This is a genomic window from Streptomyces xanthophaeus (assembly GCF_000725805.1).
GTDB lineage: Bacteria > Actinomycetota > Actinomycetes > Streptomycetales > Streptomycetaceae > Streptomyces > Streptomyces xanthophaeus.
The window spans coordinates 18,736-74,076 of sequence record NZ_KL647136.1; the positions used below are offsets into that span (position 1 = coordinate 18,736).

Annotated in this window: 56 protein-coding genes, 1 tRNA gene and 2 pseudogenes (1 of these 59 only partly in view); 34 read left to right on the plus strand and 25 right to left on the minus strand. The window is 70.8% G+C overall.

The features are described 5' to 3' along the window. Positions 1–232, plus strand: a pseudogene (locus IO30_RS44160) (aggregation-promoting factor C-terminal-like domain-containing protein); the annotation flags it as partial. A gap of 174 nt (positions 233–406) precedes the next feature. Here IO30_RS44160 and IO30_RS0137130 read toward each other — a convergent pair. Then, the gene (locus IO30_RS0137130) at positions 407–1,576 is read right to left on the minus strand and encodes a steroid 3-ketoacyl-CoA thiolase (protein ID WP_031150645.1); all 1,170 of its coding nucleotides are present in this window, start codon (positions 1,574–1,576) and stop codon (positions 407–409) included. A gap of 243 nt (positions 1,577–1,819) precedes the next feature. On the opposite strand from IO30_RS0137130, the gene IO30_RS0137135 reads away from it, so the two are divergent. Together IO30_RS0137135 and IO30_RS0137140 are read left to right on the plus strand one after the other, a co-directional pair. Further along, positions 1,820–3,064 carry a cytochrome P450 gene (locus tag IO30_RS0137135; protein ID WP_031150647.1) on the plus strand — a complete coding sequence of 415 codons (1,245 nt, stop codon included), beginning with the start codon at positions 1,820–1,822 and terminating at the stop codon, positions 3,062–3,064. Positions 3,065–3,303: 239 nt separating this feature from the next. Continuing rightward, positions 3,304–4,677, plus strand: coding sequence for an FAD-binding oxidoreductase (locus IO30_RS0137140; RefSeq protein WP_031150649.1), 1,374 nt, complete (start codon positions 3,304–3,306; stop codon positions 4,675–4,677). Here the strand turns inward: IO30_RS0137140 and IO30_RS0137145 are convergent. Further along, entirely contained in the window at positions 4,674–6,731 is a 2,058-nt protein-coding gene (locus tag IO30_RS0137145) for a bifunctional glycosyltransferase 87/phosphatase PAP2 family protein (protein ID WP_031150651.1), read from the minus strand. The genes IO30_RS0137140 and IO30_RS0137145 overlap by 4 nt on opposite strands. A gap of 120 nt (positions 6,732–6,851) precedes the next feature. Between IO30_RS0137145 and IO30_RS0137150 the strand changes: the two genes are divergently transcribed. After that, complete coding sequence (locus tag IO30_RS0137150; protein WP_031150653.1) at positions 6,852–7,184, plus strand: antibiotic biosynthesis monooxygenase family protein; 333 nt, start codon at positions 6,852–6,854, stop codon at positions 7,182–7,184. 71 nt (positions 7,185–7,255) lie between these two features. On the opposite strand, the gene IO30_RS0137155 is transcribed toward IO30_RS0137150, so the two are convergent. After that, positions 7,256–7,651, minus strand: coding sequence for a nuclear transport factor 2 family protein (locus IO30_RS0137155; RefSeq protein ID WP_031150655.1), 396 nt, complete (start codon positions 7,649–7,651; stop codon positions 7,256–7,258). A gap of 104 nt (positions 7,652–7,755) precedes the next feature. Here IO30_RS0137155 and IO30_RS0137160 point away from each other — a divergent pair, with 104 nt between their 5' ends. Together IO30_RS0137160 and IO30_RS0137165 are read left to right on the plus strand one after the other, a co-directional pair. Then, the gene (locus IO30_RS0137160) at positions 7,756–8,496 is read left to right on the plus strand and encodes a DUF6193 family natural product biosynthesis protein (RefSeq protein WP_031150657.1); all 741 of its coding nucleotides are present in this window, start codon (positions 7,756–7,758) and stop codon (positions 8,494–8,496) included. A gap of 81 nt (positions 8,497–8,577) precedes the next feature. Next, positions 8,578–9,099 (plus strand): GNAT family N-acetyltransferase, encoded by a 522-nt coding sequence (locus IO30_RS0137165; RefSeq protein WP_051859411.1) that lies wholly within the window; start codon positions 8,578–8,580, stop codon positions 9,097–9,099. Positions 9,100–9,117: 18 nt separating this feature from the next. Here IO30_RS0137165 and IO30_RS0137170 read toward each other — a convergent pair whose 3' ends face one another. Both IO30_RS0137170 and IO30_RS45780 read right to left on the minus strand, forming a co-directional pair. Next, positions 9,118–11,190: an MDR family MFS transporter gene (locus IO30_RS0137170; protein ID WP_031150662.1), complete on the minus strand. Its 2,073-nt coding sequence runs from the start codon at positions 11,188–11,190 to the stop codon at positions 9,118–9,120. A gap of 370 nt (positions 11,191–11,560) precedes the next feature. After that, positions 11,561–12,187 (minus strand): hypothetical protein, encoded by a 627-nt coding sequence (locus IO30_RS45780; RefSeq protein WP_051902822.1) that lies wholly within the window; start codon positions 12,185–12,187, stop codon positions 11,561–11,563. A gap of 10 nt (positions 12,188–12,197) precedes the next feature. Here IO30_RS45780 and IO30_RS45785 point away from each other — a divergent pair, with 10 nt between their 5' ends. Continuing rightward, positions 12,198–12,368, plus strand: a complete 171-nt coding sequence (locus IO30_RS45785) for a peptidoglycan-binding domain-containing protein (protein ID WP_157853453.1) — start codon at positions 12,198–12,200, stop codon at positions 12,366–12,368. A 135-nt stretch (positions 12,369–12,503) separates the two neighbouring features. After that, complete coding sequence (locus IO30_RS0137180; RefSeq protein ID WP_031150665.1) at positions 12,504–13,187, plus strand: HAD-IA family hydrolase; 684 nt, start codon at positions 12,504–12,506, stop codon at positions 13,185–13,187. A 93-nt stretch (positions 13,188–13,280) separates the two neighbouring features. Here the strand turns inward: IO30_RS0137180 and IO30_RS0137185 are convergent, their stop codons facing one another. Beyond that, a complete protein-coding gene (locus IO30_RS0137185; RefSeq protein ID WP_031150666.1) occupies positions 13,281–13,862 on the minus strand; it encodes a TMEM165/GDT1 family protein in 582 nt (193 codons plus the stop codon). 531 nt (positions 13,863–14,393) lie between these two features. Here IO30_RS0137185 and IO30_RS0137190 point away from each other — a divergent pair. The 4 genes from IO30_RS0137190 (at position 14,394) to IO30_RS45065 (ending at position 18,679) form a co-directional block, all read left to right on the plus strand. Beyond that, positions 14,394–15,038: an HNH endonuclease family protein gene (locus tag IO30_RS0137190; protein ID WP_107066967.1), complete on the plus strand. Its 645-nt coding sequence runs from the start codon at positions 14,394–14,396 to the stop codon at positions 15,036–15,038. Between the two features lie 81 nt (positions 15,039–15,119). Continuing rightward, positions 15,120–16,775, plus strand: a complete 1,656-nt coding sequence (locus IO30_RS0137195) for an alkaline phosphatase D family protein (protein ID WP_031150670.1) — start codon at positions 15,120–15,122, stop codon at positions 16,773–16,775. 177 nt (positions 16,776–16,952) lie between these two features. After that, positions 16,953–17,588: a DedA family protein gene (locus IO30_RS0137200; protein WP_078904092.1), complete on the plus strand. Its 636-nt coding sequence runs from the start codon at positions 16,953–16,955 to the stop codon at positions 17,586–17,588. 542 nt (positions 17,589–18,130) lie between these two features. Beyond that, complete coding sequence (locus tag IO30_RS45065; RefSeq protein ID WP_237403463.1) at positions 18,131–18,679, plus strand: hypothetical protein; 549 nt, start codon at positions 18,131–18,133, stop codon at positions 18,677–18,679. A gap of 13 nt (positions 18,680–18,692) precedes the next feature. Here IO30_RS45065 and IO30_RS0137210 read toward each other — a convergent pair whose 3' ends face one another. Further along, a complete protein-coding gene (locus IO30_RS0137210) occupies positions 18,693–18,917 on the minus strand; it encodes a DUF2277 domain-containing protein (protein WP_031150677.1) in 225 nt (74 codons plus the stop codon). A gap of 100 nt (positions 18,918–19,017) precedes the next feature. On the opposite strand from IO30_RS0137210, the gene IO30_RS48240 reads away from it, so the two are divergent. Beyond that, on the plus strand, positions 19,018–19,092 hold the full coding sequence (locus IO30_RS48240; RefSeq protein ID WP_100661309.1) for a 50S ribosomal protein bL37: 75 nt from the start codon (positions 19,018–19,020) through the stop codon (positions 19,090–19,092). A gap of 67 nt (positions 19,093–19,159) precedes the next feature. On the opposite strand, the gene IO30_RS0137215 is transcribed toward IO30_RS48240, so the two are convergent. The 4 genes from IO30_RS0137215 to IO30_RS0137230 form a co-directional block, all read right to left on the minus strand. Continuing rightward, the gene (locus IO30_RS0137215; protein WP_157853454.1) at positions 19,160–19,576 is read right to left on the minus strand and encodes a hypothetical protein; all 417 of its coding nucleotides are present in this window, start codon (positions 19,574–19,576) and stop codon (positions 19,160–19,162) included. A gap of 481 nt (positions 19,577–20,057) precedes the next feature. After that, a complete protein-coding gene (locus IO30_RS45790) occupies positions 20,058–21,311 on the minus strand; it encodes a hypothetical protein (RefSeq protein WP_157853455.1) in 1,254 nt (417 codons plus the stop codon). A gap of 332 nt (positions 21,312–21,643) precedes the next feature. Next, entirely contained in the window at positions 21,644–22,303 is a 660-nt protein-coding gene (locus IO30_RS0137225) for a YdcF family protein (RefSeq protein ID WP_031150683.1), read from the minus strand. Positions 22,304–22,305: 2 nt separating this feature from the next. After that, on the minus strand, positions 22,306–23,091 hold the full coding sequence (locus IO30_RS0137230; RefSeq protein ID WP_031150685.1) for a GntR family transcriptional regulator: 786 nt from the start codon (positions 23,089–23,091) through the stop codon (positions 22,306–22,308). A gap of 494 nt (positions 23,092–23,585) precedes the next feature. On the opposite strand from IO30_RS0137230, the gene IO30_RS0137235 reads away from it, so the two are divergent. The 9 genes from IO30_RS0137235 to IO30_RS0137270 all read left to right on the plus strand — a co-directional run bounded on the left by IO30_RS0137235 (position 23,586) and on the right by IO30_RS0137270 (position 29,276). Continuing rightward, positions 23,586–23,840 carry a DUF6284 family protein gene (locus IO30_RS0137235; protein WP_031150687.1) on the plus strand — a complete coding sequence of 85 codons (255 nt, stop codon included), beginning with the start codon at positions 23,586–23,588 and terminating at the stop codon, positions 23,838–23,840. 59 nt (positions 23,841–23,899) lie between these two features. Further along, a complete protein-coding gene (locus IO30_RS41460) occupies positions 23,900–24,904 on the plus strand; it encodes a hypothetical protein (RefSeq protein WP_237403525.1) in 1,005 nt (334 codons plus the stop codon). Next, positions 24,901–25,242 carry an RRQRL motif-containing zinc-binding protein gene (locus IO30_RS0137245; protein ID WP_031150691.1) on the plus strand — a complete coding sequence of 114 codons (342 nt, stop codon included), beginning with the start codon at positions 24,901–24,903 and terminating at the stop codon, positions 25,240–25,242. Before IO30_RS41460 ends, IO30_RS0137245 begins: the two co-directional genes overlap by 4 nt. 29 nt (positions 25,243–25,271) lie before the next feature. After that, a complete protein-coding gene (locus tag IO30_RS45795; RefSeq protein WP_157853456.1) occupies positions 25,272–25,421 on the plus strand; it encodes a hypothetical protein in 150 nt (49 codons plus the stop codon). Between the two features lie 51 nt (positions 25,422–25,472). Next, positions 25,473–25,781 (plus strand): hypothetical protein, encoded by a 309-nt coding sequence (locus tag IO30_RS42485; RefSeq protein ID WP_157853457.1) that lies wholly within the window; start codon positions 25,473–25,475, stop codon positions 25,779–25,781. Further along, positions 25,781–26,362 carry a plasmid transfer protein TraA gene (traA, locus tag IO30_RS47450; RefSeq protein ID WP_237403461.1) on the plus strand — a complete coding sequence of 194 codons (582 nt, stop codon included), beginning with the start codon at positions 25,781–25,783 and terminating at the stop codon, positions 26,360–26,362. The genes IO30_RS42485 and traA overlap by 1 nt, the downstream gene beginning before the upstream one ends. 14 nt (positions 26,363–26,376) lie before the next feature. Beyond that, positions 26,377–28,425, plus strand: a complete 2,049-nt coding sequence (traB, locus tag IO30_RS0137260; RefSeq protein ID WP_031150695.1) for a plasmid transfer protein TraB — start codon at positions 26,377–26,379, stop codon at positions 28,423–28,425. A 179-nt stretch (positions 28,426–28,604) separates the two neighbouring features. Beyond that, the gene (locus tag IO30_RS0137265) at positions 28,605–29,078 is read left to right on the plus strand and encodes a hypothetical protein (RefSeq protein ID WP_051902825.1); all 474 of its coding nucleotides are present in this window, start codon (positions 28,605–28,607) and stop codon (positions 29,076–29,078) included. Positions 29,079–29,090: 12 nt separating this feature from the next. Next, positions 29,091–29,276, plus strand: coding sequence for a hypothetical protein (locus IO30_RS0137270; protein ID WP_031150699.1), 186 nt, complete (start codon positions 29,091–29,093; stop codon positions 29,274–29,276). Between the two features lie 15 nt (positions 29,277–29,291). Here IO30_RS0137270 and IO30_RS0137275 read toward each other — a convergent pair whose 3' ends face one another. Beyond that, positions 29,292–30,290: an SRA domain-containing endonuclease gene (locus tag IO30_RS0137275; RefSeq protein WP_051902837.1), complete on the minus strand. Its 999-nt coding sequence runs from the start codon at positions 30,288–30,290 to the stop codon at positions 29,292–29,294. A gap of 133 nt (positions 30,291–30,423) precedes the next feature. Here IO30_RS0137275 and IO30_RS0137280 point away from each other — a divergent pair, with 133 nt between their 5' ends. The 5 genes and pseudogenes from IO30_RS0137280 (at position 30,424) to IO30_RS0137295 (ending at position 34,474) form a co-directional block, all read left to right on the plus strand. Continuing rightward, positions 30,424–31,362 (plus strand): bifunctional DNA primase/polymerase, encoded by a 939-nt coding sequence (locus tag IO30_RS0137280; RefSeq protein ID WP_051902826.1) that lies wholly within the window; start codon positions 30,424–30,426, stop codon positions 31,360–31,362. A gap of 173 nt (positions 31,363–31,535) precedes the next feature. Continuing rightward, positions 31,536–31,718, plus strand: coding sequence for a hypothetical protein (locus tag IO30_RS46545; protein WP_031150705.1), 183 nt, complete (start codon positions 31,536–31,538; stop codon positions 31,716–31,718). Beyond that, positions 31,718–32,970 (plus strand): annotated as a pseudogene (locus tag IO30_RS41475) (DUF3631 domain-containing protein). Before IO30_RS46545 ends, IO30_RS41475 begins: the two are co-directional and overlap by 1 nt. 164 nt (positions 32,971–33,134) lie before the next feature. Next, positions 33,135–33,332 carry a helix-turn-helix domain-containing protein gene (locus IO30_RS44175; protein ID WP_078904929.1) on the plus strand — a complete coding sequence of 66 codons (198 nt, stop codon included), beginning with the start codon at positions 33,135–33,137 and terminating at the stop codon, positions 33,330–33,332. Continuing rightward, positions 33,332–34,474, plus strand: a complete 1,143-nt coding sequence (locus IO30_RS0137295) for a site-specific integrase (protein WP_078904930.1) — start codon at positions 33,332–33,334, stop codon at positions 34,472–34,474. Before IO30_RS44175 ends, IO30_RS0137295 begins: the two co-directional genes overlap by 1 nt. A gap of 63 nt (positions 34,475–34,537) precedes the next feature. On the opposite strand, the gene IO30_RS0137300 is transcribed toward IO30_RS0137295, so the two are convergent. Beyond that, positions 34,538–34,612, minus strand: a tRNA-Val gene (locus IO30_RS0137300). A 55-nt stretch (positions 34,613–34,667) separates the two neighbouring features. Between IO30_RS0137300 and IO30_RS0137305 the strand changes: the two genes are divergently transcribed. The 3 genes from IO30_RS0137305 to IO30_RS0137315 all read left to right on the plus strand — a co-directional run bounded on the left by IO30_RS0137305 (position 34,668) and on the right by IO30_RS0137315 (position 37,486). Further along, the gene (locus IO30_RS0137305; protein ID WP_031150709.1) at positions 34,668–35,966 is read left to right on the plus strand and encodes a coiled-coil domain-containing protein; all 1,299 of its coding nucleotides are present in this window, start codon (positions 34,668–34,670) and stop codon (positions 35,964–35,966) included. Between the two features lie 670 nt (positions 35,967–36,636). Beyond that, positions 36,637–37,212 carry a DUF4383 domain-containing protein gene (locus IO30_RS41480; protein WP_051859423.1) on the plus strand — a complete coding sequence of 192 codons (576 nt, stop codon included), beginning with the start codon at positions 36,637–36,639 and terminating at the stop codon, positions 37,210–37,212. Between the two features lie 55 nt (positions 37,213–37,267). Then, positions 37,268–37,486, plus strand: a complete 219-nt coding sequence (locus tag IO30_RS0137315) for an FmdB family zinc ribbon protein (RefSeq protein ID WP_031150713.1) — start codon at positions 37,268–37,270, stop codon at positions 37,484–37,486. A 35-nt stretch (positions 37,487–37,521) separates the two neighbouring features. Here IO30_RS0137315 and IO30_RS0137320 read toward each other — a convergent pair whose 3' ends face one another. The 4 genes from IO30_RS0137320 to IO30_RS0137335 are packed head-to-tail and all read right to left on the minus strand — an operon-like array spanning position 37,522 to position 42,728. Next, the gene (locus tag IO30_RS0137320; RefSeq protein WP_031150715.1) at positions 37,522–38,181 is read right to left on the minus strand and encodes an O-methyltransferase; all 660 of its coding nucleotides are present in this window, start codon (positions 38,179–38,181) and stop codon (positions 37,522–37,524) included. Next, positions 38,178–39,008, minus strand: a complete 831-nt coding sequence (locus tag IO30_RS0137325; RefSeq protein WP_031150716.1) for an HAD family hydrolase — start codon at positions 39,006–39,008, stop codon at positions 38,178–38,180. The genes IO30_RS0137320 and IO30_RS0137325 overlap by 4 nt, the downstream gene beginning before the upstream one ends. Continuing rightward, on the minus strand, positions 39,005–41,515 hold the full coding sequence (locus tag IO30_RS0137330) for a phosphoribosyltransferase (protein ID WP_031150718.1): 2,511 nt from the start codon (positions 41,513–41,515) through the stop codon (positions 39,005–39,007). The genes IO30_RS0137325 and IO30_RS0137330 overlap by 4 nt, the downstream gene beginning before the upstream one ends. 46 nt (positions 41,516–41,561) lie before the next feature. Continuing rightward, positions 41,562–42,728 carry an HpcH/HpaI aldolase/citrate lyase family protein gene (locus IO30_RS0137335; protein WP_031150720.1) on the minus strand — a complete coding sequence of 389 codons (1,167 nt, stop codon included), beginning with the start codon at positions 42,726–42,728 and terminating at the stop codon, positions 41,562–41,564. Between the two features lie 194 nt (positions 42,729–42,922). On the opposite strand from IO30_RS0137335, the gene IO30_RS0137340 reads away from it, so the two are divergent. Beyond that, positions 42,923–43,720 carry a TerD family protein gene (locus tag IO30_RS0137340; RefSeq protein ID WP_031150722.1) on the plus strand — a complete coding sequence of 266 codons (798 nt, stop codon included), beginning with the start codon at positions 42,923–42,925 and terminating at the stop codon, positions 43,718–43,720. Positions 43,721–43,800: 80 nt separating this feature from the next. Here IO30_RS0137340 and IO30_RS0137345 read toward each other — a convergent pair whose 3' ends face one another. From IO30_RS0137345 to IO30_RS0137370, 6 genes are all read right to left on the minus strand, one after another. Continuing rightward, positions 43,801–44,544, minus strand: a complete 744-nt coding sequence (locus IO30_RS0137345; protein ID WP_031150724.1) for a TerD family protein — start codon at positions 44,542–44,544, stop codon at positions 43,801–43,803. A gap of 104 nt (positions 44,545–44,648) precedes the next feature. Continuing rightward, positions 44,649–45,764, minus strand: coding sequence for a DUF475 domain-containing protein (locus IO30_RS0137350; protein WP_031150726.1), 1,116 nt, complete (start codon positions 45,762–45,764; stop codon positions 44,649–44,651). Positions 45,765–45,789: 25 nt separating this feature from the next. After that, entirely contained in the window at positions 45,790–46,365 is a 576-nt protein-coding gene (locus tag IO30_RS0137355; protein ID WP_031150728.1) for a TerD family protein, read from the minus strand. A gap of 160 nt (positions 46,366–46,525) precedes the next feature. Then, positions 46,526–47,101 (minus strand): TerD family protein, encoded by a 576-nt coding sequence (locus IO30_RS0137360; RefSeq protein ID WP_031150730.1) that lies wholly within the window; start codon positions 47,099–47,101, stop codon positions 46,526–46,528. Between the two features lie 129 nt (positions 47,102–47,230). Beyond that, positions 47,231–47,689 carry a peroxiredoxin gene (locus tag IO30_RS0137365; RefSeq protein WP_031150733.1) on the minus strand — a complete coding sequence of 153 codons (459 nt, stop codon included), beginning with the start codon at positions 47,687–47,689 and terminating at the stop codon, positions 47,231–47,233. 145 nt (positions 47,690–47,834) lie between these two features. Next, complete coding sequence (locus IO30_RS0137370) at positions 47,835–48,263, minus strand: DUF3052 domain-containing protein (protein ID WP_031150734.1); 429 nt, start codon at positions 48,261–48,263, stop codon at positions 47,835–47,837. Positions 48,264–48,718: 455 nt separating this feature from the next. Between IO30_RS0137370 and aceE the strand changes: the two genes are divergently transcribed. Both aceE and IO30_RS0137380 read left to right on the plus strand, forming a co-directional pair. Further along, positions 48,719–51,451, plus strand: coding sequence for a pyruvate dehydrogenase (acetyl-transferring), homodimeric type (aceE, locus tag IO30_RS0137375; protein WP_031150736.1), 2,733 nt, complete (start codon positions 48,719–48,721; stop codon positions 51,449–51,451). Between the two features lie 91 nt (positions 51,452–51,542). Continuing rightward, positions 51,543–52,331 carry a potassium channel family protein gene (locus IO30_RS0137380; protein ID WP_031150737.1) on the plus strand — a complete coding sequence of 263 codons (789 nt, stop codon included), beginning with the start codon at positions 51,543–51,545 and terminating at the stop codon, positions 52,329–52,331. Here IO30_RS0137380 and IO30_RS0137385 read toward each other — a convergent pair. Together IO30_RS0137385 and IO30_RS0137390 are read right to left on the minus strand one after the other, a co-directional pair. Further along, the gene (locus tag IO30_RS0137385; RefSeq protein ID WP_051902828.1) at positions 52,312–52,755 is read right to left on the minus strand and encodes a peptidase inhibitor family I36 protein; all 444 of its coding nucleotides are present in this window, start codon (positions 52,753–52,755) and stop codon (positions 52,312–52,314) included. The genes IO30_RS0137380 and IO30_RS0137385 overlap by 20 nt on opposite strands. A gap of 219 nt (positions 52,756–52,974) precedes the next feature. Beyond that, complete coding sequence (locus IO30_RS0137390) at positions 52,975–54,582, minus strand: MFS transporter (protein WP_031150741.1); 1,608 nt, start codon at positions 54,580–54,582, stop codon at positions 52,975–52,977. A gap of 129 nt (positions 54,583–54,711) precedes the next feature. Between IO30_RS0137390 and IO30_RS0137395 the strand changes: the two genes are divergently transcribed. Then, positions 54,712–55,341, plus strand: partial view of a TetR/AcrR family transcriptional regulator gene (locus IO30_RS0137395; protein WP_031150743.1) — the 5' portion only. Its footprint extends 54 nt past the window's final position; 630 of the gene's 684 nt are visible here — the first part of the coding sequence; its start codon is at positions 54,712–54,714; the stop codon falls past the right edge of the window.

A 55,341-nucleotide genomic window follows, 5' to 3' on the forward strand; every position in this document is an offset into this window, starting at 1 on the left:
GGCGCAGTTCGCGGCGTTCAACAACATCGTTTCCCGTGAGAGCGGCTGGAACCACACCGCCACGAACTCCTCCTCGGGCGCGTACGGCCTGGTCCAGGCGCTGCCGGCCTCGAAGATGGCTTCGGCGGGCTCGGACTGGAAGACCAACCCGGCCACCCAGATCAAGTGGGGCCTGGACTACATGAACTCCCGCTACGGCAGCCCCGTCGGCGCCTGGGACTTCTGGCAGTCCGGCTCGGTATCCCGTGGCAGCAGACGCCGCACCAGCACCACCCGTCACTGCGCCCGCGCCAGCGGTAGAAGCAGTACGCATGCGAAGGCCCCGGTGGCCGGCCTCCCCAGGTCCGGCCCCCGGGGCCTTCGGCTTCCCATCCCACTGGGTTCGGTGTGCGCCGCCCCTACGGGGTCACAGGCGCTGGATGATCGTCCCGGTCGCCAGTGCGCCACCCGCGCACATGGTGATCAGGGCGAACTCCTTGTCGCGGCGTTCCAGCTCGTGCAGCGCGGTGGTGATCAGCCGGGCGCCGGTGGCGCCGACGGGGTGACCCAGCGCGATGCCGCCGCCGTTCACGTTGACCTTCTCCAGGTCCTGGTCGAAGACCTGGGCCCAGCTGAGGACCACGGAGGCGAAGGCCTCGTTGATCTCCACGAGGTCGATGTCCTTCAGCGACATCCCGGCCTTGCCGAGCACGGCCCGCGTCGCGTCGATCGGCCCGTCCAGGTGGTAGTGGGGGTCGGCGCCGACCAGGGTCTGGGCGACGATCCGGGCGCGCGGCCTGAGCTTGAGGGCCCGCGCCATCTTGCGCGAGGCCCACATCACGGCGGCGGCCCCGTCGGATATCTGCGAGGAGTTCCCGGCGGTGTGCACGGCCGTCGGCATGACCGGCTTGAGCCGGGCCAGCGCCTCCATGGAGGTGTCGCGCAGCCCCTCGTCCCGGTCGACCAGGCGCCACATCCCCTGCCCCGCGGCCTGCTCCTCCTCGGTGGTGGGGACCTGCACGGCGAAGGTCTCCCGCTTGAACCGCTCCTCGGCCCAGGCGGCCGCGGCCCTCTCCTGGGAGAGCAGGCCGAGCCGGTCCACGTCCTCGCGGGACAGGCCGCGGTGGCGGGCGATCCGCTCGGCGGCCTCGAACTGGTTCGGGAGGTCGACGTTCCACTCGTCCGGGAACGGCTTGCCCGGGCCGTGCTTGGACCCGGAGCCCAGCGGCACGCGGCTCATGGCCTCGACGCCGCATGCGATGCCGATGTCCATGACGCCGCCGGAGATCATGTTGGCGACCATGTGGTTGGCCTGCTGGGAGCTGCCGCACTGACAGTCCACGGTCGTGGCGGCCGTCTCGTACGGGAGCCCCATGGCGAGCCAGGCGTTGCGGGCGGGGTTCATCGACTGCTCGCCGGCGTGGGTGACGGTGCCGCCGACGATCTGCTCGACGCAGTCGGGCTGGATTCCGGTCCGGGCGAGCAGTTCGCGGTAGGTCTCGCCGAGCAGGTAAGCGGGATGGAGGTTGGCGAGCGCGCCCCCGCGCTTGCCGATGGGGGTGCGTACGGCTTCGACGATGACGGGTTCCGCGGCCATGAGCTCGTCCTCTCCTGCACAGCGCCAGCGCGGCGGGCCGTCCCGGCGCCCCGCCCTGAACTAGTACGCGTTCTAGTTCTCCCCGCAGTCTTATGACCCGGAGCCCCGTCACGCAAGGGTCTTGCACGCGGCCTGCACGGATTCCACACGCAACAGTTGGTGCGCCGACCCTTGTCACTTCTAGAACTCGTTACTACCTTCAAGCCAACTTCTGATGGTCCGTCAGACTTTGGAGTTGCCCCGATGCCCTGTCCCGCGCTGCCCGACGGCTTCGACGCCACCGACCCCGACCTGCTCCAAAGCCGCGTCCCGCTCCCGGAGTTCGCTCAGCTGCGGCAGACGGCACCGGTGTGGTGGTGCCCGCAGCGGCGGGGCATCACCGGCTTCGACGACGAGGGCTACTGGGTCGTGACCCGGCACGCGGACGTCAAATACGTCTCCACGCACCCGGAACTGTTCTCCTCCACCACCAACACCGCGATCATCCGCTTCAACGAGCACATCCAGCGCGAACAGATAGATGCCCAGCGTCTGATCATGCTGAACATGGATCCGCCGGAGCACACCCGCGTCCGCCAGATCGTGCAGCGCGGCTTCACCCCACGGGCCATCCGCGGGCTGGAACAGGCCCTGCGGGACCGCGCCCTGAAGATCGTCGAGGAGGCCGTGGCGGCCTCGGCCGACGGCAGCTTCGACTTCGTCACCCAGGTGGCCTGCGAACTCCCGCTCCAGGCCATCGCCGAGCTGATCGGCGTACCGCAGGAGGACCGGTCGCGGATCTTCGACTGGTCGAACAAGATGATCGCCTACGACGACCCGGAGTACGCGATCACCGAGGAGGTCGGCGCCGAGGCGGCGATGGAGCTCATCGGCTACGCCATGAACCTGTCCGCCGAGCGCAAGGAGTGCCCGGCCAAGGACATCGTGACGCAGCTGGTGGCGGCCGAGGGCGAGGGGAACCTCGGCTCCGACGAGTTCGGCATGTTCGTCCTGCTGCTGGCCGTCGCGGGCAACGAGACGACGCGCAACGCGATCAGCCACGGCATGCACGCCTTCCTCACCCACCCCGAGCAGTGGGAGCTCTACAAGGCGACCCGGCCGGCCACGGCCGCGGAGGAGATCGTGCGCTGGGCCACCCCGGTGGTGTCCTTCCAGCGGACCGCCACCCAGGACACCGAGCTGGGCGGGCAGAAGATCAAGGCGGGCGACCGGGTGGGGATGTTCTACTCCTCCGCCAACCACGACCCCGAGGTCTTCCGCGACCCCGAGGTCTTCGACATCACCCGCGACCCGAACCCGCACCTGGGCTTCGGCGGCGGCGGTCCGCACTTCTGCCTCGGCAAATCCCTGGCGATCATGGAGATCGACCTGATCTTCAACGCGCTGGCCGACGCCCTGCCCGACCTGCGCCTGACCGGCGAGGACCCGCGGCGGCTGCGCGCGGCCTGGCTCAACGGGATCAAGGAACTGCGGGTCAGTCACGCCTGACCCGTGACCCAGGACGGCAGGGGCCCCTCTCCCACGCCCCGGCCCCTGCCGTCCACCGGCCCGCCCGCGCCCGTTCGAGTGGCGGCCCCGCCGGAACGGGGTGATCCTGACTGACAGCGACGATCCAGCCGAAGGGGCGCCGGGGCAGTGCTTGCCCCGGCGCCCCTTCGGCCCGTACGGGGGCTCGTAGCGGATCCGGCCGCCCTGCGCGGTGTACGGCCCGGTGTCAGACTGGACCCATGGCCACGGCAACGCTCAGCCCGTCCTTCCGGGGGCGGCTCGTGCGGCCCGGGGACCCCGAGTACGACGCGGACCGGCGGGTCTGGAACGGATCCGTAGACCGTTCCCCCGCCCTCATCGCGCACTGCGCGGGCGTCGCGGACGTCATCGACGCCGTGCGCTTCGCCGCCGCTTCCGGGCTCCCCCTCGCGGTCCGCTCCGGCGGGCACAGCTTCCCCGGCCAGTCGGTGTGCGACGACGGCACCGTCATCGACCTCTCCCTCATGCGGGGCATCCGGGTGGACCCGGACGCCCGGACCGTCCGGGTCCAGGCCGGGGTGCTGCTCGGCGAACTGGACCGCGAGACGCAGGCGTTCGGGCTGGCCGTCCCCTCCGGGATCGTCACGCACACCGGCGTCGCCGGGCTGACCCTGGGCGGCGGGATCGGCTGGCTGATGCGCAAGTACGGGCTCACCGTCGACCAGCTGCTCTCGGTGGACCTGGTCACCGCCGACGGGAGCTGGGTCAAGGCGAGCGAGGACGAGAACGCGGACCTCTTCTGGGGCGTGCGCGGCGGCGGCGGGAACTTCGGCATCGTCACCGAGTTCGAGTTCCGGCTCCAACCGCTCGGCCCGGTGGTGCTGGCCGGCCCGGTCATCTGGCCGATGGCCGAATCGGCGCGGCTGCTGCGCTTCTACCGCGAATGGATCACCGCCGTACCGGACGAGCTGACCACGGCCGTCGTCCACCGCAAGGCTCCGCAGGCCGCGTACCTGCCGCCCGAACTGCACGGGAAACCCGTGGTGATGGTGATCTGCTGCTACGCCGGACCGGTGGAGGAGGGGCAGGAGGTGCTGCGCCCGCTGCGGGAGTCCGGGCCCGCGCCGCTGGTGGACCTGTGCGCGCCCAAGCCGTTCACCGAGCACCAGGCGATGTTCGACCCGTCGTTCCCCCACGGCCGCTGGTACTACTTCAAGTCCTGCGACGTGGACCGGCTCACCGACGAGGTCATCGACCGCACCGCCGAGCACGCGGCGCGGATCGTCTCGCCGCTCACCGCCTTCCCGATCTTCCAGCTCGGCGGGGCGATCGCACGGGTCGCGGAGGACGCGACGGCCTTCGGCGGCCGCAACGCGGGCCACACCTTCAACATCAACGCGACCACCGAGGGCCCCGAGGGATTCGAGGCGGAACGCACCTGGGCGCGGGGCCTGTGGTCGGCGCTGGCCCCCCACCACACGGGCGTGTACACGAACTTCCTGATGGAGGAGGGCCAGGACCGCGTCCGGCAGGCGTACGGGGAGCACAAGTACCGGCGGCTGCAGGAGCTGAAGCGGCGCTACGACCCCGGCAACCTCTTCCGCCTCAACCAGAACGTCCCGCCCGCCGGCTAACGGCTCCGCGCCGGGGACCTCACCCCGCGCTCACGGTCCCGGTCCTCTTCCTGCTCCTGTCCCTTCCCGCCGTCCGTGCGCTGCGCGGGCAGGTCGACCTGCAGCCGCCTCGGCCCCGACAGGACGTGCACGAGGCCGAAGCCGGCCGTCACGACGGCCGCCCCGCCGACCGCGTCCAGGACCCAGTGGTTGGCGGTGGCGACGATCGCGCAGACCGTGATCAGCGGGTGCAGGGCCCCGAGGAGCTTCTGCCAGCCCTTCGGTGCGAGCACGACGATCACGATGCCGCACCACAGCGACCAGCCGAAGTGCAGCGAGGGCATCGCCGCGTACTGGTTGGAGATCGCGGTCATGGCCCCGTACGAGGGGTTCGCCAGGTCCTGCGGCCCGTGGACGGTGTCGACGAAGCCGAGGGCGGGCATCAGGCGGGGCGGTGCGAGCGGGTAGAGCCAGAAGCCGGCCAGGGCGAGGACCGTGGCCAGGCCGAGCGAGGCGCGGGCCCAGCGGTAGTCACCGGGGCGGCGCCAGTACAGGACGGCGAGGATCGTCAGCGGGACCACGAAGTGGAAGGAGGTGTAGTAGAAGTTGAAGAAGGCTTCCAGCCAGGGCCTGTTCACCACGGCGTGGTTCACGGCGTGCTCGATGTCGATGCCCAGCGCGCGCTCGATGCCGTGGATCTGGGCGGCGTTGTCCTCCGCGAGGCTGCGGCTGGTGGGCGCGGCGGCCCGGATGTGCGAGTAGAGCGAGTACCCGACCCGTATCAGCAGCAGTTCCAGCAGCAGGTTGGGGCGCGAGAGCACGCGCCGCCAGAACGGCATCAGCGGCACCCGCGCCCAACGGGACCCGGCCGGGCGCCCGTAGGCGGTGGGCACGGGCTCGCGCCAGTACGGCGACGAGCGCGGCAGGAACGGCACGGCGCAGGCCGCCGCCAGCGCGGCGAGCAGCAGCACGTTGTCGCGCACGGGTGCCAGCGCCGCCAGGTTCGGGAACAGCACCGCGCTCGGCAGGGTCATGGCCAGCACGACGGCCACCGGCCAGACGGACCGGTCGGCGGCCCGCTTGCCGACCTTGCCCGCGACGGCGAGCAGCACCCACAGCAGCTGGTGGCGCCAGCCCGCCGGGGAGACGGCGACGGCCACGCAGCCGGTCACGGCGACGGCGAGCAGCAGCTGCCCGTCGCGGGCGTAGCGGGTGGCGCGGCGCAGGCCGGTCCAGGTGATCGCGGCCGCGAGGGCGGCGTAGAGCAGTGTCTCGGCGGGTCCGCTCAGGCCGAGGCGCAGCAGCGCTCCGTGCACGGACTGGTTGGCGAGGCCGTCGGGCGCGCCGCCGAGGCCCGCTCCGGCGAGGTGGTCGACCCAGTACGTCCAGGAGTCGCGCGGCATGGCCGCCCAGGACAGTGCGGTGACCCCGGCGAAGGACGCGGCGGCGGACGCGGCGGCCGGCCGGCGGCCCGAGCGCCACAGCAGCGGGGCGAAGAGCAGCAGGGCGGGCTGGAGGGCTGCGGCGAGGCCGACGAGGACGCCCGCGGGCCGGTCGCCGGGCACCCGGAAGACGGCCAGGAGCACCATCAGCACCGGCAGCACGGCGGTCTGTCCCGGTGAGGCGGCCTCGCGGACGGGCAGCGAGACCATCATGAGGGCGACCAGGACGGGCGCCGCCAACAGCGCGGTGCGCCGTGGCACGGGGTCGGGCAGGGCCCGTGCGGCGACGAGCCCGATGGCGGCGACGAACAGCAGGGTCGCGCAGGTCCAGGCGACCTCCAGCGAGGGGGCCGCGAAGCCGGTGAGCGGCTTGAGGACCAGCCCTGCGAAGGGGGTACCGGTGAACTGGCCGGCGTCGTACAGCGAGCCCGGCAGGCTGCCGGGGAGGTGGAAGCCGCTGAGCCACTCCGCGGGCGGCACGCGCAGCACTGCGGCGGCCTGCCGGACCGCGAGGGCTCCGGCCAGGGCCCACAGCAGCAGGCGTACTGCTCCGAGTCTGCCGCTGTCGCCCACGCCTACGCCTATGACTCCGGCATGTCCCTTCGCACTCCTGTGCTCCGCCGCGTTAGCCACGCCTCGCAGGCCTCCCGCCGTGTCGACCGCAACCCTGACTTCGCCTGGCTGCCGCGTTTGATGCACCGCTTCATTACCTGGGACGACGATATCCCCCATGGGATACCTAGGATGGCTTCCATGAGCATCGTGAAGATCAACGCGCTGACCGTCCCCGCTGAGCAGCGCGAAGTGCTGGAGCAGCGCTTCGCCTCCAGGGCGGGGGCCGTGGAGGGTTCGGACGGTTTCGAGTGGTTCGAGCTGCTGCGTCCCGTGGAGGGCACCGACCAGTACCTGGTGTACACGCGCTGGCGTTCCGAGGAGGACTTCCAGGCGTGGATGGAGGGGCCGATGAAGGCTGCCCACCAGGGCGGCGGCGGGGCGGGTGGCGGCGAGCGCCCGAAGCCGGCCGCCTCGGGTTCCTCGGTGTGGTCCTTCGAGGTCGTGCAGCAGGCGGCGCCGAAGCAGGCCTGACCTGCGGATGAGCAACAGGGGCCCGGGGCTATGCCCCGGGCCCCTGTTTTGCGGTTCAGCGGTTCAGCGGTTCAGCTCCAGAAGGCGTCGGCCTCCTCGATGTCCTCGGTGCACTCGTCGATGTCGGTGATCTTGTGCCCGATGATCGTGAAGAAGAGGCCGCCGCGGATCTCGATGCCCCGGTCCCCCCGGTCGGCCCGGGTGGTGTGGAAGGTCATCACGTGGCCGCGGCCGTCGGCGAGGACGGTGTGCAGGTCGACCTGGAAGGTGCCCCGGGTCTCCTCCCCGAGCCTGCGGTAGAGGTCTAGGACGGCCTCGCGCCCCTTGTGGTGCCCGGAGAGCGGGCTGCTACCGGGCACGTGGTGGATGACGTCGGCCGTCATCAGCGTGCTCAGCGTCTCCATGTCGCCCTTGCCGAAGGCCTCGTAGCCGCGGCGGATCAGGGCACAGTCCGGATGCTCCGACATGACGGTTCACACTCTCGACGTGGGCGGATTGTCCTTTTTCCCATCATCAGCCCGTCCCTGCGGATATTCCACGCCGACGGTCGGCTCGGGCACAATCGGGAGCCGTGCACACTCCTCCCGATCCCGCGGCCCTGTACCCCGACGTCGCGGCCCGCGGCAGCCTCGCCGCGGCCCTGCGGGCCGAGGCGGGGAGCCGCCTGGACGCCGTCCCCGTCACGTCACCGGACTCCGCTCCGTTGCTCTACGCGACCGCCGCAGGGGCGCCGCCGCACCGCGAGCCGCTGCGGATCAGCGCCTCGTCGCGGCAACGGCAGTGGTCGATCCGCGGTACGGAGCCGCACCAGGGCCTGGCCCTCGTCGACGGCGGGACGGACGACCTGGCCGAGGTCGCCCGGGCCGTGCGGGCGTGGTGCGACGGGACGGCCCTGGAGGACATCCGCCGGGCGGCGCCCTTCGTGCACCTGACCGGCCGGTTCGAGGTGCCCGACAACGATCCCGCGCTCCTGACGGAATCGGAGTGGCAGGGCCTGCGGCGGCAGGCCGCCGAGCTGGAGTACGCCTGGCAGGAGACGCACCAGAACCTGATCGAGGCAGCGCACGCCGAACCGGCGCTCCGCGCCCTCTACCCGTTCACGAGCCACTGGGCCCTGCGCTTCTCGACGACCCCCCGCCCGGCCCTCACCGTCGTCGGACCCTGCCTGGGCGCGAACAGCGACGGCACGTACGGGGTGGGCACGGGCATCATCAGCGACGACCTCGGCCGATTCACCACGGCACGGGAAGCCGTGGCAACAGCAGTACGCCACCTACCCCCCGACCTCGGCCCCACCACGCTCGGCCGCTAGGGACTGCTCGCGAAAAACCGGCCGCGAGCGCCCGCGCCGCCGCCGTAGGCTCGCCAGCCTACGGATCGGAGTCACCACGTCATGGACAGCACAGTGATCAGCCCAGCAGCCCCGGCCGCGACGTCGTCGTGGGTCGTGGCCGCGGAGTTCTTCGGCACCGCGGACGCCACCGCCCTGCGCCGCGCCTACTACGCCGAGGTCGCCGGCCGGTTCTGGGACCGGACCGTCACCGAGGCCGAGATCGACCAGGGCCTCCTCGACTTCCCGGACGACGAACTGGTCCCCCCGACGGGGCTGTTCGTCGTCGGCCGGTTCGGCGGCGCTCCCCTGGCCTGCGGCGGGATACGGCTGCTGGACGCGGCCACCGCCGAGCTCACCCGGGTGTACGTGGATCCGCGCACCCGCGGCACCGGCGGCGGGGCGGCGCTGCTCGCGGTCCTGGAGGACGCGGGCCGGGCGATGGGCGCCGAGCGGGTCCGCCTCGACACCCGGTCGGACCTGGTGGAGGCCCGCGCCCTGTACGCGCGCCACGGGTACGCGGAGATCCCCGCCTACAACTCCGGTCCGTACGCGCAGCACTGGTTCGAGAAGCGCCTCGTCTGACGGGACGGCATCCCCGGGTCAGTGCAGGGCGTGGTCCCGCCGCGCCGGGGCGTCGTAGGGCTCCTCGTCGTCGGAGCCGCACAGCTCCTCGTTGAGCTCGGCGACCAGTTTGATCAGGTCGGTGGGGCGGTCCGGGCCCCACCAGTCGCCCAGCAGTTCGGCGAGGGACTCCTGCCGGGCCGCAGCGAGCTTCGTGGCTGCCTCGCGTCCCCGGTCGGTGAGGACCAGGGCGAGTCCCTCGCGTACGGCGAGGCCGCGTTCCTCGGCCTGGCGGGCGGCGTCGGTGATGGCCTTGAGCGGGACGACCGTGCGCTCGGCGAGTACCGCGGGCTCGGCGGAGCCGTACTTGTTGATCCTCAGCAGCAGCCAGCTGGCGGCGGGCAGGAGGTCGTAGCCGGCCTTCGCGGTGATCTTCTCGTAGACGTGGCGGCGGCCCTCGCGGGTGCCGAGGACCGACAGCGCGCGGGCGACCTCGTCGTGCGAGGAGCGTTCGACGGGGTTGGAGGCGAGGGTCTCGGTGACGTCGGGCGCGGTGACCGAGGCGCGGAGCTTGTCCTCCTTGAGGAACCAGGCGATCACGAAGGCGACGAGGACGATGGGCACCGCGTAGAGGAAGACGTCGGTGATGGAGTCGGCGTAGGCGTCGAGCACGAGGGGCTGCTGCTCGGCGGGGAGTGTGCTGATGGCCCGGGGGTCGGCCTCCAGCTGGGCGATGTCCACGCCGGGCGGCAGGGTGACACGGGCCAGGGCGGTGGTCAGGTCGTCGTCGAGCTGGTGGGTGAAGACGGTGCCGAAGAGGGCGACGCCGAAGGAGGCTCCGATGGAGCGGAAGAAGGTGGCGCCGGAGGTGGCGACGCCGAGGTCGGCGTAGCTGACCGCGTTCTGCACGACGAGGACGAGCACCTGCATGACCAGGCCGAGGCCGGCGCCGAACACGAAGAAGTAGGCGCTCATCTCCCAGGTGGAGCTGGTGCGGTGCAACTGGTGCAGGAGGAGCAGGCCGATCGCGGTGACGCCCGTGCCCAGGATGGGGAAGACCTTCCACCGGCCGGTGCGGCTGACGATCTGGCCGGAGCCGGTGGAGGAGATCAGCATGCCGATGACCATGGGCAGCATGTGGACGCCGGACATCGTCGGCGAGACGCCCTGGACGACCTGGAGGAAGGTCGGCAGGTAGACCATCGCACCGAACATCGCGAAGCCGACGACGAAGCTGATCACCGAGCAGAGGGTGAAGGTGCGGATCCGGAACAGCTTGAGCGGCAGCACGGGTTCGGCCGCCTTGCGTTCCACGAGGACGAAGGCGACGAGCAGGACGGCGCCGAGCACGGTCAGGCCGATGATCTGGGCCGAGCCCCAGGCCCAGGTGGTGCCGCCGAGGGAGGCGACGAGCACGAGGCAGGTGGCGACGGAGGCGATGAGGAGGGTGCCGAGGTAGTCGATGGTGTGCTTCGAGGACCGCGACGGGATGCGGAGAGCGGCGGCGATCACGGCGAGCGCGACGAGCCCGATGGGGAGGTTGATGTAGAAGACCCAGCGCCAGGACAGGTGGTCGACGAAGAGTCCGCCGAGCAGCGGGCCGAGCACGCTGGTCGCACCGAAGACCGCGCCGAAGAGGCCCTGGTACTTGCCGCGTTCCCGGGGCGGGACGATGTCGCCGACGATCGCCATCGAGAGCACGATCAGCCCGCCGCCTCCGAGGCCCTGCAGGGCGCGGAAGCCGATGAGCTGGGGCATGTCCTGGGCGAGGCCGCAGAGGGCCGAGCCGATGAGGAAGAGGACGATGGCGTACTGGAAGAGCTTCTTGCGCCCGTACTGGTCGCCGAGCTTGCCCCACAGCGGAGTGGCCGCGGTGGAGGCGAGCATGTAGGCGGTGACGACCCAGGAGAGGTGGGCCATGCCGCCGAGCTCGCTGACGATGGTCGGCAGGGCGGTGGAGACGATGGTCTGGTCGAGTGCGGCGATCAGCAGGCCCAGCAGCAGGGCGCCGATGGAGACGATCACCTCGCGGGGCGCGTGCTCGCCTGCGGGTCCGGACGGGTGCGGACCGGGACCGGGGTCCACGGCCTTGCGGGTCACATCCTGAGCCATCCGTTCCTCCTCAGGCCGATCACCTCTCCATCCTGAGCGGTGTGTCCGGTTATGGCCTCTCGGAGGGTTGGGAGGGCCCTTGCGGGTCTGCATAATCGCAGGCAGTTGCCAGGGGAGGGATTCCAGTGAGCCGTGAGCACTGTCCAGATTGCGGCGCCGTCGGTGCTGCCTGCGGGTGTGATCGGGGTGCGGGTTTCGACCCCTTGCGCATCCGTCCGTACGTGACCCTGCCCGACCCGGCGGGGCATGACGGGCTTGAGCCCGCGCCGGCGGCGCCGCCGATGCTGGGCGTGGTGGCCCCGGATCCGGATCTGGGCCGCACCCCGGCGTACGGCATGCCCGTACCGCCCGACCCGGGCGGTACCCCGGCCTACGGCATGCCCGTGGCGCCGGGGCAGCAGCCGTGGCCGCAGGGCCCGGCCGGCGGCCCGTACGCGTCCGGCACGGCGCGCGTCCCGGCGGTCCCGGCGGTCCCGGCAGCCCAGGCCTCACCGGCCGGCGTCGGCGGCCCTGGCGCCCCCGGCGGCCCCGGCCGCCCGGGGAGCAGGGGCGGGGCCCCCAGGAGCAGGAAGGGCGCCCACCGGGCCTTCCAGGGCGTGGTCCCGCTGATGGTCGCTGCGGCCACTTTGATCGGCGTGGCAGGGACGGCGCTGGCGCTGTGGGCGTTCCCGGCTTCGTCGGGCGGCGAGCTCACGATGCTCGACGGGGTGCCGTCGGCCGCGCCGCCGGTGGCGAGCACGGCTCCGGCCGGGCCCTCGCGGTCGGCGTCCCCGGGGCCGGGGAGCGCGTCCCCGTCGGCCTCGGCCTCTGCGTCGGCCTCCCCGAGCGCCTCCCCTTCGCCCTCGCCCTCGGCGTCGGCGTCCCCTTCGCCCTCGCCGAGTGCCTCCCGGTCCTCCGCGCCGCCTTCGCCGAGCCCGTCGCCGAGCGCGAGCCGCTCCCCCAGCGCCTCGCCGCCGCCGAAGCCCGTACAGGGGCCGACGCTGCGGTACGGGGACACGGGCGCGGAGGTGGAGAAGCTCCAGCGGCTGCTGGCGGCGCAGGGGCTGTACCAGGGCAGGTTCAACGGGAAGTTCGACTGGCGCGTGGAGAACGCACTGTCGACCTTCCAGTACGACAACGGCATCGAGGAGGAGTGGGGCGTCTACGGTCCCGTGACCCGTCGCGCGCTGGAGGGATGAGGGTCACACCCGGGCGATTGGCGTAGACCGCACTCCATTTTGTATTCTGTGGGAACAAAGTGGTTCCGTCCTCAATCCCTGACCGGTGGACGGAACCACTTGTTCTCTTTTCCCGCCCCGTCTGGAGCCCCGCCCATGCCGGCCAGCACCACCACCGCACCCGTCGTCCTGACCGCCAAGGCCCTGCTCCTGGACATGGACGGCACCATCGTCAATTCCGACGCGGTGGTCGAACGCTGCTGGCGCGAGTGGGCCGTCTCCCACGGGCTGGATCCGCAGGAGGCCCTCAAGGTGGTCCACGGCCGTCAGGGCTACGCCACCATGGCCGTCCTCCTGCCGGAGCGCCCGATGGAGGTCAACCTCGCGGAGAACGCGGTGATGCTCGCCCGCGAGACCGCCGACACCGACGGGGTGGTGCCGGTCGGCGGCGCCCCCGAGTTCATGGCTTCGCTCGACGGGCTCCCGCACGCCCTGGTCACCTCCGCCGACGCCGCCCTCGCCGAGGCCCGGATGACCGCGGCGGCCCTGCCGATGCCCGAGGTCCGGGTCACCGCCGAGTCCGTCGCGGCCAGCAAGCCGCACCCGGAGGGCTTCCTGAAGGGCGCCGCCGCGCTGGGCGTCGCGCCGGACGACTGCATCGTGTTCGAGGACTCGGCCGCGGGCATCGCCGCGGGCCGTGCCGCCGGGATGCGCGTGATCGGCGTCGGCCCCCGTGCCGCCGCCCACGCCCCGACGGCCCACGTCCCCGACCTGACGGCCCTGCGGGTCACCGCGGCCCCCGACGGCTCGATCCGGGTCACGGTGCAGCCGCAGGCCTGAACGGGCCCGCACGGACCGACGTACGCCGCCCCCGCCGCCCTGCACGGGCCGCGGGGGCGTACGTCGTCCCGGCGCTGCCGGGGCGGCTCCTGCTCAGCCCGCGATCGCCTCGTACAGCGAGAACACGGCCAGGGCCGCCATCACCGCGGCCGCGATCTTGGTGATCAGCCGCAGCGGCACGTACTTCATCAGGGTGCGCCCGCCCAGGATGCCGATGCCCGCGACCGCCCACAGGGCGAGCACCGCGCCTATGCCGACGGAGACGGGATTGTCGTAACGGGCGGCGAGGTTGGCGGTCATGATCTGCGTGAGGTCACCGAACTCGGCCACCAGGATCAGCATGAAGCCCGCCCCGGAGACCTTCCAGAAGGACTGGTCGGCGGGCGGCTTCACCTCTTCGTCCCCGTCGTCCTTCTTCAGGAGCAGCATGGCTGCGCCCGCGAGGAACAGGACGCCGACGACGGCCTGGACGAGCCGGTGCGGGAGGAGGGTGAGCACGCTTCCGGCGGCGATCGCCAGCGCGACGTGCACGGCAAAGGCCGCCGCGACACCGGCGAAGACGTACGAGGCGCGGTAGCGGGTGCCGAGCATGAGCCCGGCGAGGGCCGTCTTGTCGGGGAGCTCGGCGAGGAAGACGACGCCGAAGGCGATCGCCGTGACGCTGAAGCTGAACACGGGGTGGAACCTCAATCGGTCGGGCAGGACGCCATCGGGACCGAGAGACCTGGGGTTCTTCAGGGGTCGCTTCGGCTCGGCGGCGCCCTGGCTGACGTATGCGCGCACGAGCGCGCCCACGCCTGAACAGGACACTGCGGCCGAAGGTCTCGCTGGCCGGCCGCTGTCCGCGGCCTGCCTCCGGGCGCCGGCTGGTGTGACCCAGCAGTATGTCGACGGTCCGGCGAAGAGCTACTCCCCTTCTGCTCCGGCAAGGGTACGCGACGCCGCGGGCGGTCCGGAATGGGCCGTTGGTCCCGACGCGGGCCGCCACGCCGCCCCCGTCCCACCGGCCACCGACTGCCTCACACGGCACGGAATCTCAACTTCCGATTGAAAAGGCCCTGTTGGTCGACTTGATGTGACGTGCCCATGTCGCCAAGCTGTCACCCGGCGCCCATCCCCGCGACACCTGGCGCCGCCACCATGGCCGCGCCCCGCCGGGGCCGTACGGCCACACCCCCCGCACCCAGGGAGCCCCTCATGGCACTCATACCCACCGTCTACGCGCGTCGAGTTGGCGTGCTCACGTCAGCGCTCGCCCTCGCTTCCCTCACCGCCCTCGTCAACGCCCCCACCGCCGCGGCCGCCCCGCCCGCCCCCATCAGCGCCGCGGCCGCCCGCTCCTACCTCGCCACGGTCACGCCGAAGGCGGAAGGTTCCACCAGCGGCTACAGCCGCGACCTCTTCCCGCACTGGAGCACCGTCTCCGGCAGCTGCAACACCCGCGAGACCGTCCTCAAGCGGGACGGCGTGAACGTCGTCCAGGACTCCGCCTGCGCCGCGGTCAGCGGAAGCTGGTACTCCGAGTACGACGGCGCCACCTGGACCGCCGCCTCGGACATCGACATCGACCACATGGTCCCGCTCGCCGAGGCCTGGCGTTCCGGGGCCGCCTCCTGGACCACCACCAAGCGCCAGCAGTTCGCCAACGACCTCAGCCGCCCGCAGCTCATCGCGGTCACCGACAACGTCAACCAGGCCAAGGGCGACCTCGACCCCGGCAAGTGGCTGCCGCCGCGCACCGCCTACCGCTGTACGTACGCACGGATGTGGGTCCACGTGAAGCAGTACTGGGGCCTGAGCATGGACGCCGGCGAGAAGACCGCCCTGACCAACGTCCTGAACGCCTGCTGATCTCTCCCCCGCCAGGGGGAGGCGCGGCTCCCGCTCCCCGTCGTACCGTGACCGCAGGGGACACGAAGGAGGGGGAGTCGCATGGCAGGACTGCGGCTGGGACCACTGCTGCGCCAGGTCGACTGGGACACCGGTGGTTCGGCCACGATATGGGTCGAGACGGACCGTCCGTGCACCGCCGAGGTGCGGTGCACGGACGGTGCGGGCGGCAGCGTGCGCACCTTCCAGATAGAGGGGCACCACTACGCCCTGGTGACGGTGACGGGCCTGACCCCGGGCACCACGACCGAGTACGAGGTGCTGCTCGACGGCGTGCGGGTGTGGCCCCTGCCCGACAGCGGCTTCCCGCCGAGCACGATCACCGCGCCGTCCCTCTCGGGCCCGGGGCGGCCCGAGGCCGCGCTGCGGGTCACCTTCGGCTCCTGCCGCCAGGCCGTACCGACGCCCGGCCGGCACGGGCCGCACGGCCCGGACGCCCTCGACACCCTCGCGGCGCAGCTGGCCGCCGATCCGGGGGCGGAGCGGCCGGACGTCCTGCTGCTCCTCGGCGACCAGGTGTACGCGGACGCGCTGTCGCAGGAGACCCGGCGGTGGCTCGCGGCCCGGCGGGACCTGCGGGAGGCTCCGGGCGCCCAGGTCGCGGACTACGAGGAGTACACCCGCCTCTACTACGAGTCCTGGCTCGACCCGGAGATCCGGTGGCTGCTGTCCACCGTGCCCAGCCTGCAGATATTCGACGACCACGACGTCATCGACGACTGGAACACGAGCGCGGCGTGGCTCGCCGAGATGCGGGCGACCCCGTGGTGGCGGGAGCGGGTCCTCAGCGGGCTGATGTCGTACTGGGTGTACCAGCACCTGGGCAATCTCTCGCCCGCCGAACTGGAGTCCGATCCGCTCTACGGGGCGGTCCGCGAAGCCCCGGACGGTACGGACCTGCTGAGGGCCTTCGCGGCGCGGGCGGATGCCGATCCGAGCACGGTGCGCTGGAGCTACCGGCGTGACTTCGGGCGCAGCCGGCTGCTGATGGTGGACACGCGGGCGGCGCGGGTGCTGGCCGAGGACGGGCGGGCGATGCTCGACCCGACGGAGCAGGAGTGGCTGCGGGAGAACGCGCTCGCGGGGCACGGCAGTTACGACCACCTGCTGATCGGGTCCTCGCTGCCGTGGCTGATGCCGCCGCTGATCCATGACGCCGAGACGTGGAATGCGGCGCTGTGCCGCGGGGAGCGGGGGCCGCGCTGGGCCCGGATCGGCGAGAACCTGCGGCGGCGCAGCGATCTGGAGCACTGGGCGGCGTTCCCGGCGTCGTTCGCGGCGCTCAGCGACCTGATCGAGGAGGTGGGGACGGGGCCGCGGGCTCCGGCGACGGTGTGCGTGCTGTCGGGGGACGTGCACCACGCGTATGTGGCCGAGCCCCGCATACCGAGTACGGCGCGGGTGTTCCAGCTGACGTGTTCGCCGGTGCACAACTCCATCCACACCGCGGTGAAGTGGGGTTTCCGACTGGGCTGGTCGCGTACGGGGCGATGGCTGGGACGCGGTTTCTCGCGGCACGGGCGGACGGGCCGGCCTCCTTTGAGCTGGCGGCGTACGGGTGGTCCGTGGTTCGGGAACCAGCTGATGACGCTGGCGCTGGCGGGGCGTACGGCCCGGCTCCGGCTGGACCAGGCGCGCCGGGAGCGCAAGCGGGCCACGCTGGTGACGGTGCTGGACCGGGAGCTGACCGGGAGCTGACCGCGCCGCGGTGAGCTGCGTCCGGACGGTGCGCGGCGGTGCGCAGGAGCGGCCCCGGGCGTCCGGTGGGCGGACGTGCGGCGTACGCTGTATGGCTGTCAGGCCGCTCTTGCCGCTCCCCCGCGACGTCGCGGCGCTTCGTGCCGCAGAACGTCAACCGGACTGGGGAGTCCCGCTTTGCTTGAGACGCTGGGGTCGCTGACCACGAGTCCATGGATCTACGCCGTGGTGGCGGTGTCCGTGGTGCTCGATGTCTTCCTGCCGGTGCTGCCGAGCGGCGTGCTGGTGATCACCGCGGCCGCGGCCGCGGCGGCCGCCGGGGCGGCCGGCCCGGTGCCGGTGCCCACGCAGGTGCCGGACATCCTGGCGCTGCTGGTGATCGCCACGACGGCCTCGGTGCTGGGTGACATGGCCGCGTACCGGCTGGGCCGCCGCGGCGGGGCCCGGCTGGACCGGGCCATCGCCCGCTCCCGGCGGCTGACGCGGGCCCACGAGCGCCTCGGCACGGCCCTGGCCCGCGGCGGCGGCGCCCTGGTGGTGATCGCCCGCTTCGCCCCGGCGGGCCGCTCCGTGGTCTCCCTGGGCGCGGGCAAGACCCACCGCAAGGTGAAGGAGTTCCTGCCCTGGTCGGTCCTGGCGGGCATGGCCTGGGCGGGCTACAGCGTGGCCCTGGGCTACTTCGGCACGCAGTGGCTCGGCACCCAGTGGCTCGGCACCTCGGTGTCCCTCGTCGCCCTGTTCGCGGCGGGCGCCCTGGCCGCCTTCCTCGTACGCCGCCCCCTCCCCGCCGCCGCGGCCACCCCGACGGCGTAACCCCACTGCCCGCTCCCGGCGCGCCGCGTCGGACGCCGCCCGGGGGCTCCGGGGCGCGCGGGGTCCCAGGCTCCGGGATGCACGTGGGGGCTGCCCCGGAGTCCACAATCCGCGCGGGAGCCGCCCCAGACGCCCCAGTCCGCGCGGGGTCCCAGGCTCCGGGATGCACACGGGGGCCGGCCCGGAGTCCACAATCCGCGCGGGAGCCGCCCCAGACGCCCCAGTCCGCGCGGGGTCCCAGGACTCCGAGGTGCACACGGGGGCCGGCCCGGACTCCGCGGTCCGCGCGGGAGCCGCCCCATGCTCCACCTTCCACTCGGACGCCGCCCCGGACTCCGCGGTCCGCGCGGGCCCCCGGACTCCGGGGTGCAGTCCGCCGCGCGGGGTCCCCCGGACGGAGCAGTGCCTCACCCGTTCACCCGGCCCCGATCGCCGCAGCCGGGTCGGGCTCCTAGCGTCCACAGCACGGTGCGATACCGAATCCGCGTCACATCCGTGCCCTGGCCGCGCCGCCGCTTCGAGGAGCCCGAGGAGTTCTCTCCATGCCCGCCAAGACGCACGCACAGCCGCACACCCCGACCCACGTCACCGCCGACGTCACCGCCCACGCCGTGTCCCGCCGCCTGCTGCGGGCCGCCGCCGCGGCACTCGTCGTCGCCGCCGCGACCCCGGCCACCGTCGCCCACGCAGCCCCCTCCGCCTCCGTCTCGCCGAGCACGGTCGCCCCGGGCGGCCGGGTCGGCCTGAACGTGGCGGGCTGCGGCACCAAGACCGGCCGGGCCACGTCCAGCGCGTTCGGCGACGTACAGCTGACACCCGGCAACCTGGAGGCCACCAACCTCTTCGGCAGCGCCACCGTCTACAACAACGCCAGCCCGGGCACGCACCGCGTCATCTTCGAGTGCGGCGGTGCGGGCGGCCAGCGCGTGACCGTCTCGCTCCAGGTCACGCCGGGCGCCGCGCGCGGCGGTACGGGCGGCAGCGTCGGCTCGATGAGCCCGGGGCAGATCGCCGTTGGCGGCGCCCTCGCCGCGGGCGCGCTCGGAGCCGGGGTGTGGCTGCTGCGCCGCCGCGCCCACACGGCGGCCTGAGGCCCCGCGGGGGTCAGACGGCGGCGGCCTGGCCCCGCACGTGCACCCCGTCGAGCAGCAGCCGGGTGGCTTCGGCGACGGCGTCGACCGCGTCGTCGAACACCTCGCGGTTGTGCGCGGCGGGCGCCCGGAAGCCGGACACCTTGCGCACGTACTGCAGCGCAGCGGCGCGGATCTCCTCCTCGGTGGCCTTCTCGGGGATGGCGGGCGGGCGCAGGGTCTTAATGGAACGGCACATACCCCCACTATCCCGCTCCCGCCGCCGCTGATGCGAGCGTTCCGGGCGGAACCTAGACTGACGAAGGCACGGCAGTTCCCGTACGAGGGAGAGGTGCACCATGGCCAAGCGAGGCAACAAGCGGCGCGCCCGCAAGAAGAAGAAGGCCAACCACGGCAAGCGCCCCAACGCCTGACCCGTCCACGCCACAAGGCCCCCGCCCTCCCCGGGCCGGGGGCCTGCGCACGTCCGCGCCGCCCCCTCTACCGCTCGCGCCTGCGGAACCCGACCCCGGCTGACGTGGCACCCGCGAGAGCCGAGACCACGCCCCCGATCGTCGCGGCCTGGGTCCACCCGTCGGCCCCGCCGGCCCGCGCACACGCGACGGGCTGTTCCACCGGCCCCGAAGCCGAAGCACTCGCCGACGGCTCGTGCCCCTTCACGGGCGACGACGGCAACAGCCCCGGCGGGCCCGAGGCACTCGGCGACGCGGATGCGGACGCGACGGGAACCTCCACCGGCCCGGCAGCCCGGTCGGACAAGGTGCTGAAGAGAACACCGGCCAGCAGGACGGAGCTTGCGACCAGCAGGACGATGCCGATCCCCACCAGCTTCCGCTTGTCCTCGCGGCGCTCGGGGTCGGTGGAGGAGGGTGAACGACCCGGTCCTTCATGGCTCACCCCACCAGCCTGCCGCTCAACGCCCGCCCCCGCCCGCCCCGATGACCCAGGTGGCCCTACCCAGGCACACCGCGGGCCCTGGACGCGAAAAGACCCCCCGCCATGACCGGCGGGGGGTCTTCCTACTGGTGGGCGCGGACGGTTTCGAACCGCCGACATCTGCTTTGTAAGCTCGCCCGGCCTTTGGGCTTGACCTCATGTTCCGACGCTCACCCCTGACATGGCAGCGCTCCCTTGCCCGCATAAATCCGCCGACGTTCGCCAGTGTTGCCGTCAACCGTCGCCGTCAGATGTAGCGCACTGGTCGAGCGATCCAGAGCGGAACTATGGAGAGTTGTGAATCGCACGGCAGGGCGGACGGTGCTCACTGATGCTTGCCACCGTCCCGGCTGGCGCCCCACCCCCGAACTCCCGAACCCTCGCGTCGCAAGGCCCGATGCGCCACTCAAGCAGCGCATGGCCGGTCCTCCAGCGCGCCCCCTCAGGTCAAAGTCGGGGCGTCAATATTCCTGCCCTTAATTAGCTCGACCACCTCTTCCCGCATTTCAAAATAGAGGGGATCGAGCAGCAGATGAAGAGCATTAAGCTCCCCATCATCAAGCAATTTCCGCATTTCGGTAACAGCCTTTTCCTTCAGGTCAAGCAAGACGTATTTTCGATGCGAATACACTAGGGACAGCCCACCCGTATCCCAAGCTTCCACATCGCTACGGATCGCATCCACCCCGTGGAGCTTCTTCACTGCTAGCCAGTGAATCGCCTGCATCTCTAGCTCATCCCGCCTCGACAGACCAAGAGACAGGGCATATTTCACAAGAGGAAGAGCGGCCGTCCATAGTCCCAACCGAGAGCAGCGCTTCGCCTCCCCCATCAACATGTTCAAGAACGTTGAGCGATGAGGCCTATGCATCTTTAGACCGACCGAAGTAGAGAGAAGCCGCCCCAGTGCGAGAATATTCTCTAGGCAATTCGTCAAGTAGCGATCAGAAACTTCGAGCACATCTCCAACACATTTTCCCTGAAGAGACTCCGGGAGCGCGAGTCCTCGAATGCTTTCTAGATACAGATGATTCACCTTTGAGCCTGCATGCACCACCAGGTTACGTCGGGCAAACGCCTCTCGGATGGTCGGCCACTCAGCCGGAAGCCCTGTCATTGAGAGACCGCCTCCGGCTTTCTTCAGCCACTTTTCCCAGCCATCGATACTTTCTCGCATTAGCGCCGCCGCCTTGCGCTCAACAAGATACTCTCGCGCATCCTCGATGGAGGAAAATTCAGAGATCTGCTGGAGCGTGAAAGAGTAGTCTGAGTCATTTAGAGCTGAGGTATTGACGTCATAAATCGACCTGGCGATACTTGCAAACAGGACTTCAAATCCCGATATCGTCGAAACTAGTAGTGATCGACGCATGAGATCACTCCTAGACCCCGCCCTGATATGTTGGAACATGCTGGCGAAAAACTCATCCATAGCCGTACTGGCGGGCCCTTCGAGCCTTACAACAACTCCTTCCCAGGGCTCGCCATCGAGTCCATCCTCTTTCGCCTTCTTGGAGGCATCGATAGCCTTCTGCATTTCCTCTGCCAGTTCGCGAAATCCATCTTGAATTGAATTTCGCTCTTCTCGACCTAGATGCGCGAAGAGGTGAGATAGGTCAGGCACCCCTACATCCCCGGACCACTTAGTTTCGAGCCCCGGAAGGGCAGTCTTGTTGATGTCGATCAACGCCACCATCTGGGCAGAGAAGTCGTCAGTGGAGTCGATCAGTTTGCGAACGGGACTCGGCAGGTCCCTTGGTCCTGAGCTCGCTGAGATGGCCACTCCGCCCCACTCCCCTTGCAGCGATTCCGAACATGCTGTACCGGCATAGAGAGTAGGGCCAGCAGGCCTCTAGCGCAGGAAAATTCGAGCTCTGCCCACGTGGCACCAGCCCTGGCAGGACGTCCCGTCACTCCCGAGCCAGCCCCCGCCGGATGCATCCGTTCGCCAGAAGCAGCTCGACCAGCCGGTTTCGAATCCATGCCCCATCCGGCGCGGCATAGATGGCGGCAGCGCCCGTGAAGCAGCTATAGAACCGGCGTGCGTGCTAGCCGACTGACGAAACCTGCAGCACATAGGCGCTCATACGCGGCCAAGACTTCGCCGGGTACAGGGACGGCGATCATGAAGCCCTGCGCCGGGTAGAGCACAAGACGTTGAAGGGCGCCAACCAACATGTCGATGACCAAGCCTGGGTCGCCGATCGAGTGGCTGTACTGGCGAAGTGTGATGGGTGTAGAAGCGCTGACGATCTCGACTTCGGTCCATAGCTTGCGGGCCGTGGCGTAAGCGCGGCGTTCCTCGTAGGGCTTGCTGACTAGTAGGACCGACTCGACCTTCGTGCCACGCTCGTCCAGCAGCTCTTTGGCAAAGCGGATGTTCTCTCCAGTGTTCGTCGCCCTTGGCTCCACGAGGACAGCGGCCGGCGGAACGCCGAGTTCGAGGGCGCGTTCGCGGTAGTGGACCGCCTCGCCGCGGGGCATGCGGGTCTGCGTCGTGGGACTGGTGTCGCCCGTGAAGACAATCAGGGGTGCCATGCCGCGCTGGTAGAGGTCGACGGTGGTGTCCGCGACGCCGAGGTCGTGGCTGCCCAGCCCCACGGCTACGGAGCATGGGCGGGGTTCGTGATGCATCTGGTGGAAGTCCCAGATGATCTCGGCATCCGCCCATGCGCGCTCAGAGATCACCGCTACTTCTCTCCATGTGCCGAGTCCGGAACCTTGAAGTCATACTCCCAGGCGAACCGCGAAGCAGCGTGCACGCCTACGGCGAACTCGACCACGGTCCCGTCCGCGGTGTACGTGGTCCGGTGCAACTCGACCACCGGTTCACCCGTCGGCAGTTTCAGCAGCTTCACTTCTTCGCCGGTGGGGACGCGGGCGAACAGGTGCTCCTTCATGTGGTCGATCTCGTACCCGGCGTCGTAGAGCACTCGAAATCCGCCGCCTCGGCCGGCGGGTCCCGGCGTGGGGTCGACCAGACGCGTCCCCTCGACATGTTCGGGGCGGTAGTAGCTGGTCAGTGTGTGTGTGGGCTGCTCGCCCTCTCGCACCAGGCGGGCGCGCGCATAGACCGGGGCTCCGATCGGGAGATCGTGAGCCGCCGCCACCGCCGCAGGTGCCTCGACCAGGCCGACCGTCTGCGTCTGCTCGCCACGCTGGTAGGAGCGCCCTGAGGCGACGCGGTCCGCGATGAACACGACTTCGTCCCCGTCGCGCCACTTTGCCTTGTCGTAGCGGCTGATCCCCAACCGCTTCAGTGGCGTCTGCGCACGGACGATCGTCCCTACGCCACGCGAGGACGTCACGAGCCCTTCTGCCTCAAGAGCCTTGTAAGCCGCGTGCACCGTCGCCTTTGAGCCCTCACCCGCTTCGACCAGATCGCGAATCTGGGGAAGTCGCTGGCCAGGCGTGTAATCGCCGTTCTTGATCTGCTCGGCCAGCTTGTCCGCCAGCGCGCGCCACTTCGGTGCCACCAAGCTCTCCTCTCGACGCAGCCAGTTTCGCACAGTCCTAGGACATTGACAGTCCTAGGACTGATAGCGCATGGTCTTCCCAGACGGCAACGCAGTCCTAGGACATCGGGGCCGATCTCTCGGGAGGGTCTTCTTTGGGCTGCCCGAGCCGCATGGCAAGGGGCCCGGGGCAGAGCGGGCCGAGGGCGCATTCCGGACCCTGGTCATTCCGGAGGGCTTAGACCGAAAGGTCATGTCTCCATACGCCTTCGCCAGGCATGGCGGCTCTACCTCATACGGGAGTCGCAGTCCTGAAGGAGACACGTTCGGCGTCCACCGCAGTGTCCTGCGGCGGCCGGTTGCCTCCCTCGTCCGTCCGTCGCTTCTGCGGCGTACGGGCGGGGTTGAGGGGAGCCGGAGTTTCTTCCGCTTCACCCCCCAACGCAGTGCAGCCCCGGTGCTGGAACACCGGGGCTGCTGTTGGGTCCCGTTCCTCTACCGAAGGAGCAAGACCCGTGGAGTCCATCGCTGCACTTCAGGACCGTGTTACCCCGTGGTCGGACGGCCTTGAGCCGTCGGACGCGGAGCTGGATGTGATCGAGACCGAGATGCCGGTGGTTCTGGCCGAGGTCGAGTTGCTGGACGCGCTGATCGCGCTGCTGGACCGGCCGGCGTCGGAGTTCGACGCGCGGCGGATCCGGCGGGCGCACAACCGGGTGCTGGCCGCCCGGCGGGACCTGGCCAACCGTACCCCGCTGGAAGCGGCGTGAGCGCCGGCGGGGCTCTGACCCGCCCGCAGAGGATCGTGCTCACCGCCGCGTTCGTGCCGATGCTCGCCACCGGCGCGGCCGGCGGGGCGGGCACGTTCTCCAACATCAACGGCGCTTACGGCTCCGGGACTGCGCTCGGCGCGGTCGCCGCGGGCGAAGGTGCCACAGCTGTTCTCGCGCTGGTGCTGCTGGGCTTGACCATGCTGGGGCAGGCCGCTCCTCTCGTGGTGCGGGCCGGTCTGTGGCTGCTGCCGGCCGCTGCGTCGGTCATGGCAGCGATGGCCGCAGACGGGCCGGGTCGCACGGTGATTTACGCGGTGACGCCGATGGGCATGTGCGTGGCCGCGGAGGGGATGGCGTTCCTGGCTCGACGGATCGTGGTCCACACCGACGGCCGGGACGCCGAGGCCGAGCACCGCGCGGCCGCGGTGGTCAGGTCGCTGGCCTTCCACCGGGCCCGCGCCGCGAACCACCCCGACGCGCGGATCCGGAAGTCCTCGGAGCGGACGTCGTGGCGCCTGGCTCGGAGGGTCGGAGCGGGGGATGCCTCGCTGGGGTCGCGGCTGCTGGAGGTGCAGCGGGAGCGGGTCACCAGGGGTGCGGATGTCGCGCTGGCGGACATGTTCGTCGTGGCCGTCGCACCCGGCCGTGACGCCGTCACGGCCTCCGTGGCTCCCGCCCTTCTCCCGGCCCCGGAACCCCGCACCGGGCCTGTCCCGACGGTGGTCGAGGGTGAGACCGTCACGGTGGCCCGTGACGGGGAAGACACGCAGGTCAACGCCACCGCGCCGGATGCTGAGGCGGATGGCTTCACGGGGGCCGTCACGCCCGTGACGCTGGACGAGGTCGCCACCGTCGCGGGCGTGTCCACGCCCCGCCCGGCCGAGGCGCTGTCGGACGTGCAGCTCGTGGTGGTGCTGCGGCATCTTCGGTACTCGGATGATCCGCCGCTGTCCTACCGGCAGGCCGTCACAGCCTTCCGTGACGCCGGGTTCGTCGGTGGCGAGCAGCGCATCCGCACCGCCTGGGGCGCACTCATGTCCCAGGAAGAGAGCACCCCGTGAGCGGCCTGCCCGTCTATCCGTGGCGTCTCGCCCCGGACGGGCTGGCGACGCGCCGGCAGCTGCGGGCGGCCGGGTTACGGCCCGGTGGTCAGGACGTCGTCGCGCAGTTGGAGCGGCCCCGCTACCGCCGCGGCCCCCTGGTCGCGTTCCTGTACCGCGTAGACCGTGCTCTGGCCGTCCGGCCGATGACCGCGGCCAAACAGACGGCCCTCGATGCCGCGAACACGGCCCGCCGCACCTGCCCGACCTGCCGCCGCGACGCGGGCTACGTGATCCCCGCCCGTCTCGGCGAGTGCATCCCGTGCGCCTACCCCGACTCCGAACCGTGCGCCGCCTGAACCGCCCCGCCTCCGTAGGGAGTTCTGCTGTGTCTCGCCGCACGCGGCCGCAGGCCGCATCCACGATCCACATCCCGCGTCAGCGCGGCGGCCGGCGTGAGCCGGTCATCCTCGTCGTCAACCCCGAGCCCCCCACCCTGACCTCCCGCGCCGCCGCGGCTACGGGCCGGTGGGTGTAGAAGCACCGCCGCTCCTGGGCCCCCACCGGCCTCGCCACCGCCCTGCTGATCGTGACCGGGGCGGTGCACCTGATCGAGCCCCGCACCGCGTGGTTCCTCGCCGCCCTGGCCACCGCCCCGGCTGGCGTGTGGGCGTGGGCCAAGTTCCGCCGCACGGCCTGCGGGCGGGCCGCCGCGTTCTGGCGGGCCGTCCTCGCCGTCTTCGCCACCGTCATCGCGACGTGGATCGCGCTGGCCGTATGGATCGCTCCCACCCACCCGGCCCTGTTCACCGCCTGGACCGTCCTGACGCTGGCCGGGCAGGTGGCATGGATCGCTGCCCGCCGCATGACCTCCCCGTCTGAGAAGGAGAGCGCCTGATGGCGAACCCCACCAACGCCGCCGGATGGAAGCCGGGCGGCGGGCAGCAGACCCGGACCCAGCGGACCCGGTCCGCGCCGCGGGCCGGTGCGAACGGTTCTCAGACCAAGGTCAACAACAAGACGTTCTCGCCTGGCTTCACCCTGAACGTCAACGCCGGCGGCCGCGGCAGCAACGGCGGCAGCCGCCACGCCGCCGCCTCGTCCGCGGGCGGTCAGGGCGGGGGCCGGTCGCTGCTGCCGGCGCCGGAGTTCACCTCCCCGGCGCAGGTCCGCCAGTACTGCAACGCCGTCCGCGCCGCCGGCGTCGCCCTCTCGATCGAGGTCGCCATGGGCGCCGAGATCCTCAAGGCCACCCTCGTACAGGTCCCCGACCCCGACGGCCGGATCGGCGGCTCGCGGTTCAGGGCGGCGAAGGTCTCGCGGAAGATGCAGCGCGCCGCCGACGCCCTGCGCGACGCCGCGAAGAACGCCGCCGCCACCTACGCCGCGTTCCAGCAGGAGTACGAGGAAGAGATCAACCGTGTCCGCCACCGCGCCCGTCCCGCCGCGACACCGCGCATGGACTGGGGCCAGCTCTAAGAAGGGAGTGAGTCATGGCCACGACTGAACGCACCACCGTTGAGCAGCAGTACGAAGACCAGCTCCGCGGAGCCTCCGACGGCAACGGGATCACCGCCTACATCCTCCACCGCGCCAAGCCCCACCTCCCGCCGTGGCTGTGCGCCGGCGGCGTGGGTCTGGCCGGGGCCCTGGGCAGTCTCCAGTGGGAGGGCAGTGCTGCGGCGGGCGTGGGCCTCACCCTCGCTTCGGTTGCCCTGACCGGGCTGACCTGGTGGGCCGGTAAGGCGACCGGGCAGCAGCGGCGCCTGCACTCGGCCATCACCGTGGCCGCCGGATCCGCCTGGCTCACCGGCGCCTGCCTCGCCGGACCCACCGCCGGAGCCCTGCCCGACCTGTACCTGATGGGCACACCCGCGCTCGCCCTGTCCTGGAACATCCGCATGGTCCTGCGCCGCAACGTCGATGGCACCACCGCTGGCGGGACGGACAAAGGGCTGCTGGAAAAGGTCGGCCTGGCCAGGGCACAGATCGGAGCCACTTCGGTGGAGCCGAACCGGGTCACCGCGAAGATGGCTCTGGAAGCGGGCGAGCAGACCAACGAGGACGTCTCCAAGGTCCTGCCGCGGATCGCGTCTGCGCTGGATCTGCCGACCTCGGCGGTCCGGTACATGGGGGACCCCAGCTCCGCCCGCCGTGGTGAGCTGGTCATCGTCCCCGAGGACATGCTGGCGCAGGTGGTGAAGTGGGAGGAGCCGTCGAACCTGGGCGGGTCCATTGCGGAGCCGCTGATCATCGGCCGATACGACGACGGCGCCCCGCTCCTGCTGTGGCTCCCCGGTGACCCGGAGATCGAGCGGAACGGCACCCATGTGCTGATCGCGGGCGGGACCGGCTCCGGCAAGGGCGACGCCGCCCTGAACCTGATGGCGGAGATCCTCTCCCGCCGCGACGTGCTCCTGTGGCTGTCCGATCCGAAGATGTTCCAGGACTTCCGCCCGCTGCTGCCCGGCATCGACTGGGCCGCTGAGGGCGGGCCGGACACCGAGGTCATGGTGGAGGCCATCAAGGCCGTCATCCCCGCCCGAACCCGCTGGCTCGGAGCCCACTCCTACCGGCAGTGGATCCCCGAGGCCGCGCAGCAGCAGACCAGCCGCGATCACACCTGCCGCCCCGACGGCCGGCCCTGCGGCTGTGAGGGCATGCCGTTCCTGGTCACGTGGATGGAGGAGGCTGCCAGCACCCTCCGCCTGATGGGCGACGACGCGTTCACTGGCATCTCTCAGGAGGCCCGCTCCGCAGGTCTCGCCCTGATCGTCTCGCTTCAGCGGCCCTCATACGACCAGATGTCCACCTCCACCCGCGCATCCCTGCCATCCGTGATCGCGCTCGGCTGCGATCCCCGCGATGAAGGGTTCTCCCTTCCCGACACGGTCATCAACGCGGGCGCTCACCCTGGGGCGTGGGGGAACCGGCGGCCGGGCTACTGCTACGTCGTCTCACCCGGCATCCCCGAAGACCGCTACCCCTCCCCGGGCCGCACCTTCGCCATCCCCCACACCGCCACCCCCACCATGGAAGCCCTGGCCCGGTGGGCCCAGTCCAACGGCCCTACCGCGGACCCGATCACCGGCGGCGCCGCCCGCTCGTTGGCCGGGCAGAACTACCCCGGCCGCCTCGCCCCCGGAGCCGCCCCGGCCCCGCGTCCGATCGCCGGCGAAGAGGAGGCGGAGATGGAGGCGGAATCGTCTGGGCTCTTCGTCGACCCGGACGACGCGGGCATCGACCCTGAGGCCGAACTGGCCGCCGGACAGGACGGGGACGACATCCCGCTGTGGGAGTCCCCGGGGCACAAGCCCTCCCCGGAGGAGGCGCGGGAGCTGTTCGCCTACGCGCTGAACGACTTCGAGACCGCCGGGCAGATGGTGGTCGGGCCGAAGGACTTCATGGACTGGTGCGACCGCCACCAGCTCTCACGCCCCTGGGTCTCCGCCCGCCTCAAAGACGCCGCCCTGGACGGAAGGCTGGAGGCGACCTCGACCACCGGACGGTGGCGGATCGTCCCCACCCTCAAGATCGCCTGACGCCTGACACCCCCTGACAGTGTCACGGCGGCGTGACACCCAAACCCCTAGGCAAACCCCCTGTCAGAACCCGTGACACCCATGGTCTGGCACCCCTGACAGGTCTGCCTGACACCTCACCCACCCGGCCCGCGCCACCCACCACGGCGCGGGCGCCCCATGCCTCGGGAGGCATCTCCATGCCGTACGAGCCCGCCATCCACCACCCCGAACCGATCACCACCGACCTGCCCCCGACGCTCGTGTCGGGGGCGCTCCTCCCGGCCGTACCGGCCGGAGCGGACATCCGGCTGGTGACCCTGCCGGACGGAACCCGCACCCTCGCCTACACCCACTCCGCCCCGATCGAACCCGCCCCCGCCCCGGCACCCGCGGGGGCTGTGCCGCGGTGGGCGAAGACGACTGCACTTCTGGCCCCCACGCTCGGCGGGGGCATCGGGGCGGCCGGAATCGGAATCTCCTACGCCGCCCCTGGACTGGTCGCCATGGCCAACGCCCTGTGGGCGCTGGTCGCACTCATCGCCGCCGGCGCCGTCCTCCCCCTCCTCGCCCGCACCGGCCGCAGCCGCAGCAGGCCTGCGATGCACATCACGCAGAACATCAGCGCGACCGGCCTGTTCGGCCGTGCCCACGGCACCGTCCACCACCGCTGAAAGGGAACGTCCATGGCCCAACAGACGCTCATCGAGCGCTTACTTGACGTGCTCGCCCGTCTCATCGGGCAGCGCACGGTGCGCTGCCCGGATCCCAGCTGCGGTGTCCGTATCCGGTACCGCAACGTCACTCCGGATGAGGCCAAGCGGCTCGGTGCGATGGCAACCGACCACGGTCGCCACAACAGCGGCCGCTAATCCCGATATCGGGGCTCAGGTGGTCAGGGGGAAGCCGGCAAAGCCGTCCTCGTCCTGGTAGACGAGGTGAACGTTCTGCGAGGCCAGCAGATCCTTCACGTCCTTGCTCGGCTCGCTGGGCAGCAGCACAGCCGCCCGCAGCCCCTCCGGGTTCGGGAGGTGCCGGCGGTAGTCGGCCAGCTGACCGATCGCCATACGGATGTTGGTGCGGGTGGTCAGCCCCTTGGCCTCGTACAGCACGTGATCGGTGATGTCGTACAGGTCCGGGGTGAGAGCACCCACCTCACCGGCGATGGTGATCTGGAACGACTTGTGCACGTGGCCCGCGGCCTCAAGGTCCTTCTTGAACGCCTCCATCAGCAGGCCCTCACGGCGCAGAACCGTGCGCGGCCCACCGGGAACGTCAGCGATCGTCTCCGAGGTCGTGTGCTGCTCGGACTTCTTGTCCTTAACGCTGGTCTGCGCAGGGATCACCGGGACAGTGTCGACGTCTTCGACGTCGTTGCCTGGCGCCGGCTTGAGCCAGTCTTCTTCCGTCCAGGCCGGCGTCGACCCCGGAACCGGCCGAAGCCGAAACACCAGGGCGTTACGCATCTTGTGGTCCTGACCCGGTCCGCGGCGGATCTCCACCGGGTTGATCGGGTCCACCGTCATCTGCCCGATGTAGCGCTGACGCATCGCGCCGCTACCGCCTTGCACCTTGCCGTGTGCGACGAACAGGTGCAGCTCGCGGCCGTCCTCGACGTGGTACCGCAGGGACTTGTTGCGGCTCTTCATCTCCTGGTCGCCCTTGGCGCCGTAGCCGGTGTACAGGTACAGCGGACCGTACTCGTCATCCTCGGCGCGGCCGTCGAAGGTGTACCCGTACTCCTCGCCCGCGGACGGGTCGGAGTAGACGAACACCTTCTTTGCCTCGTTGGCCGGCTCGATGCCCTGGTACTTCCCACCGCCGAACGCTGCCACGACCTCGTCACGCGTCGTGATCACTCCGGGCACAAGCTCAAACGTCGTCATGGTCACGACCATAAGCAGCCCAACCGACATCCCGGCACCCGATTTCCGGGACCACGCAAGCGGGCGGCCCCCTCTCGCCAAAGACCGGGGCCGCCCTGTCTCCACATCCACTCAAGACCTGGAGGTTTTCAGCATGCCCCATCCCCCCAACTCCCAGCGAGACCACGGCTTACGACTGCTTCAGGCAGCCCTCGCCGCGGCCGCCCGCGGATGGCCCGTCTTCCCGCTCCGTCCGGGATCGAAGGTTCCCGCCCTCCACGGCGAGATCCGTTGCCCGCGCACCGGAGACTGCGCCGCCGGTCATGCCAAGCCGGAGGTGAGGGCCACCACCGATCCCGACCGGATCCGTACGGCGTGGGCCAACGCCCCGTACAACGTGGGCCTGGCCACCGGTCCGGCCGGGCTGGTCGTCATCGACCTCGACCCACCCAAACCCTCCGACCCGCCCGGTACCCACAGCGGTGCCCAGATCCTCGAAGCCCTCTGCCACACCACCGGCCGCGACATCTCACCCACATACACAGTGACCACCCCGTCCGGAGGTAGTCACCTGTACTTCAGCGCCCCGGCCGAGACCACCATGCGCAGCACCCAAGACATCCTCGGCCGGCACATCGACACCAGGGCCTGGGGCGGGTACGTCGTTGCCCCCGGCAGCACCACCCCCGCCGGTTCCTACGCCGTCACCGACGACCGGTCCCCCGCTCCGCTTCCTGACTGGGTGCACGCTCGACTGAGCGCCCCGCCTCGGATCACGGCCACCCCGCTCCACCCGGACGTCACCGGTTCCGCCAGGGGCCGGCGGGCCGCATACGCTGGGGCAGCCCTGCGCAACGAGCGACGCAACGTCGAAACGGCGGTGGAGGGCAGTCGTAACGCTGCGCTCGTGCGTGCCGCGCGAGCCCTGGGGCGGCTGATCGCAGCCGGCGACCTCGACCGCGCGGAAGTCGAGCAGGCTCTTAGCTGGGGGGCAGCAGCGGCCGGCCTGAAGCCGTACGAGTCCCGCTCCGCGATCACCAGCGCCCTGAACTGGTCCATCGCGAACAACCCGCACGGCCGGGCGACGGTATGACCGGCCGCGAACGCCCCCCAACTAAGAGCCTTCCCAGAGCCACCACCGACGTCAGCCCCGCCGAACATGCCCCCACGCCATCTGCCGGTAGCGCGCCGAAGGTCGTCGCCCGTCAGGGCGTCCCTTCTGCCGTTCGCCCTGACCCGCGTACGACCGATGACGGGCGTCGCCCCGTGGCCTGGCTCCACATCGTCGCCCCTGGCCACGGTGTCATCCCGACCGTCCGGTCGTCGTGCAGCTGCGGCCGCGACCTGTTCGCCGCCGGCCACCGCAAAGCCCTGGCCCTCATCACCGATGACGAACACCACCGCTCCGCCTGCCCCCAGCTCAACCCGACCCAAGGGAAGGCAGCCTGATGCCCAACACCCTGGCCACGCCCGCCGAGCCGATCGACGGTGCCGCCCTGCTGGACGACGTGGAGGCGTTCCACCGCCGCTTCAACGTGTTTCCCCACGAAGCCGCCTACGTGGCCGTGACCCTGTGGGACGCGCACGCCCACCTCCTCGACTGCTTCGAGGCCACCCCGCGTCTCGCGTTCCTCTCCCCCGAACCCGGATCCGGGAAGTCCCGCGCACTGGAGATCGTGGAGACGCTCACTCCCCGCGCTGAGACCACCGTCAACGCATCCTCAAACTCGCTGTTCCGGCTGGTCGACGCGCCCGAGGGGCGCCCCACGCTGCTCTTCGACGAGATCGACACCGTCTTTGGACCCAAGGCGGGCGACAACGAGCCCGTCCGCGGGTTCCTGAACACCGGCTACCGACGCATCGGCGGTATGCACCGGTGTGTGGGCGACGGCTCCAACCAGGTCGTGCAGAAGTTCTCGTCCTACTGCGCCGTCGCCATGGCAGGGCTTGGCTCGCTACCCGACACGATCCTGACCCGCTCCGTCATCATCCGCATGCGGCGACGCGCCCCCAACGAGAAGTGCGAGCCCTACCGACAGCGCACCGACGAGAAGGTCGGCCACGCCCTGCGTGACCGCCTCGCCACGTGGGCCGACTCCGTACGGGAACAGCTCAGCGGCGCCTGGCCGGTGTTGCCGGAAGGGGTCGTAGATCGGCCCGCCGACGTATGGGAACCGCTCCTCGCAGTCGCGGAAGCGGCCGGCGGTACCTGGCCCGAGCGGGCGCGCGCGGCCTGTCTGGAGCTCGTCAACGCGGCACACGACAGCGACGAAGCCTCTCTCGGCATCCGGCTGCTGACCGACCTGCGCGACAAGGTGTTCTGCGGCGCCGACCGCATGCCGACCGCCGTCATCCTCGAACAGCTCCTCGGCATGGACGACGGCCCCTGGAGCGACCTGAACGACAAGCCCATCACCTCCCGGACCCTGGCCAAGATGCTCGGCCAGTACGTCACCCCCAAGAACAAGCCGATCAAGCCTCAGTCGGTCCGCACCGCATCGGGTACGCCGAAGGGCTACCTGGCGGATGACCTTGCCGACGCCTGGACGCGCTACTGCCCCCTCCCCCCGGAAAGTCCGCAACATCCGCAACGTCCGCAACACCGCAGGTCAGCGGTAGTGAGTCTGTGGCGGGAACCCCTCACGGCATCCGCAACAGCGCTTCGGAATCCGCCACGGCCGCCGCCCCCGCCGGCGCCTGACGCATCCCGTCTCGGTGCCGCCACGTCCGCCGGCGTGGCGGCACCCATCCGCAACAAGACCCGAATCCGCAACAGATCCGGGCTTCTGACCTGTGCTGTTGCGGTGTTGCGGCTGTTGCGGATCCCCCAAGGCGAAGGAAGACACCCCGCTCCCGGAGGTCGCATTGAGTTCGGCCCTGCCCACCACACACCAGGCGCTGACCGTGCCCGAGGTCATGGAGGCGCTGCGGCTCAGCCGCTTCACCGTCTACAACCTGATCCGCTCCCGCGCCCTCCCGAGCTTCACCGAGGGACGTTCCCGACGCATCCCCGCCGACAGCGTTCGGGCCTACCTGCAAACCAAGTTGGAGGAAGCAGCCTGATGGCACGCAAGAGAAACCCGAACGGCGCAGGCAGCATCTGGGAGCGAAGCGACGGGCGTTACGAAGCCCGCGTCTACGTCCCCCAGCCCGACGGTACCCGCAGCCGCAAGACCGTGTACGGCAAGACCTGGGCGGAGTGCGACGCGAAGCGTCAGGAGCTGGTGCTCCGGGACCGCCAGGGCATCCCGACGCCCACGCGCTCGGCCAAGCTCTCCGAGTGGCTACCCTTCTGGCTGGAGACCTTCGTCAAGAACGACCGCAAGAAGACCACATACGCGAAGTACGAGACCCACGTCCGCCTGTACCTCATCCCGAATCTGGGCTCCAAGCGCCTGGAGACGCTCGGGGTGCCGGACGTACGGCGCATGCTGGCCGCCGTGACCGCGCAGGCGTCCGCAGCCACGGCCAAGGAGTCGCACCGGGTGCTGCGCAGCGCGCTCACCGCCGCGAACCGGGAAGAGCTGATCAGCCGCAACGTGGTGATGCTCGTACCGGCGCCGCGCGTGGTCCAGCGGGAGTTGAAGCCGTGGGATCTCGACGAGACGCTGACCTTCCTGGAGGCATCGCGGCACGACCCGCTGTACGCCGCGTTCGTGCTGGCGGTGGCTCTGGGGCTGCGCCGGGGCGAGATCCTCGGGCTGCGCTGGTCGGACATCGACCTGGAGCGCCGCACCCTCACCGTGCGGAACCAGATCCCGCGCGTACAAAAGGAGCTGTACGCGGACTCCACCAAGAACCGGCGCACCCGAGCCATCCCGATCCCGCGCATGTGCGTGGCCCCGCTCCGGTGGCAGCGCATGCGGCAGGCCGCACTGCGGGCTGCCGCCAAGGAGTGGGAGGAGAGCGACTACGTGTTCACGACCCGGTCCGGCCACCCAGTCGAGCCACGCAACCTCAGCCGGTCTTTCGAGCGGATCGGGCTGGACGCCGGCCTGCCGCGGATCCGGCTGCACGACGCACGGCACGGCTGCGCCACGCTGCTGTTCGCGGCCGGGGTGCCGCCGCGGGTGGTGATGGAGATCCTGGGGCACTCGCAGATCGCCGTCACGATGAACATCTACACCCATGTGACCGACGGCAGTAGGCGCGAGGCGATGGGGCACATGGACCGGCTGCTGCGCCGTCGGCGCCCGGCCGAGTAGGCAACTGCCGTCACCTGAAGCCGTCAGAGGCCCCCAACCAAGATCGGTTGGGGGCCTCTGCACTGGTGGGCGCGGACGGTTTCGAACCGCCGACATCTGCTTTGTAAGAGCAGCGCTCTACCCCTGAGCTACGCACCCGTGGATGAGTGGACAGCCTACATGGCGGGCCTACCCCCCACGCAAACCCGTTCGTGTGGGGGAGAATGGAGCGGGGCATGAGCGGACGACGCGGCACGGGAGAGGGATTGTGACGACGGCATCCCGGCGGTGGTTCGGTGGGCGGGACGAGAGTCGGCGGGCGGATGCGCAGGCGGCGAAGGATGCCGCCGCGGCCGCTTTCTACGAGCTGGACACCGCGCAGCGGGATCTGCGGATCTCGGTCGAGACCATCGCCGCAGCGGACGGGTCGCCCGCCGCACGGCAGGTCGGCGAGGGGTTCACCGCGCTCGGGCAGCGCATCGACCAGGTCAGTCACGCCTACATCGAGGCGGTCGACGCGCACGATCTGGACCGTCCGGAGCTTGAGGCCTCGGTCGCCGCACGGGCCACGCAGCAGTTGACGCGGGCCCGGGAGGAGCTGGACCGGGTCAAGGCGGAGCTGGACCGGTTCGCGCAGCAGTTGCAGCCGTTGCTGGACAAGGCCGAGACGCAGCTGGCGCGGGTGGCTCCGGCCCGGGAGCGGGCGAGGGCCGCGCTGCTGGCGGCGAGCGATGCGCTGGACGGGGCGCGGGCCGGGGGGATGCGGGCCGACGACCTGGCCGCGCGGCTGGCGGCGCTGGGTCCCGAGCTGACGCTGCTCAACCAGGGTGCTGCTCTGCACGGCGTGCAGGCGACGGTGCAGCGGGCCGACCGCATCCTGCGGGACGCGGAGGCGATACGGGCGGAGGCGGCGCGGCTGCCGGAGCGGGCCGCGGAGATCGACCGGCGGCTGGTGAGTCTGCGGACGCGCGCGCAGGCGCTGCGCAACCGGGCGGACCGGGTGGATCCGGTGCTCAGCGAGTTGCGTCGGCGCTTCAGTGCGGCCTGCTGGCAGGACCTGCAGCAGGTACCGGACGAGGCGGTGCGGGATGTCGCGCGGGCCGAGGAACAGCTGCGGGACGCGGGGCGGGCGCGGGATGAGCAGCGCTGGGCCGACGTGACGGCGCTGATCGAAGCGGTCCGGGCTTCCCTGGACGCCACGGACGAGGCGGTTTCGGCGGCGCAGGACCGGCTGACGCGGCTGGAGGCGGTCGCGCGGGACCCGCAGGCGGAGGTGGACCGGACCCGGTTCGCGATCCGGGATGCGCAGCGGCTGGCGATGGCGGGCCGCAGCGTGCCCGAGCCGCGGCACGCGCGTCCGCTGGACGAGGCGGTGGCGCGGGTGGAGCGCGCGCGGGCAGCTCTGGAGGAGCGGCACCCGGACTATTGGGCGTTCCTGCTGGAGATGGAGGACGTACGGGGAGCCGTGAACCGCGTGGTGAACGAGATCCGCGCCGAGCTCGGCCACGGCTGACGCGCGGAGCCCGCCTGGCAGAACGGGCGCGCAGGACGGACGGCCTTGGCTGAGCCCGCTGCCCGGGCCGCCCGGCGAGCCGCGGCGCCGCCGCCGGGCAAGGCTGGGCTGCCGGAGCCACCGGCCAGGGCGAGAGGCAGGACAGCCGGGCAGGACGGTCGGCCTGAGCCGGGCCGCCGGAGCCGGAAAGAGCCACAGGAGCCCCCGGGAAAGCCGAGCCGCTGGGCAGGGCGGCCGGAAAGACTGGGCAGGGCGGCCGGAGCCGCCGGCCGGGGCGGCTGGAACCGCCGGCCGGGGCGGCTGGAACCGCCGGCCCGGATTGCCGGAGCCACCGGCCCGAGGCGGCCGGAACCGCCGGCCCGGGTCGCCGGCGCCGCCCGGCCGGGGCGGCCAGGACCGGCGGTCCAGGCCGCCCGAGCCGCCGCCCCTGACCGGCCCGGTTGTTTCGTGGGGGGTGGCGGCGGATGCTGGGAGTGCCGGCAACGGAGCAGAGGAGGGCACCATGGCTGCCCATACCACCCACCAGCCTCCCGCGGCCCGTGAGCCCTACGCGCCTCACGCGGCGTACGGGTGCACCGAGCCGCACGACCACTACGCGCCGTACGTGGCCCATGAGCCCGATCCGAACGCGCCCCCCGCGCCGCACTTCGCCGACACGCTCTCCCGTCGCATGGGGCGCGTGCTGCACCCCGTGAACGCCCAGCTCGACGATCACCTGCCGACCGACCACAAGCTCAGCAAGGTGTACCGGGTCGGAGCGGGACTGACGGGTCTGCTGCTGGTGGCGTTCGGGATCCTGGGGCTCATCGACCAGATCGGGTTCTTCGACACCGGCGGGGACACGGTGCTCGCCCTGAACACCAACGGTGCGCTGAGCGTCCTGTCGATCTGCATCGGCGCGCTGCTCTTCGTCGGGATGGTGATCGGCGGCACCTTCGCCTCGACCCTGAACATCGTGCTGGGCGTGCTCTTCATCGCGAGCGGGTTCGTGAACCTGGCGCTGCTGGACACGGAGCTGAACTTCCTGGCCTTCAGGATCCAGAACGTGCTGTTCAGCTTCGTCGTCGGCGTGATGCTGATGTGGTTCGGGATGTACGGGCGGGTGGGCAGCGCCCTGCCGCACGACAATCCGTACTGGCGGGCCCGTCACCCCGAGCAGGCTGCCCGGGAGGACCGGGCACGCCGGACCGGGCCGCGGCAGTCACCGGGGCTGCGGCCCGTGGCCCACGGCCGGAGCGGTACGTAGCGCGAGCCGGAGCGGTACGTAGCGCACGGCCGCCGGGCGCGCTTAGCCTGTGCGCATGCCTCGATACGAATTCCGCTGCCGGACCTGCGACGACACCTTTGAGGTGAGCCGTCCGATGGCCGAGTCCTCCGCGCCCGCCGACTGCCCGGCGGGCCACGCCGACACCGTCAAGCTGCTGTCGGCGGTCGCCGTCGGCGGGTCGAGCAGCGCCCCCGCGCCCGCGATGGGCGGCGGGGGCGGAGGCGGCTGCTGCGGTGGTGGCGGCTGCGGCTGAGCCGGTTTCAGGGCCGAAAGCTCAGCGCTCAGGGCTCAGCGCTTGCGCGACAAGGTGAGGCCGTCCGAGATCGCCAGGAGGACGGAATCCATGCGCGGGTCCGCCGAGACGTGGTCGTTGAAGGCGCGGACCCCGGCCGCCGAGCCGGTGGCCGACTCGTCGAGGACCGTGCCGTGGTACAGCGTGTTGTCGGTGACGATCAGGCCACCGGGGCGCAGCCGCGGCACGAGCTCCTCCCAGTAGGCGATCTGGCTCTCCTTGTCCGCGTCCACGTAGGCCAGGTCGATGTGCGGTTCGGCCGGCATCGCGCGCAGGGTCTCCAGCGCCGGTGCGATCCGCAGCTCGATGCGGTCCGCGACGCCCGCCTCCTCCCAGGCCTGCCGGCCGTACGCCGTCCATTCCTCGGAGACGTCGCAGGCGATGAGGCGGCCGTCCGCGGGCAGGGCCTGGGCCATCGACAGGGCCGAGAAGCCGGTGAAGGTGCCGACCTCGACGATGTGGCGGGCGCCGGTCAGCCGGACCAGGAAGGCCAGCAGCGGGCCCTGTTCCTCGGCGGACTGCATCCCGGCGACGTGCGGGAACTTCTCGTACGTGGTCGCCACCAGCCCCCGCTGGACCGCGTCCAGCGGGGGGTTGTGGTCGAGCATGTACCGGTAGAGCTCATCGGTGATCTTGGTGCTGTTGCCCTTGGTCATGCGTCCAGTGTGCCCAGCCGGGCCGCTTCCCGGGTGAACGCGCGGACGATTTCCTCGCCCGCGAGGACGCCCGCCTCGGGCAGGGCGGTGACCGTCGGCGCCGTCCACTGCGCGTCGGCCAGTTCGCCGTGGCCGGGGCGCCAGCCGGCGTCCGCGGCGAGCAGCAGGTCGGCGTCGAGGAGGGAGTCCCCCGCGGCGAGGGTGACGCTCGCTCCGGTGCGGCGGGCCACCTCGTGCATCGCGGCGCTCTTGGTGAGCGGGCGCGGGACGGCGTAGATCTTGCGGCCCTGGAGGGAGACGGTCCAGCCCCGGGTCTCGGACCAGCTGGAGAGGGACTTGAGCCATTCGTCGGGGACGAGGGCGCGTTCGACGACCAGGTAGGCGAAGAGGTCCTCCGCCAGGCGTGCCTTGCGCAGCCAGGCCGGGTCCGCCGTCGCCAGCAGGTGGGCGTGGACCTCTTCCAGCGGGGCGCACTCCTCGGCGAGGCGGGCGGCGACCTGGCGGCGCCAGTCCCGGTCGGGGACCCCGTCGACCAGCAGCTGGCCACCGTTCGCGCAGATCGCGTAGGGGGCCGGGCGGCCGGGGAAGCGGATCCGCTGGTACTGCTTGCGGGTCCGGGTCGTCGTCGGGACGAAGACCACGGACGGATCGGCCGTCAGCTCCGCCAGCAGTCCGGCCGCCGTCTCCGTCATGTAGGACAGCGGCTTGCTCTCGTGGACCTCGACGCACAGCAGCCGCGGGGCCACCGGGTCGGGCATGGTCAGGCCGAGGGCGGCCGCCGAGTAGATGAGCGTGCGGTCGAGGTCGCTGGCTATCAGGACAGTCACTTCGAGGCCACGGCCTTTCCGTCGGCGCCGGTGGCGCCGCGCGTGAAGCGGGGGTGAACGAGTCCCACGCAGGTGTAGGGCAGCCCGTCGACCTCTTCCACCGGGACGCCGCGCTGCTCGGCGAGCAGGCGTACGTGGTCCAGGTCGGCCCCGGCGCCGCGCTGCGCCAGGATCTTCCACGGCACGCGGCGCAGCAGGACCCGGGTGGTCTCGCCGACGCCGGGCTTGACCAGGTTCACGTCGTGGATGCCGTACTCCTCGCTGATGCGTTCCACCGCCGCCCAGCCTTCCCAGGTGGGCGTGCGGTCGGCCGCCAGCAGTTCCTTGACCTCGTCGTCGACGGCTTCGGCCACGTCGTCGAAGTGGGCGGCGACGGCGGTGACGAAGTCGGCGGAGACGTCGGCCCCGGCGAGCTCGCGGTAGAACTTCGCGCCGTGGAAGTCGGCGGGTCCGACCAGGTCGGACCTCAGAACCGTACGCGAGACGAGCCCGGAGACGGTGGAATTGAGACAGGCCGAGGGGATGAGGAAGTCCTCGCGGGTGCCGTAGGTCGACACGCAGGAGCCGGGGTCGGCGAGCACGACGATCTCCGGGTCGAAGCCGGGGAACTCGCCCAGGGCGGCCTTCAGCTCGCGGGTGATGGCGCCCTTGCCGGTCCAGCCGTCGACGAAGACGACGTCGGCCGGGTCGTGGTGGGCGGCCAGCCAGCGCAGGGCGTTGGCGTCGATGCCGCGGCCGCGGACGATGGAGACGGCGTAGTGCGGCAGGTCCAGGCCGTGCCGCAGCTGGGCCCAGCGGCGCATGAGCACGCCGACGGGGGTTCCGGCGCGGGCCAGGGAGACCAGGACGGGCGACGGGGAGCGTTCGGCCAGGACGGTCTCGGTGACCGTGCCGACGGCCCTGGCTATGCGGGCGGCGGAGGCGCCCAGCGCGCTCAGGTAGAGCTCCTGGTACTGCGGGGACGGCTGGTACTCGACGGGCAGTGATTCTGCGTAGTGGGCGCCGCCCGCCTGGATCGCTTCCTCGCGCTCCTCGGTGGGGGCTTCCAGCTCGACGTCGGAGAAGTCCTGGAGCAGCCAGCCGACGTCCTCGGGTGCGTACGAGGAGAAGGCGGGGCCGCGCAGGGGCTCGGTCATGATCGGCTCCCGCCGGTCGGGTACGTCGGGTACATCGGGTGCGTCGTGTACGTCGGGTACGTAGGAAGGCACGACGGCCAGCAGGACGCGGCCGGTGTGCCGGGCCAGGGCCGCCAGGAGCCCCGTGTGCAGGGCGGGGGTGTCCGCGGCGGAGTCGACGACGGCGACGACGGTGTCGAAGCCGGGGTCCGCCGTCGCGGCGCGCACGTTGTAGGCGTAGCGGTCGCCCGGGCCGTCGGCGGGCTCGTCGTGGGCGGGGAAGACCAGCCGGGTCCGGATGGCGTAGCCGGGGTCGTCCACGGCCAGGACGGGCGAGCGGGTGGTGGTGGAGAAGCGGACCTCGGGGGCCGCGCCGGTCTCCTCCAGGGTCTGGGCGAGGCGCAGCGGCGCGTACATCAGCTCCTCGTTGCCGAGGACCAGGACCCGTCCGGGCCGCTCGCCGAGCGCGTCCGCGAGCCGGGCGGCCATCGCGGGCAGGGCCGCCTCCAGGGTGGCACGGTGCGCGGGGGTGAAGCCGTGCCGCCCGCCGTCGGGGAGGCCTGCGGGCCAGCCGAGCGCGACCCGCACGAAAGCGCCGTCGACGGGCCCCGGCCGGAGCCCCTCCGCCGCGGCGCCCTGCCGGTCCGGGTGCCCGGATTCGTACTCCTCGACCAGGGCCTGGCCCTTGGCCAGGACCCCCTCGGGGAGGTGGACCGTGCCGGAGGCCAGGGCGATGAGGTCGACGCGGGCGCCGATCTCGGCGGCGAAGGCGGTGAGCCGGTCGCGGTCGGCCGCGGAGCGCATGTCGACGAGGGCGACGACCACGTAGTGCCCGCGCGGGTGGCGGCCGTGCAGGTCGCGGATGGTGTTCAGGACGGTGCTGCCGGTGGAGAACTCGTCGTCGACGAGGACCAGCGGCCCGCTCCCCGCGAGCAGCGCGGGGTCCTCGGGCAGCAGCAGGTGCGAGGTGGCGTGCGAGTGGGCCTCCTCGAAGCCGCCCGCGGGCTCCACGCCGGGCACGGGCCGGCGGGTGGAGTGCAGGTACGGGGCGGGCCCCAGGCCGTCGGCGACGCAGTGGCCGAGGCCGGTGGCGGTCTCCGCGTAGCCGAGGACGACGGCCGAGGCGGCGGCCTCGTCGCCGAGCAGCGCCCGGACCCGCTCGCCGAGCCCGTACCCGGCGGCGTACACGGTCCGCGGGGACTGCGGGACGTGCTTGCCGAGCACCTGCGAGACGAGCAGGTGCGCCCGCTTGGGGTTGCGGCGCAGCGCCAGCCCGAGCAGGTCCGCGAGCTGCGGTGAGCCCGGCCCGTCGGCCTCTTGCAGGCGTACGCCCAGCCGGTCCGCGACCCAGGTTCCCGACCACACTGCTTCGATCGTCTTGCCCTTCCTCATAGCCTTCGTTGCCTTCGCTGCCTTCGCTGCCTTCTTCAAGGACGGCTCAGACCTGCAGCCCGGCCGTCAGGAGGTCGACGAAGCCGACCTCCTCCTTCGCCACACCGAAGACCTCGGCGCGCAGCATGGTGCGCTCGGCCCAGGCCCGGTGGGGCTTCACCTCGTTCATCTTGTTCGTGTAGACGGAACGCATCACGCCGCCGCCGCCCCGCTCCGGGCGCAGGATGTCCTGGGCGTCGCTGAACTCCTCGTGGGAGACCACCGACAGGGCGTGCACGGGCGTGACGTGCGCGGGGTGGATGCAGGTCTTGCCGAGCAGTCCGTTGGCCCGGTCGAGTTCGATCTCGCGCAGCAGCCCGTCCAGGTCGTGCTCGATCAGCGCGGTGCGCAGTTCCTCCACGCCCTCCTCAAGGAAGGGGCTGCGGCGCAGCTGGGGCTTGAAGAGGCGCTGCTGGCTGCGGAAGTACTCCCACACCGGGCCGGTGACGGTGAAGCCGGTGCCGTCGGCGCGGCTGAGGACGTTGACGACGTCCGCGATCACTCCGGCCACGATCTGGACGTCGTAGGCGGTCATGTCGGGGGTGCGCCGCAGGCCGTAGACGGAGCAGAAGTCGGTGACGCCGAGCCGCAGCGCCAGGACCCGCTCGCGGTACGCGTTGACCGTGCGCGAGATGCCCGCGAGGGCTTCGACGCGGGTTTCGAGGTACAGGAGGTCGGGGGTCTCCAGGACGGGCATGGCATACAGGCGGGCGTGCCCGTGGGCCGCCTCCGCCTGGGCGACGGCGTCGAGGAAGGCCGTACCGCGGCTCTCGGTGAACTTCGGGAGTACGAATCCGGCCAGAAGGCGCGCCGAGCCTCCGAGGCGGCGCACCAGGTCGGGTATCTGCTCGGGCGTGCGCACCCGGATGAACAGCAGCGGGAGCTCGTCGGCCTCCGCGTCGAGGTCGGCGAACTGCCGGACGAGGTTCTCCTCGGCCCCGGTCACGTCGCCGTCACTGATGGAATCCTCCAGGCAGAGGACCATGGAGACCACTCCGCGGCCGGCCTGCTTGCGGATGTCGGCGGCGAGCTGGGGGCGGGTCGCCGGGCTGTAGAGCGTGGCGCCCAGTGCGGCGGCGAGGGTACGGGCGGGCGAGGCGGCGGTGAACTCGGCCGGTTCCTGGTGGAAGAGGTCCTTACGGACCACGGGCGATATATGCCCAAAGTGACGCATGTGCTTCCCCCGTACTGCCTCGGCGGCCCAACTGGCGTGGCCGGTAATAGTACGTACGAACGTGAGTCAAGAGTTCCTCAAGCACATGAAGTTCAGGTAACCCTCTTGCACCATGCCCAGGTCTCCCGTTCGATACAAGGCCCTACGGGGGGCCGCATTGTCCCGCCCGACCCCGGGAGGGCAGGATGACGGGCATGACGCACGCGATGCAGAAGGGCTCGAACATCCCGGTGTCCGCCGTGGCGGTCCGGGCGGTACTGCGCTGGACCGACGGCCCGGACGTACCCGACGTGGACGCCTCCGCCCTGCTCGTGGGAGCGGACGGGCGGGTCCGGTCGGACGAGGACTTCGTCTTCTACAACCAGCCCCGGCACCCCTCTGGAGCCGTGTGGAGGCTGGGGAAGAAGCAGCTCGGCGACGGGATCACCGACGCCGTCCAGGCCGACCTGCGCGCCGTGACCCCGGCGGTGGACCGGATCCTGGTGGTCGCCTCGGCCGAGGACGTCCCCTTCGAGCATGTGCGAGACCTGCGGATCCTGCTCTACGACGCCACCGCGACCGGCGGCTCCGAACCGCTGGCCTACTTCGACGTACGGCCCGAGACCGGCGCCGAGACGGCCCTGATCTGCGGGGAGATGTACCGCAGGGGCGAGGGGTGGAAGTTCCGCGCGCTCGGCGAGGGCTACTCCAACGGACTGGTGGGCCTGGCGACCGACCACGGGATCTCGGTCGACGAGAACGCGCCGGAGGCCGGAGCCGGAGCGAGCGGCGGCGGAGCCGCCGCAGGGCCGACCGCCGGGCCGACCGCCGACCAGACGGCCGCGATGGCCCCGCCGTCGCCCCGGACCCCGGCCCCGCCCACCCAGGCCCCGCCGGCCGTCCAGCCCGCCTACGGGTACCCGCAGCCGGTGTCCCCGGCCCCGGTGCCCGGCCCGGGCGGCGACCCGGCCTTCCGGCTGCCGGCGCAGGGCCCCCAGTTCATCCGCCGCTGAGCCCGGCTCATCCGCCGCTGAGGCCGGCCCGGGCGGCCTGACGGCCCGGCCAGGGCGGCACGCCCGCCCCGGCCGGGCCGTCAGGCCTTGGTGCTCTTGTAGCCCCGCCCCCACTGGAGCCCCCAGCCGTACAGCCGGTCCAGCTCGGCCTGGAACCCGTAGACGAACTTCACCTCGCGCCGCACGACGAGCTCTCCCTTGACCTTCTCCAGGGAGACCACCGCGCAGGAACGGGCCTGCGGGTGCCGCTCGTCCAGCGGGATCTCGATCCGCGGCCCGGTGACCGGGAAGAGGGTCACCATGGCGTGCGTCCGGTCGAAGGCCGGGGTCTGGTCGTAGATGTAGACGAAGACCAGCAGCCGCTTGATCTCGTCCGCATGGTCGAGATTGACGTACAGGGTCTCCCCGGAGGCCGAGCCGAAGCGGTCGTCGCCGCTGAGCTTGACGTACGGCGGGTCGTTCAGGTCGCCCAGCAGGTTGCCCAGCGGCTGCACGGCGCCCCGGGTGCCGTCGGTCAGCTCGTACAGGCAGCCCATGTCGAGGTCGACGTTGACCATGCCCTGGGTGTGCGCCTGCACCATGTCGGGCTTGAAGAGCTTGAACGGATGCCGCAGGAGCTGCCCGCTCTGGCCCGAGCGGCGGCCGCTGATGTCCGAGGTGCGCATGCGCCAGGACAGGTTGACGCGCAGGTTGCCGTGGACCGCCCCCTGTTTGGTGAGCGACACCGTCGGATGTCGTTTGTTCAGCTCGATCGCGTTCGACGAGGCGCTGCCCGACTGGAACTGCACGGCGCGGCTGCCCAGGATGCCGTCGAAGAAGCCCATACCCCTACCCCCCTGCTGCGTACGTACGGAAAACGGGGCGGCCCGCCGGGTCCGTGGACCCTGCAGGCCGCCCCGCCATGGAGCGTTCCGCATTACCGCCGCGGTCATGCCTCGGCGGAGGCACCCTCCACTTCGAGGCGCTTGTTGCGGCGCACCGAGGACCAGAAGGACCAGCCGATCAGCACGACGCCGACGAGGCCGGTGATGACCTCGTTGATCTCGTACTGGATGGTGACCAGGAGGATCACGGCGAGCGCGCCGATGGCGTAGTGCGCGCCGTGCTCCAGGTACACGTAGTCGTCGAGGGTGCCCTGGCGGACCAGGTAGACCGTCAGCGAACGGACGTACATGGCACCGATGCCGAGGCCCAGGGCCATGAGCACGATGTCGTTGGTGATCGCGAAGGCGCCGATGACCCCGTCGAAGGAGAACGAGGCGTCGAGGACCTCAAGGTAGAGGAACATGAAGAAGGCGGCCTTGCCGGCCATGGCGACCGCCGAGACGGGCTTGCCGGCCTTCTTCGCCGCCTCCTCGGCCTCGTGCTCGGCCTCCTCCTCTTCCTCGAGCTTGTTCTCGAAGTAGCCGGAGAGACCGCCGACGACCATGTAGGTGATCAGGCCGAGGATGCCGGAGATCAGGACGGTCTGCGCCTTGTCGACGTGGGCGCCGCCGTGCTGGTGGGCGTTGGCGGCGAAGGTCATCGAGGTGATGGCCAGGATGATCAGGGCGATGCACGCGGACAGCATGTCGATCTTGCCGAGCTTGGCGAGCGGACGCTCGAGCCAGGCGAGCCACTTGATGTCCCGGTCCTCGAAGATGAAGTCGAGGAAGATCATCAGGAGGAACATGCCACCGAAGGCCGCGATGGACGGGTGAGCGTCCGTGACGATCTGCTGGTACATGTCCTTGTCGTTGAGCGCGAGGTCAACGGCGTCAATAGGACCGATCTTGGCACTGATCGCGACGATCACGACGGGGAAGACCAGTCGCATACCGAACACGGCGATGAGGACACCGATGGTGAGGAAGATCTTCTGCCAGAAGGCATTCATCTTCTTCAGGATTCCGGCGTTGACCACCGCGTTGTCGAAAGACAGCGAGATCTCGAGGACCGACAGGATCGCCACGATCCCGAAGGCGGTCCACCCCCCGTAGAACACCGCTGCGACCAGACCGAGCGCAGTGACTGCGAACGACCAGCCGAAGGTTTTGAGAACCACTGGCACCCCATCGTGTTGTACGGCTTTACGAAACGTTGACCCCGAAGTCTAGAGCGATGCCCCTGAGGCCCGACGCGTACCCCTGCCCCACCGCCCGGAACTTCCATTCGCCCCCGTACCGGTAGACCTCGCCGAAGATCATCGCGGTCTCGCTGGACGCGTCCTCGGACAGGTCGTACCGGGCCAGTTCCTGGCCGTCGGCCTCGTTGACCACGCGGATGAAGGCGTTGCTGACCTGGCCGAAGCTCTGGCGGCGGGTGTCCGCCTCGTGGATCGAGACCGGGAAGACGATCTTGTCCACGCGGTCCGGCACCTTGGTGAGGTCGATGATGATCGACTCGTCGTCGCCGTCACCCTCGCCGGTGAGATTGTCCCCCGTGTGTTCGACGGAGCCCTCGGGGCTCTTCAGGTTGTTGTAGAACACGAAGTACTCGTCCCCGAGCACCCGGCCGCTGTTGCACAGCAGCGCGCTGGCATCGAGGTCGAAGTCGGCTCCCGTGGTCGAGCGCGCGTCCCATCCGAGGCCGATCAGGACCCGGGTGAGGTTCGGTGCGGCCTTGGAGAGGGAGACATTGCCCCCCTTGGCGAGTGTGACGCCCATGATGTGGTCCTCCCCGGACGACGGTGTGACTGGAGCGGGTGAAGCAGGTGAAGCGGGTGGAACGGGTGCGGGTGGAGCAGGCGGAACCGATGGAGCGGGTAAAGCCGGTCCGGCGCCGTACACACAGTGCACGGCGCCGGACGGGTGAACTGCTTTCGGCTCAGACGTTGACGCCGAAGTCCTGGGCGATGCCGCGCAGGCCCGAGGCGTAGCCCTGGCCGATGGCGCGGAACTTCCACTCGGCGCCGTTGCGGTACAGCTCGCCGAAGACCATGGCGGTCTCGGTCGAGGCGTCCTCGGAGAGGTCGTAGCGGGCGAGCTCGGTGTTGTCGGCCTGGTTCACGACGCGGATGTACGCGTTGCGGACCTGGCCGAAGCTCTGCTGACGGCTCTCGGCCTCGTAGATCGAGACCGGGAAGACGATCTTGGAGACATCGGCCGGCACGCCGGCGAGGTTGACCTTGATCGCCTCGTCGTCGCCCTCGCCCTCACCGGTGGTGTTGTCACCGGTGTGCTCGACGGAGCCGTCGGGGCTCTTCAGGTTGTTGAAGAAGACGAAGTTCGCGTCGCTGGCGACCTTGCCCTGGTCGTTGGTCAGGATCGCGCTGGCGTCGAGGTCGAAGTCGACACCGGTGGTGGTGCGAGCATCCCAGCCGAGACCGACGATGACCGCCGTCAGGTTAGGCGCGGCCTTGGTCAGCGAGACGTTGCCGCCCTTGCTGAGGCTGACTCCCACGGGTCCTCCATTGGGTTCATGTGTGGGGCGGGGCCCCGTCGTGCAGGTTGCTACCGGATCAACGTTTCGATCCTAGTGACGGGTTCCCCGCCTGTAAGCGGGTTTTCGCACGCAATCGTGCGGTGGCCCTCAGAGACTGTCGAGGGCCTTGATGTACTCGTTCAGGTCACGCGCGTCGGGCAGTGCGTTGACGACAGTCCACCGCACCACGCCGTCCTTGTCGATGATGAACGTGCCGCGGACCGCGCAGCCCTTGTCCTCGTCGAAGACGCCGTAGGCCCGCGAGGTCTCCCCGTGCGGCCAGAAGTCCGACAGCAGGGGGTAGTCCAGGTCCTCCTGCTCGCCGAAGACCCGCAGGGTCGGCACGGAGTCGTTGGAGACCGCGAGGAGCTGGACGTCGGCGTTCTGGAACCGCGGCAGCTGGTCCCGCAGCTCGCACAGCTCGCCGGTGCAGACGCCGGTGAAGGCGAACGGGTAGAAGAGCAGCACGACGGCCTTCTCCCCCCGGAAGTCGGAGAGCCGCACGGTGGCGCCGTGGTTGTCCTTGAGCTCGAAGTCCGGGGCCTTGCTGCCGACCTCGATCGCCATGTCTCGCTTCCCTTCGTTCCTGCATCCCTCGGTTGGGCCGTTCGGGTGAGACGCCCCGGACAACCCTAGTCCGGTGAACGCGCACACCCCGCCGACCGGGGTCGACGGGGTGTGCATACGTGTCCGCTCGGCTGCGGGGCGCGGCTCAGCGCTTGGGCTTGACGGCGGTCTTGGGCGTCACCAGCTTGGTGGCGGCCCACTCCTTGCCGACGGGGGCGCCCTTGGCCAGCGAGAGACCTGCGGTCTCTGCGGCTTCCTTGATGTCGCTGGCCTCGACGTAGCCGGGACGGCCCGTCTTGGGGGTCAGCAGCAGGATCAGTGCGCCGTCCTCGATCAGCTCGGTGGCATCGACCAGTGTGTCCGCCAGATCGCCGTCGTCCTCTCGGAACCACAGCAACACGGCGTCTGCGACGTCGTCGTAGTCCTCGTCGACGAGGTCGCCGACGAGCTCATCAACGACATCACGGAAATCCTGATCGACGTCGTCGTCGTAGCCGATCTCCTGGACCACCTGTTCGGACTGGAAACCCAGCCGGGCGGCCAGGTTCTCCGCGTGGTCCGCGGTCGCGCTCACGGGGTGCCTCCTGCTCATGTTCGGTGAATGTCTTCTGGCGGCGCGCGTACGCGCAGCATTGGACGTAGTCCACACGGGCGCGGCGGATCGCGCAAGTACCCGGCCGCCGAGACCGTCGAAACGGTGACGATTGCGGCCGTCTCGCCGCAACTTTCAGCCTCCCCGTCCGGGCCCCTGGTGATTCATCCCACACCATTCCAGCTCATTCGGGATTGCTTGAGGACTTTCCTACCTGTTTGAGGGACGAACGGCCTTACGAAATCGTTGCCCGACTTGAGCGTAAGGTTGCGTTTTGGCCGTACCCCGGCCCGTCGCCCGGCCCGAGGACTCCCCGGCGGCTCAAGGGATTACCCAGTGGTAAAGGTGACGATCGGGGCCGCGCGTAAGACCATGGGAGGCGGCTCCCCCCTCAGATCCGGGATCAGCACGACTCCCCCCGACAGCGAAGGAACAGCGTGGCTTCCGCATCCGATCGCAATCCGATCATCATTGGCGGCCTGCCGAGTCAGGTCCCGGACTTCGATCCGGAGGAGACGCAGGAGTGGCTCGACTCCCTGGACGCCGCCGTCGACGAGCGGGGCCGTGAACGCGCCCGCTACCTGATGCTGCGGCTGATCGAGCGGGCCCGCGAGAAGCGCGTGGCCGTGCCGGAGATGCGCAGCACGGACTACGTCAACACGATCGCCACGAAGGACGAGCCCTTCTTCCCCGGCAACGAGGAGATCGAGCGCAAGGTCCTCAACGCCACCCGTTGGAACGCGGCCGTCATGGTCTCGCGCGCCCAGCGCCCCGGCATCGGCGTCGGCGGCCACATCGCGACCTTCGCCTCCTCCGCGTCCCTCTACGACGTGGGCTTCAACCACTTCTTCCGGGGCAAGGACGAGGGCGACGGCGGCGACCAGATCTTCTTCCAGGGCCACGCCTCCCCCGGTATCTACGCCCGCGCCTACCTCCTGGACCGGCTCTCCGAGCAGCAGCTCGACGCGTTCCGGCAGGAGAAGTCGAAGGCCCCGTACGGCCTTTCGAGCTACCCGCACCCGCGGCTGATGCCGGACTTCTGGGAGTTCCCGACCGTCTCGATGGGCCTCGGCCCGCTCGGCGCGATCTACCAGGCCCGGATGAACCGCTACATGCAGGCGCGCGGGATCGCGGACACCTCCAGGTCCCACGTCTGGGCGTACCTCGGTGACGGCGAGATGGACGAGCCGGAGTCGCTCGGCCAGCTGTCGATCGCCGCCCGTGAGGGCCTCGACAACCTGACGTTCGTCGTGAACTGCAACCTCCAGCGCCTCGACGGCCCGGTGCGCGGCAACGGCAAGATCATCCAGGAGCTGGAGTCGCAGTTCCGCGGGGCCGGCTGGAACGTCATCAAGCTGATCTGGGACCGCTCCTGGGACCCGCTGCTGGCGCAGGACCGCGACGGCATCCTGGTCAACAAGATGAACTCCACTCCGGACGGGCAGTTCCAGACGTACGCCACCGAGTCGGGTGCGTACATCCGCGAGCACTTCTTCGGCGGGGACCAGCGGCTGCGCGCGATGGTCGAGAACATGAGCGACTACCAGATCCAGCACCTGGGCCGCGGCGGTCACGACCACAAGAAGGTCTACGCGGCGTACGCGGCGGCCAAGGCCCACAAGGGCCAGCCCACGGTGATCCTGGCGCAGACGGTCAAGGGCTGGACGCTCGGCCCGAACTTCGAGGGCCGCAACGCCACGCACCAGATGAAGAAGCTGACGGTCGACGACCTCAAGCGCTTCCGCGACCGCCTGCACATCCCGATCACGGACGCCCAGCTGGAGGGCGGCGCACCGCCGTACTACCACCCGGGCCGCAATTCCCCCGAGATCCAGTACATGCACGACCAGCGCAGCGCGCACGGCGGTTACGTGCCGACGCGCGTGGTGCGCGCCAAGCCCCTGGAGCTGCCGGGCGACGCCGCCTACGCGGGGGCGAAGAAGGGTTCGGGGCAGCAGTCGATCGCCACGACGATGGCCTTCGTCCGCATCCTGAAGGACCTGATGCGGGACAAGGAGATCGGCAAGCGCTTCGTGCTGATCGCGCCGGACGAGTACCGCACGTTCGGCATGGACGCCTTCTTCCCGAGCGCCAAGATCTACAACCCGCTGGGCCAGCAGTACGAGGCGGTCGACCGCGACCTGCTGCTCGCGTACAAGGAGTCGCCGACCGGCCAGATGCTGCACGACGGCATCTCGGAGGCGGGCTGCACGGCCTCGCTGATCGCCGCGGGTTCGGCGTACGCGACGCACGGCGAGCCGCTGATCCCGGTGTACGTCTTCTACTCGATGTTCGGTTTCCAGCGCACGGGTGACCAGTTCTGGCAGATGGCCGACCAGCTGGCGCGCGGTTTCGTCCTCGGCGCGACCGCCGGGCGGACCACCCTGACGGGTGAGGGGCTCCAGCACGCCGACGGTCACTCCCAGCTGCTGGCGTCGACGAACCCGGGCTGCGTGGCGTACGACCCGGCCTACGGGTACGAGATCGCGCACATCGTCCGGGACGGGCTGCGGCGGATGTACGGTCCGGAGGCGGAGGACGTCTTCTACTACCTGACCGTCTACAACGAGCCGATCCAGCACCCGGCCGAGCCGGCCGACGTGGACGTGGACGGCATCCTCAAGGGCATCCACCGGGTGGCGGCCGGCACCTCGGGCACCATCGGGGCGCAGCTGCTGGCCTCGGGCGTGGCGGTGCCGTGGGCGCTGGAGGCGCAGCGGATCCTGGCCGAGGAGTGGAACGTCCGGGCGGACGTCTGGTCGGCGACCTCCTGGAACGAGCTGCGGCGCGAGGCCGTCGAGGTGGAGGAGCACAATCTGCTCCACCCGGAGGAGGAGCAGCGGGTCCCGTACGTGACGCGCAAGCTGTCGGGTGCCGAGGGGCCGTTCGTGGCGGTCTCGGACTGGATGCGTTCCGTGCCGGACCAGATCTCGCGGTGGGTGCCGGGTGCGTACACCTCGCTGGGTGCGGACGGCTTCGGCTTCGCGGACACCCGCGGTGCGGCGCGGCGGTTCTTCCACATCGACGCCCAGTCGGTGGTCCTGGCTACGCTGACCGAGCTCGCCAAGGAGGGCAAGGTGGACCGTTCGGTGCTCAAGCAGGCCGTCGACCGGTACCAGCTGCTGGACGTGAGCGCGGCGGACCCGGGCGCGGCGGGCGGCGACGCCTAGTCACCGCCTGATCGGCCCCGTACGGAGCGGCGGAACGGACCCCGGAGTACCGGGGTCCGTTCCGTTTCGCGGGGTCCTTACGATGCTCGGCATGAAGGAACCCTCCCGCCAGCGCACATGGGAGCGGCGGACGCAGATGCCGCTGCTCGTGCTCGCCGTCGCGTTCGCCGTCGCGTACGCCGTGCCCATCGTCGCCCCGGAAGCGCGGGCGGAGGTGCTCCGGGCCTGCACCTACGTGGAGTGGGTGGTGTGGGGCGCCTTCGCCGCCGACTACCTCGTCCGGCTGGGTCTGACGGGCAACCGCCTGCACTTCGTGCGCACGCACTGGCTGGACCTGGCCGCGGTGGTGCTGCCGCTCGTCCAGCCGCTGCGGCTGCTGCGGCTGGTCGCCACCTTGATGCTGGTGGGGCGGCGGGCGCGGATGGCTCCGCAGATCCGGCTGACGACGTACGTGGCCGGAGCGGTGGTGGGGCTGCTGATGTTCGGCTCGCTGGCGGTGCTGAGCGTGGAGCGGGACGCTCCCGAGGGGAACATCAAGAACCTGGGCGACGCCGTGTGGTGGTCGTTCACCACGATGACGACGGTCGGGTACGGCGACCACTCCCCGACCACGGGCCTGGGCCGGGTGCTGGCCGTCGGGCTGATGCTGTCCGGGATCGCCCTGCTGGGTGTGGTCACCGCGAACATCGCGGCCTGGTTCATCTCCCGCTTCGAGCGCGACGACCAGGCGGAGCGGCTCCAGCTGGCCGCCATCCACGAGCTCCAGGCGGAGGTACGGGCCCTGCGCGGCGAGGTCGCCCGGCTGGGCGGCGGCGTCGAAGCCGAAGCCGTCCGGCCGGGCGCCCCGGCGTCGCGCGGAGCTAGCGCTCCCACACCTTGAACGCCCTGACCTGGTAGGGCGACTGGGGCAGCCAGACCCCGTCGCCCGGGTAGGTCTGGAACTCGCCGGTCTCGGCGCATTCCGCCGACTGGTAGGTGGTGACGGGGCGGCCGGTGCGGTTGGTGAGCGACTGGACGCTGGTGCGGGCGGGCAGCGCGGTGCAGCTGTTGATGTCCAGGGTGCTCAGCTCGTAGGTGTGCCGCGTGCCCTTGAACTCCGCCTTCGCCCACAGGCACAGCTGCCCGGTCGCGCAGGCGCCGAGGGTGGGCGGGCCCGCGGCGTGCGCGTGGGTGGCCGTACCGGGGATCAGGGCGGTGAGGGCCAGGGCGGTCGCGGCCAGGAACGTGCTGAGGCGCGTGGCGCGGGTGACGCGGGCGGTGTGGGTGCTGCGGGCGCTGCGGGCGGTGGTGTTACACGTACGCATGACGGGTCAACTCCTTGTGGACGCAGGGCGCCCCGGACCGTTCCGGAGCACCGACGGGACCACGCTGACCTGCGTCGACGGGTGGGCGGAAGGGGCCTCGGCCGGGTCCACCCTGATAGGCGACAGCCCCGCCGGAACCGTCCGGCGGGGCTGAAGTACGTACGGAGTTGACGCCTCCGCGGGCTCCGGGCGGGCACGCGTCCGCGCCCGGGGCGGGGCTCAGACGTGGGCCGCGCCCGCGCCCGCTGCGGCGTTCTCGCCGCGCTTGGTGAAGCAGGCGACGACGGCGGCGAGGACCGCGACCACGCCCGCGACGGTGAAGGCGGTGCTCATGCCGGACACGAAGGTGTCGTGCGCGACCCGGGTGATCGCCTGAGCGACCTGCTCGGGGGCCTCCGGCGGCACCGGGGCGATCCCCACCTGGATGCCCTTCTCGGCGAGCTCCTGCTGCTCGGGGGCGAGCGGGGGCAGCTCGGCGGCCCGCCACTTGTCCCCGAACGAGCTGCTGACGGTGCTGGCCATGACCGCTCCGAGGACGGCGGTGCCGAGGCTGCCGCCGACCTGCATGGCGGCCTGCTGGAGCCCGCCGGCCACGCCGGAGAGCTCCAGCGGGGCGTTGCCGACGATGACCTCGGTGGCGCCGACCATGACGGGGGCGAGGCCGAGGCCGAGGAGGGCGAACCAGAGGGACATGGTGAGGGTCGCGGTGTCCGGGGTGAGCCGGGCCATCCCGAAGCAGGCGGCGGCGGTGGCGACCATGCCGGCGACGAGCGGGATGCGCGGCCCGACCTTGGTGATGGCGGCGCCGGCCAGCGGCGAACCGATGATCATCATGCCGGTCAGCGGCAGCAGGTGCAGGCCGCTGTCGACGGGGCTCATGCCGTGCACGTTCTGCAGGTAGAAGGTGACGAAGAACAGGCCTCCCATGAAGGCGAAGGCCATGAGCACCATGAGGACGGTGCCCGCGGACAGCGGCAGGGAGCGGAACATGCCCAGCGGGATGAGCGGTTCGGCGACCTTGGTCTCCCAGAAGGTGAAGAGCCCGAAGCAGAGCACGGCGGCGGCCAGGAAGAGGAGGGTCCGGGAGTCGCCCCAGCCCCACTCGGCAGCCTTGATCAGGGCCCAGATCAGCGAGAACATCGCGCCCGACAGGAGCAGCACGCCGAGCAGGTCGAAGGAGCGCGGGGCGTTCTCGGCCCGGTGGTCGACCAGGATGAACAGGCCGAAGAGCAGGGCCACGATGCCCACGGGCACGTTGATGAAGAAGACGGACTGCCAGCTGACGTGCTCGACGAGCAGCCCGCCGACGATGGGGCCGGCGGCGGTGGAGGCGCCGATGACCATGCCCCAGATGCCGATGGCCATGTTGAGCTTCTCGGCGGGGAAGGTGGCGCGCAGCAGGCCGAGGGCCGCGGGCATCAGGAGGGCGCCGAACAGGCCCTGAGCGACGCGGAAGCCGATGACGAGCTCGACGCCCTCGGACAGGCCGATCGCCGCGGAGGACACGGCGAAGCCGGCTATGCCGATGAGGAAGGTCTGGCGGTGGCCGAAGCGGTCACCGAGCTTGCCCGCGGTGATCAGGGAGACGGCGAGGGCCAGCAGGTAGCCGTTGGTGATCCACTGCACCTCGGCGAGGGAGGCGCCGAGGTCCTTTTGGATCGCGGGGTTGGCGACGGCGACGATCGTGCCGTCCAGGGTGACCATCATGACGCCGATCGCGACGGCGAAGAGGGTCAGCCAGGGGTGGCCGCGCAGTCCGGTCCGGAGCGGGGCCGTGCCCGGTTCCTTGGAGGGCACCTGATCGTCGACGGTGATCTGACTAGTCATGCGTACAGGCTAGTGACAGCGACTGACACTTCACAGACGGGCGAGCAGGACGGCCGCTGTCACGTCGGTCACAGGTACCCTGACCGCTCACTCAGCGTCAGATCAGCGGCAGGAAGGACCCCCACGGTGATGACCGACGAACGGCCCGCGGAGGGCCGGGTGGCCGGACTGCGCGAGCGCAAGAAGCGGCGCACCCGGGACGCCCTGCTGCGCGCCGCCCTGCTCCTGTTCGTCTCCCAGGGGTACGAACGGACCACCGTCGACGAGATCACCGACGCGGTGGAGGTCTCCCAGCGCACCTTCTTCCGCTACTTCGCCAACAAGGAAGAGGCCGCCTTCGCCGTCCAGGAGCTCGTCGAGTCCCACTTCTTCGCCGAGCTCAGCTCCCGGCCCGCGGCCGAGGGCCCCTTCGAGGCGATGCGCAACGCCGTGCTGGCCGCCTGGGACACCGTCGAGGAGGCCATCTCCGAGGTGGTGCCCGTCGACCTCTACATGCGCAGCTACCAGCTGATCGAGTCGACCCCGGCGCTGGTGGCCGTGCACCTGCGCCGCTCCGCCGAGCTGGAGGAGCGGATCTCCCGGCTGATCGCGGACCGGGAGGGCCTGGACGTGGACGCCGACCCGCGGCCGCGGGTGGCCGTCGCCGCGTTCTCGGGTGTGATGCGCGTCACCGGGCGGCTCTGGGGGCAGGGCGAGGACGCCAGCGTGGACCGGATCCGCCGGATGACCGAGGCCTATCTGGACCAGATCGGCCCGGCC

What these genes read in the sequence shown, in the direction of transcription:
- IO30_RS0137130 (WP_031150645.1), bottom strand. Translation starts at nt 1,576, where the DNA reads ATGGCCGCGGAACCCGTCATCGTCGAAGCCGTACGCACCCCCATCGGC.
- IO30_RS0137135 (WP_031150647.1), top strand. Translation starts at nt 1,820, where the DNA reads ATGCCCTGTCCCGCGCTGCCCGACGGCTTCGACGCCACCGACCCCGAC.
- IO30_RS0137140 (WP_031150649.1), top strand. Translation starts at nt 3,304, where the DNA reads ATGGCCACGGCAACGCTCAGCCCGTCCTTCCGGGGGCGGCTCGTGCGG.
- IO30_RS0137150 (WP_031150653.1), top strand. Translation starts at nt 6,852, where the DNA reads ATGAGCATCGTGAAGATCAACGCGCTGACCGTCCCCGCTGAGCAGCGC.
- IO30_RS0137155 (WP_031150655.1), bottom strand. Translation starts at nt 7,651, where the DNA reads ATGTCGGAGCATCCGGACTGTGCCCTGATCCGCCGCGGCTACGAGGCC.
- IO30_RS0137165 (WP_051859411.1), top strand. Translation starts at nt 8,578, where the DNA reads ATGGACAGCACAGTGATCAGCCCAGCAGCCCCGGCCGCGACGTCGTCG.
- IO30_RS0137170 (WP_031150662.1), bottom strand. Translation starts at nt 11,190, where the DNA reads ATGGCTCAGGATGTGACCCGCAAGGCCGTGGACCCCGGTCCCGGTCCG.
- IO30_RS0137180 (WP_031150665.1), top strand. Translation starts at nt 12,504, where the DNA reads ATGCCGGCCAGCACCACCACCGCACCCGTCGTCCTGACCGCCAAGGCC.
- IO30_RS0137195 (WP_031150670.1), top strand. Translation starts at nt 15,120, where the DNA reads ATGGCAGGACTGCGGCTGGGACCACTGCTGCGCCAGGTCGACTGGGAC.
- IO30_RS45065 (WP_237403463.1), top strand. Translation starts at nt 18,131, where the DNA reads ATGCCCGCCAAGACGCACGCACAGCCGCACACCCCGACCCACGTCACC.
- IO30_RS0137210 (WP_031150677.1), bottom strand. Translation starts at nt 18,917, where the DNA reads ATGTGCCGTTCCATTAAGACCCTGCGCCCGCCCGCCATCCCCGAGAAG.
- IO30_RS45790 (WP_157853455.1), bottom strand. Translation starts at nt 21,311, where the DNA reads ATGGTGGCGTTGATCGACATCAACAAGACTGCCCTTCCGGGGCTCGAA.
- IO30_RS41460 (WP_237403525.1), top strand. Translation starts at nt 23,900, where the DNA reads ATGCTCGCCACCGGCGCGGCCGGCGGGGCGGGCACGTTCTCCAACATC.
- traA (WP_237403461.1), top strand. Translation starts at nt 25,781, where the DNA reads ATGGCGAACCCCACCAACGCCGCCGGATGGAAGCCGGGCGGCGGGCAG.
- traB (WP_031150695.1), top strand. Translation starts at nt 26,377, where the DNA reads ATGGCCACGACTGAACGCACCACCGTTGAGCAGCAGTACGAAGACCAG.
- IO30_RS0137265 (WP_051902825.1), top strand. Translation starts at nt 28,605, where the DNA reads ATGCCGTACGAGCCCGCCATCCACCACCCCGAACCGATCACCACCGAC.
- IO30_RS0137270 (WP_031150699.1), top strand. Translation starts at nt 29,091, where the DNA reads ATGGCCCAACAGACGCTCATCGAGCGCTTACTTGACGTGCTCGCCCGT.
- IO30_RS0137275 (WP_051902837.1), bottom strand. Translation starts at nt 30,290, where the DNA reads ATGACGACGTTTGAGCTTGTGCCCGGAGTGATCACGACGCGTGACGAG.
- IO30_RS0137280 (WP_051902826.1), top strand. Translation starts at nt 30,424, where the DNA reads ATGCCCCATCCCCCCAACTCCCAGCGAGACCACGGCTTACGACTGCTT.
- IO30_RS0137295 (WP_078904930.1), top strand. Translation starts at nt 33,332, where the DNA reads ATGGCACGCAAGAGAAACCCGAACGGCGCAGGCAGCATCTGGGAGCGA.
- IO30_RS41480 (WP_051859423.1), top strand. Translation starts at nt 36,637, where the DNA reads ATGGGGCGCGTGCTGCACCCCGTGAACGCCCAGCTCGACGATCACCTG.
- IO30_RS0137315 (WP_031150713.1), top strand. Translation starts at nt 37,268, where the DNA reads ATGCCTCGATACGAATTCCGCTGCCGGACCTGCGACGACACCTTTGAG.
- IO30_RS0137320 (WP_031150715.1), bottom strand. Translation starts at nt 38,181, where the DNA reads ATGACCAAGGGCAACAGCACCAAGATCACCGATGAGCTCTACCGGTAC.
- IO30_RS0137330 (WP_031150718.1), bottom strand. Translation starts at nt 41,515, where the DNA reads ATGAGGAAGGGCAAGACGATCGAAGCAGTGTGGTCGGGAACCTGGGTC.
- IO30_RS0137335 (WP_031150720.1), bottom strand. Translation starts at nt 42,728, where the DNA reads ATGCGTCACTTTGGGCATATATCGCCCGTGGTCCGTAAGGACCTCTTC.
- IO30_RS0137340 (WP_031150722.1), top strand. Translation starts at nt 42,923, where the DNA reads ATGACGCACGCGATGCAGAAGGGCTCGAACATCCCGGTGTCCGCCGTG.
- IO30_RS0137345 (WP_031150724.1), bottom strand. Translation starts at nt 44,544, where the DNA reads ATGGGCTTCTTCGACGGCATCCTGGGCAGCCGCGCCGTGCAGTTCCAG.
- IO30_RS0137355 (WP_031150728.1), bottom strand. Translation starts at nt 46,365, where the DNA reads ATGGGCGTCACACTCGCCAAGGGGGGCAATGTCTCCCTCTCCAAGGCC.
- IO30_RS0137365 (WP_031150733.1), bottom strand. Translation starts at nt 47,689, where the DNA reads ATGGCGATCGAGGTCGGCAGCAAGGCCCCGGACTTCGAGCTCAAGGAC.
- IO30_RS0137380 (WP_031150737.1), top strand. Translation starts at nt 51,543, where the DNA reads ATGAAGGAACCCTCCCGCCAGCGCACATGGGAGCGGCGGACGCAGATG.
- IO30_RS0137385 (WP_051902828.1), bottom strand. Translation starts at nt 52,755, where the DNA reads ATGCGTACGTGTAACACCACCGCCCGCAGCGCCCGCAGCACCCACACC.
- IO30_RS0137390 (WP_031150741.1), bottom strand. Translation starts at nt 54,582, where the DNA reads ATGACTAGTCAGATCACCGTCGACGATCAGGTGCCCTCCAAGGAACCG.